Origin of the sequence: Halomonas sp. hl-4, from assembly GCF_900215475.1 — a bacterium.
Taxonomy (GTDB): domain Bacteria; phylum Pseudomonadota; class Gammaproteobacteria; order Pseudomonadales; family Halomonadaceae; genus Vreelandella.
The window spans coordinates 2,581,125-2,638,075 of the sequence record NZ_LT907845.1; the positions used below are offsets into that span (position 1 = coordinate 2,581,125).

Here is a 56,951-nt window from a genome sequence, read left to right on the forward strand (position 1 = left end):
GCCATCCACAAGGCCCATAGCGTGGGCCACATCAGCAGCCAGGTGCCGATCGGCCGATCCAGCCGCATCAGCCGTATAAAATCCATCAGGCGACCCATTCCCGTTGGCCGCAGTAGAGAACGATCCATGCTTACCTCACCCATCCAAGAGACGCAGCGTTAGCCTAGCGCGAAGGCAGCGCAAGATCATCCGCCATGGTCGATAAAAAGTATTCTTGAACCAGCAGCGATAGCCCCGCGTGTTGGAAAACCGAGCGTCGCCCCCACTGGCTGCTAACGCGTTTGTCACAGGGATAAACAAACCCAGGTGCATGACGCGTGGCATATAGCGGGCCGCGTACCAGGTCAGGCTGGCTAAATAGCCAACTACCCAGCGACCGCTCCCCCAGGTTTTCCAGGCACTGGCCTCTGAGCGTCTCAAGAGGGGCAACCGAGCGCGCAACCACCCAGGGGGTATCATCTATGCATAGGGCCACCTCGCGCAGCCAGGCATAGCGCCGTGCCGCTAGGCCCAGCGCCTGGGCCTCATGCGGCTGAGGTAGCCCAACGCCCTGGCGCAACAGCTGCACGCGAAAAGGCCGCTCGCCGCCTGCTGCCATAATACGCGCTGTCAATGAGTCTGTGGAGGCAACCCACTGCCACCACGCCGCGCTCATCGACGGTCGCAATGCCTTGACGGGTCGCCAACATGGCAAATCAGGGACGGACCCAATAAAGTGACGCGGCACCATAGCCTCCCAGGCAATTAAACGGTGCATTAGTGTAACATGAGGCCATATATAGGCTTTTGTCCCACTGACCTTTGGATAATTGGATGCCCTCATCACACGCTGAGCTGATTATTGTCGGCACGGGTATGGCGGGCGTTGGTCTTGCCCGTGCGCTACGCCGACAGAGCGATACGCGTTCGATCTGCCTGATCAGTGCCGATAGCGGCGATGACTACAGCAAACCCCTGCTATCGACCGCCTTTGCCAAGCGCCTGCCACCGGAACGCCTCGCCCAACGCAACGCCAACGAGCTCGCCGACTCGCTGGATGCCCGTGTGCTCACCCAGACCACCGTAAGCCAGTTGGACGCCGCGCATCACTCGCTCCGGCTGGCAGACGGCCAGGCGCTTGGCTACGACCGCCTGGTACTGGCCACCGGTGCCGAGCCACGCGTGCCCATGGCCATTCCTGACCCGCTCAAACCGCGCTGTTTTACCGTTAACAATCTTGACGACTATCGGTGTTTTCACCGCGCGCTGGGGGCTACGCCTGCCCGCGTGGCGGTCATCGGCGCAGGGCTGGTCGGCTGCGAATTTGCCAATGACCTGCATGCGGGGGGCCACGAGGTTAGCGTTATCGCCCCCGACGCTACGCCATTGTCCCGCTTGCTGCCTGCTCCGCTAGGTCGCGCGCTAGGCGAGGCGTTTCTGGAGGCGGGCATCCGCCTTGCGCTGGGCAGAACGCTCAAGACGATGGCGCTTAATGATGACGATGGCGTGACGCTAACGCTGGATAACGAGGACTCGCTCACTGTCGATGTGTTGTTGATGGCCACCGGTTTGGCCCCGCGTATTGCACTGGCCGAGGCGGCGGGGCTCACGGTTTCCGCCAGTGGTATCCAGGTAGACCGGCAGCTACGCACCTCGCACCCGGATATCCACGCCCTGGGCGACGTTGCCTGCGTTGACGGCATCAACGCGATGTACGTTCAGCCTCTTCAAGCCAGTGCCCAGGCACTCGCCGCCACCCTAGCTGGTACACCCACGGCAGTGCGCTTTGGGGCTTGGCCGGTAATCGTTAAAACGCCATTACTGCCGGTGGTCGCCTACCCGCCAACCCAGCCCCCTGAACGCTGGCGGATCGAAGGCGAAGGCGGTGATATGACGGCAATCGCGGAAGATAGAGACGGACGTTTGATTGGTTTTGCATTGACAGGCGGCTGCGTGAGAAGGAAAGTGGAGCTTTCCAGAGCAGCCCCTACGCTGCTAGGCTGAGTTTCGCGGCGCTGACGGTTTGGCTGAAATGATGGCTCAACCTCAGTGACCTTACCAACAACACGACAGTGTATCTTGCACGATCATTAAACAAAGGGAGTTTCCTTATGCGTAAACCTGAACTTGCAGCCGCCATTGCCGAAAATGCCGACCTGTCCAAAGACAAAGCGGGCCAAGTACTTAACGTGATTCTCGATGAAATCACTAACAGCGTGTCCAAAGGCGAAGACGTTGCCCTGATTGGCTTTGGTACCTTTACCGTTCGCGAGCGTGCCGCCCGTACCGGTAAAAACCCGCAAACCGGCGCGCCGCTGCAGATTCCTGCCAGTAAAAATGTCGCCTTCAAGCCGGGCAAAGCGCTTAAGGACGCTGTTTCTTAATGAAGCTCAAACTGACGCTGTGGCTATTGGGCTTACTGCTCAAACGTGCCCTGCGCCGCAAGCCGCGCTTTCGTGAACAACTTGAGCGAATGCGCGGCTTGGACTGGGGCATTGCCACAGAGGATTTGGGTACTGCCCGCCATTACCGGATGACGCCAACCAGCATCACCACGGGTAAAGGCCTGCCGATCGACTTGGACCTTGAACTGCGCTTTCGCAACGATGATGCGGCGTTACGCATCCTCAAAAAGCCAACGCAGCAAGCCTTCCTCGATGGCATGATTAACGGCGAGGTACGCTTGGTAGGCGACTCCGCCGATATGAACAAGCTGCAGAAACTGCTTAAGTATTTGTAGTTACCCGACAGACTGAGCGGAGGTGGCGCTTTAGCGATGGATATACCTCATCAGCGCTTAGTGTACTTTCGCGTTACCCTGGAGTCTGGTTCAGTGCGCCGTGCAGCGGCGCGCTTGGACATTGCTCCCTCGGCGGTTAGCAGGCAAATTGCGCTGCTGGAAGAAGCCTTGGGAGCCACCCTCATGGAGCGTCAGCGCGACGGCATTTCGCCTACCCCGGTAGGCGAAATGCTGCTTGAGTACTGCGAACGTCGCGGTGCCCTTGATGAAGGCTTTATTGCGTCTCTTGAATCCTACCAGCGTCTGGAGACCGGAAGAATATCGCTCACCGTCGGTGAAGGGTTCGTCAGTGATTTAGTGGCGTCCCCGCTACATGAGTTCACCCAGCTTTACGCGGGTATCCAGCTCGATATTCATATCGCTGGCACCTCGGGCATTATTGAAGCCGTGGTCGATGATCACAGCCATATCGGCTTAATGTTCCACGAAAGAACCCATCCTCAACTGCGTTTCTGGGCTTCCAGCCCACAGCCATTAATGGCCATCCTGTCACCGCAGCATGCCTTGGCCAACCAGCCTGCGCCGCTCTCTCTCGATCAACTGAGCGCCGAGCCCATGGCGATGTGGGATACCAGCCACGGGGTGCGCCAAATGGTCGATCAGGCCTTTCAGCAAGCGCGCATTGCCCCTCATCTGGCAATGAACACTAACTCCATGGTGGTACTGGCACAGTAAGTGCGCAGTGGCATGGGCATTACCCTGCTACCCGCCTTTGCCGTCGCCCACGATTTAGAGCTTGGCACGTTAGTGGCGCGCCCAGTAGATAATCCGCTTTTTCAGCGCTCCCAAGCCCACATGGTCACCCGTGTAGGTCGCCAACAGCCCAAGGCGTGCATCCTATTGCTGCGCCATTTGCAGCGCTGGATGCAGGCTTTTCGAGAACCCGGCCCGGTAAGCGATCAACCAACGCCACTGCCGTAACCAAACGCCACGCTGGCCTCTGTTGCGGTTTCCACCCAAACGCTTTGCGGCACCGTATATTCGCGCAGGCCATCCAAGCCGCTGGAGCGGCCAAAGCCGCTTTCGCCAAAGCCACCAAACGGCGACATCACGCTGATCGCCTTGTAGCTATTGATCCACACCGTGCCAGCCCGCAACTGACCGGTGACGCGATGCGCCCGCGCGACGTCCTGGCTCCAAACGGCGCCAGCCAAACCAAACCGCGTCTCATTGGCGAGTTGAATAGCCTCGGCTTCATCGTCAAAGGCCATGGCCACCAGCACCGGGCCGAACACCTCTTGCTGGGCAATCTCCATATCCGGCGTTACATCGACCAGTACGGTAGGGGCGATAAAATAGCCCTGAGCCTCGTCAGGTAACCCCTCTGGTCGTTTACCGCCCGTTAACAACGTTGCGCCAGCGGCTACCGCCGCATCAATCATGCGGGTGACCTGCTCAAATTGGCGGCGATTCTGCAGCGGCCCCATCCGGGTCGCCTCATCGCTGGGCAGGCCCACCGCAATCTGCTCAGCCGCCCGTGCTAAACGAGTGGTGACCTGCTCAAACACTCCGCGCTCAATCAATAAGCGCGACCCTGCCACACAGCTCTGGCCAGCGGCGGCAAAAATCGCTGCTTGGGCCCCTGTCACCGCTTCGTCCAGCTTGGCGTCGGCAAACACAATATTGGCCGATTTCCCACCCAGCTCTAACACGCTGGGCACCAACCGCCGCGCGCCCGCCTCGGCAATCATGCGGCCACTCTGGGGAGAACCCACGAATACCAATTTGCTGATAGCGGGATGGTCGGTTAGCGCTGCACCGGTCGTTTTGCCCAGCCCGTTGACGATATTGATCAGCCCCTTCGGCAACCCGCCGCCTTCCAGCAGCTTGGCGATCACCACCGAGGAGAACGGGGTTAACTCAGAAGGCTTCAATACGGCGGCGTTGCCTGCGGCAATGGCCGGGGCCAGCTGCCAGGCGCAGGTGAACATCGGCGCGTTCCAGGGGGTAATTTGCCCCACCACGCCGTAAGGAACGTGGCGCACATAGTTAAGGTGCGAGGTAGGCACCGGAATCACTTCGCCATGCTGTTTATCGCACCAGCCTGCGTAGTACTCGAACATCTCGCGCACTTTGCCGACTTCAGCGCGGCAGTCGCGAATCGGCTTACCGGCAACGACACTTTCCAACTGCGCCAGCGCCTCTTCATGGCCCTCCAGGCCGCGTATAGCGGTATTCATGCGTCGGCCGCGCTCGCTGGCGGTTAGCGCCATCCATTCGCGCTGCCCACGCTCAGCGGCTTGGGCGGCACGCTCAATCAACCCAGCACCCCCATCGCGATAGCTCACCAGCGTTTCGCCGGTGGCAGGGTTAATTAGGGTGATCGCTTCCCCCTCTCCCGCGACAAACTCACCGTTTATCCAGTTACTCAGCGGCGTGGCAGCGGCTAATCCGAAACCTTCGAGCAGTTCGGTAAGATGATCACTGGCGTGTTGGCTGAGTGCGTTCATTGGTTGCCCTCCGCTTGAGTAGCACGCGCTAAAATCGGCGTGGTGATGTGGTTGAAGTCGTCGCTATCGGCGGGGTGATCAGCGTTCCCGTGCCAGGCATCGACCACGGCTTGTAACAGCGGCAGTGGAATACCCAGTTGCTCAGCGGCATCCCGCGCCAGACGCAGGTCTTTACGCATCAAGCCGGTGGTAAAGCCTGAGTCGAAACGTTCACTTAGCACCCACTCGGGGAAATTCACTTCGCTAACCGCGCTGCGTCCGGAGCCACTATTGAGCCCCGCCAAACAGGCGGCGGGTTCAACGCCCGCCTTGGCTGCCATGGCGACTGCCTCTGCGGTGGTCAGCAAGTGCGCCGCACACAGGTAATTATTAGCGAGCTTAACCACATGGCCACTGCCTGGGCCGCCCACATGGTTGCGCTTGGCGGACATGGCTTCCAGCATCGGCATCACCCGCTTGATGGTGGCTTCATCGCCGCCCAACAGCATCCCTAGCTTGCCGCTGGCCGCGCCTTTTGGCCCACCGCTGACCGGGGCATCCAGCCACCCAAGGCCCGCTGCGATGACGTTTTCAGCCAGTTCGCGACTAACCTGAGGATCACTTGTCGATGTATCCACTATCACACTGTCTTTCGGCGCTAAGGTGAGTAAGCCCGGTGATTGCTCGATCACCTCGCGCACATGGGCGGAAGTCGGCAGCGACAGCAGGTACACATCGCTTGCAGGCAGTTCTTCGGGCGCCACGACGGGTAACCCTTGGGTAGCGAGGCGTGACCGCGCCTGCTCAAATACATCGCTACCTGTTACTGCAAACCCTGCTGCTTTAAGGGTGAGCGCCATATTGCCGCCCATCTGCCCCAGCCCGATGACTGTAATGGTTAAAGACATTCTAAAACTCCCTACAGCGCTTTTTGGGTAACGAAACGCCGTGTTCGGTGTTGATATTTGGCGTAGACGCTCCCCTACCCATTGGGCATCAGAGAGCGAATAACGCTTGTAGCTAAGAAAAGGGTAACGATTTAGACGAGCAGTGCGCTTACCAGCTCCACCCAGTAGCGTGTGCCTAGCGGCAATAGTGCGTCGTTAAAGTCATAGCGCGGGTTGTGCAGCGACGCGGACGCCTCGCCGTTGCCCATCCAAATATAGGCACCTGGGCGCTCGGCAAGTAGAAACGAGAAATCTTCCGAAGCCATACTCGGCGGCGGGTTGCGGATCACGTTGCCACTGCCCAGTAAATTTTCCAGCACCGAGGCGCACTGCTGGGCGTGTTCAGGGGTATTGATAGTGGCGGGATAGCAGCGCTGGTAGTCAAGCTCAACGGTTAAGCCGTGAAACTCCGCCAAGCTGGCAATCGCCTGCTTAAAGCGTGCCTCCAGGTGCTCTTTAAGCGCCATATCAAAACAGCGCAGCGTGCCGCGCAGCGCCACCTGTTCGGGAATCACGTTAAACGTATCCCCCGCGTTAATGCTGGTGAAACTGAGTACTGCCGATTTATCCGGGGGCGTCTCGCGGCTCACCAGCCCCTGCAACTGGCTGATCAGTTGGCAGCTCGCCAATACCGTATCAGTCCCTAAGTGTGGCATCGCTGCGTGGCAGCCTTTGCCGGTCAGCGTCAGGTTAAAGATGTCGAAAGCAGCCATCACGTCGGTATCGTGCACTGCGGCAACGCCCACGGACAGGCCCGGCCAGTTGTGCAGGCCGTACACGGCGTCCATGGGAAAGCGCTCAAACAGGCCTTCTTCGACCATCACCCGCCCACCGCCGGCGTTCTCTTCGGCGGGCTGAAAGATAAACACCACACGCCCTTTGAAATCCGGCTGCTGCTTTAACGCCCAGGCGGCGCCCAATAGCATGGTGGTGTGGCCATCATGGCCGCAGGCGTGCATCTTGCCAGGCGTCTTGGAGGCGTAGGCAAGCGCCGTCTCTTCGCGAATATCCAGGGCGTCGATATCGGCCCGCAGGCCGATGGTTTTACCTTCCCCCAAACGGCCATCCAAGGCCGCCACTACGCCGGTACCGGCAATATTGGAGGTCACCTCAAAGCCCCACTCGCTCAACAGTGCGGCGATGCGCGCGCTGGTGCGGTGCTCCTCAAAGGCGGTTTCCGGGTGTTGGTGAAAATCGTGGCGCCAGGCGATTAGCGCTTCATTCTCCGGTAAGTTTACTGAAGCAGTCATCGTCTTGTCCTTAAAGCATCACGTGAGCAACAACGGCAGAGCCGATAAAGGTGCCGGTGAAGACCAGCAGGGCCACAATGACCAGCTTCCAGCCGGTTTGCTTGAACATGGCGAACTCACGGCCGGTCAGCGCCAGCCCGGCGTAGGCCAGTACTGGTGTGACCACCGCAAGAAAGTCCACTTCGGCCAATCGGGCGATTATCCAGCCGTTACCCGGAAAAAAGGGCAGCGTCGCGATAATGCTCACCAGCGACACCCAGGCCACGCTGGGTAGGTAAAATGGGCAAAACCGGCCAATCACCAAACCGATAATGACCATCACATACAGAATCAGCATGCCGGGCAGCGCGTCTAACAGCGGCGAACCGTTGACGATATTGCTAAACCAAGCAGCGATACACACGGCGGCCAGTACCAAAGCCGTTTTACCGAGCTGGTTTTCCGGGCGCAGCTCTTTCAGCGCTTCGGCATCAAACTGATCGACCGTGCTCTCATGAGTTTTCATGGCTAACCTCCTGACGCGAACCTTTTAAGCGCTTGTACATCCACTCGGTCACCGGTAGCGCAATAAACAGCGACACATACAGACCGGTGGCGTAAGTGAGCAGGTTGCTCGCGCCTGCAAAGGCGAGCAGCTCATCCTTGGATGCCGGTGCCGCTTCGGCCAACGCAGCCGAACACGCCGCCACCATACTGCCACTGCCCACCCCACAGGCCATGGCCAAAGCACGAATATCGAGAATATCCAGTGAGGCGATATAGCCCGCCATTAAAGCAAAGTAGAGCGTACCGAACATGGTGCCCACGACGTAAACGCCCATAATGCCGATACCCTCAGGACTTCTTAGCCCATAACGATCTGAAATAATGGCAATATTGGGTTCACGGGCGATAGAGTAGGTAGCCCCAATCGCTTCCCGGCCCATCTTAAGGACTAAGACAGCAAAGGGCAGCGCGATCAGCATAGTACCGAGGTTACCCAACTCCTGGAGTATCAGCGCGGGGCCTGCCTCGATGATCTGCTCAATGGCGGGGCCAATGGTAGAACCGAATTTGGCTATAAAGGGCAGTATGGCGATTAGAATGATCGGGCCTGCGGCATTGCTGACCGGCTTGGGAATGACCTTGCCCATGGCCGAAAAAAGGTGGGGGTTGAACAGTACGCCAATCACAAAGGCGTAAAGCAGCGGTAGTAACAGCAGCGTTCCAGGCCCAAGGGGAATACGCACGATGCCGATCCACTCGGCAAACATTGACGTCACGATCACCGTAAGGTGCAGACGCCAATCCAGCAGCAGTTTGAGGTCCATAGGAGTGTCCTTGTTTTTTTAGAGTCACTCCGAGTATCGAAAGGTTACTGTTTCAATCATAGGGCTTTAGTGCGCTATTTTTTAGAACACTCAAACGTTGAGCGCCAAGGTAGCGACATCCAACGGCTACACACTTATACTAAAGTCTAACAATCATCCATAAGAGCCTCTATGCCCATAGCATTACCGCTGCGCCGTCTTTGGACACTGGATAAATTCGCCTATAGCCTACGCGTTTTTATCGCGTTCAGTGGTGCGCTGCTGCTTAGCGCTCTACTGGGCGATGTCGCGCTGGTCATTCCGCTTTTCTTGGGCATTATCGCCAGCGCGTTGTCGGAAACCGATGACAGCTGGGAGGGGCGCTTTCAGGCTCTGTTGGTGACGCTTGCCTGCTTTGCTTCGGCGTCGTTCATCGTGCAGTGGCTGTTTCCCTGGCCGTGGCTGTTTGCCTTGGGGCTGGCGGTTTCTACCTTTACCCTGATCATGCTCGGGGCCATTGGCCAACGCTACGCCACCATCGCCTCTGGCACGCTGATCCTGTCGATCTACTCGATGATCAATATCGAGCAGCACGGCGGGATGGATGAAGATGTCGCCTACCGCCAACTTCTACTGCTGGCGGGAGCTGCCTGGTACGGCGTCATTTCGATCATCTGGTGTGCGCTTTTTTCGCGCCAGCCGCTCAAGCAAAGCATGGCGCGGGTGTATAAGGCGCTGGGCGAGTTTTTGATTTTGAAGTCGGCACTGTTTGAGCCAGTACGCGACGTGGATGTCGAAGCACGTCGTGTGGCCCTGGCACACCAGAACGGTAAGGTGGTGGGCGCGCTTAACCAAGCCAAAGAGATGATTTTTCGCCGACTGGAGGGCCAACGGGGTAATCGCAAGCTCAACCGGTATCTACGCATCTATTTTATTGCCCAGGATATCCACGAGCGGGCAAGTTCAACTCACTACCCGTATAGCGCCTTAACCGATGCGTTTTTCCACCATGACGTGCTTTTTCGCTGCCAGCGACTCCTGGATCAGCAGGGCCGCGCCTGCCGTCAGTTAGCCAAGTCACTACTGCTCAATCGCCCGTTTGGTCACGAACAAAGCGAGCAGGCCCTGGCCGATTTGCGCGCCTCAATTGATAACCTTAGCGACCGGGGAAAACCCGAGTGGCAGCCGCTCATGCGACCCCTCAACGCCTTGGCCGACAACCTGACCACCCTTGAAGCCCAGATTGCCAGCGCGCATAACCCGGATGCCAAGGACGAACGCCGCGATAGCGCCTTGTATGACCGCTCGCCGTCCAGTCTGTGGGAAGCGTGGAAACGCGTGCGGCTTAATTTACATCTGGGCTCGCCCACCTTTCGCCATGCCGTACGGCTCAGTGCTGCGCTGGTTACCGGGTACGGCTTACTGCACTGGCTCAATCCGGATCAGGGCTTCTGGATATTGTTGACCACGCTTTTTGTTTGCCGGCCCAACTTTGCCACTACTCGGCGGTTTCTCTCCCAGCGGATTGTCGGCACGGTGCTGGGGTTGGTGGTCGGCTGGGCGTCGATTAGCCTGTTTCCTCACCCATTGGTACAAAGCATAATCGCCGTGGCGGCGGGGGTATCGTTCTTTGCCAACCGCGAAAAACACTACGTCCTGGCGACTGCCTCAATCACCCTGCTGGTGCTGTGCAGTTTTAATCAGGTGGGTGATGGCTTCGATCTTATCTGGCCACGCTTATTCGATACGCTGATTGGCGCGATGATTGCGGGCCTGGCAGTGTTTTTTATTCTTCCCGATTGGCAAGGGCGGCGGCTTAACCGCGAGGCCGCGCACGTGCTGACCAACCATCGCCGCTACCTGGAAGAAATCATTCATCAGTACGAAACGGGCAAGCAGGACGATTTAGCGTATCGCCTGGCCCGCCGCAACGCCCACAATGCCGATGCGGCGTTGTCCACGCTGCTGACTAATATGCTGCACGAGCCGGGGCATTACCGTAAACAGGATGCCGATAACGGCCTGCGCTTTTTAGTACTGTCCAACACCTTATTGAGCCACCTTTCCGCGCTGGGCGCGCACCGCCACCAGCTAGCCGACGATGAGGACGACTCAGCACTGGTGCCAGCCGCCAAGCGCATGTGCGAATTGCTCGACCAGCTTGCCGAGCAGTTGCGTAATCGTCAGCCGATCACCCCGCTGTCAGCCCAGGCCGAGGCGTTAATCGCGCAGCTCGATGAGCAAGGCTCGGCTACAGCGGAGCAAAACGCCGTCACGCGTTACCGGCCAATCCAAAGCCAGCTACGCCTTATCGCCCACCAGTTGGCGCCGCTAGGGGAGTCGGCTAGCCGACTGATCAGCACACCTGACCCGAGTGCATAACTCACACCGACGCTAAACCTGCCCATATCGCCCGGCAGCTTCGCCTAGCCAACGGCGCACCAGCACGGTGGTGATGTCCTTGTTGCCCTGCAGTGCCTTTGCCAGCGCGGTAACTTGATCCAGCAGGTCGCCGTCACGCTCCAGATCGGCAACTTTCATCTGCGCAAGGCCGGTTTGGCGGGTGCCGAGCACCTCGCCGGGGCCGCGGATCTCCAGGTCTTTCTCGGCGATGCGAAAGCCGTCGGTGGTCTCGCGCATCACCGCCAAACGCTGCCGGGAGGTTTTGGACAGCGGCGGGTGGTAGAGCAGCACACAGAAACTCTCGGTGCTGCCGCGCCCTACACGGCCGCGCAACTGATGAAGCTGAGAAAGCCCTAGCCGCTCGGGATTTTCGATAATCATCAGGCTAGCGTTGGGTACGTCTACACCCACTTCAATGACCGTGGTGGCGACCAGTAAATCCAGCTCGCCTTGTTGAAAAGCCGCCATCACCTCGGCTTTTTCACCGGACTTCATGCGCCCGTGCACCAAGCCTATCGCCAGCTCCGGCAGCGCGTCGGTGAGTTCGTCGCGGGTCACTTCCGCCGCCTGGCACTGCAGCGCTTCGGACTCTTCGATCAGCGTGCACACCCAGTAGGCCTGGCGGCCCTCACTGCAGGCACGGCGAATACGTTCCACCACTTCGGGGCGACGCTCGTCGGAGACCACGACGGTTTTCACCGGCGTGCGCCCTGGGGGCAGCTCGTCGATCACCGAGACATCCAAATCCGCGTAGGCGCTCATGGCCAGCGTGCGGGGTATCGGCGTGGCGGTCATGATCAACTGGTGAGGGGTAAGCCCGCCTGCTTCGCCTTTTTCACGCAGCGCCAGGCGCTGATGCACGCCGAAACGGTGCTGCTCGTCGATAATCGCCAGCCCTAGGCACTGGAAATGGACATCGTCCTGGAACAGCGCGTGGGTGCCGACCACCATGCGCGCGCGTCCATCGGCAATCGCCGCCTTGGTATCCAGCCGTGCCTTGCCTTTGAGCTTGCCGGACAGCCACGCTACTTCGATGCCCAGCGGTTCGAACCAGGCTTTAAACGAGCGGTAATGCTGCTCGGCGAGGATTTCCGTGGGCGCCATGATTGCCGCCTGGCAGTTGCCCGCCAGCGCCGACAGCGCCGCCATGGCAGCAACCACGGTCTTCCCTGACCCCACATCGCCCTGAACCAGCCGCAACATCGGGGCAGGACGGGCCAGGTCCAACGCAATCTCTTCAAGCACCCGCCCTTGGGCGCTGGTCAAGGCAAAGGGCAACTGGGCTAAAAAGCGCGCCTGAAGGTTTCTCCCGCTGGGCAGTTCGGGGGCGCCATCCGCCTGAATGCGTAACCGCACCTCGCGCAGGCTTAGCTGGTGGGCCAACAGTTCTTCCAGCGCCAAACGCCGCGTCGCCGGATGGTGGCCGTGGGTGAGCTGTTCCAGGTCGGCCTCTGGCGGCGGCTGGTGGAGAAGTTTCAGGCTGGCGTGAAGCCCAGGTAGCTTGAAGCGCTGGCGCAGGGCGTCAGGAATAACGTCAGGCAGCGCCTCGGGTTGTGCGTCCAATAGACCCAGCGCCTGTTGGGTCAACGCGCGCAACCGCGTTTGATGCAACCCCTCGGTGGTCGGGTAAATCGGCGTAAAGTACTCATCAACCGGGGTTTCGCTGCCGCCGCTTAGCCGGTACTCAGGGTGATAAATCTCCAGCCCCGTGGCCCCGGCGCGCGCTTCGCCAAATGCACGCACGGTGGCTCCCGGGCGCAGCTGTTGCTGCTGGGCGGGCGAGAAGTGGAAAAAACGCAGGCTTAAAATGCCGCTGTTATCGCGCAGCCGCACCAGCAAGCTGCGCCGACGCCCCTTCACCACGTCGCAGGCGGTGACGTCGCCTTCAATCACCGCCTCGCTGCCAGCGCGCAGCTCACCGATAGGTGTTAGTCGGGTGCGGTCTTGATAACGCAGCGGTAAATGAAACAGCAGGTCGCTAACCTGCTCAATGCCTAATCTGGCCAGCTTCAAGGCTAGCGCTTCGCCAACGCCTTTAAGCGCCGTGACTGGTTCCGAAAGCGCCGTCATGACCCTGCCGTCGCCGCCTTGGCCGGCTGACGGCACTGGCTGATCGCATTCACCAGCGCATCAATGGCTTTGGGACGGGGAAAGCTGGCCCGCCAGGCAATCGCCACCGTCCGCGAGGGCGCGGGGCCGACAAAGGGGCGGCTGATCAGCATGGCGTTTTCATATTGATCCATGCCCAGCGCTGACTGTGGCAGCACGGTGATGCCCAGCTTGGAGGCCACCATATGTCGGATGGTTTCTAGCGACCCTCCTTCGGCGATTAACGTGTTGTTGGGGTTGTTGAGTTTTTGGGTAATCGCCGGGCAGGCTTCCAATAGCTGATCGCGGAAGCAATGGCCCTCGCCCAACAGTAATAGACGTTCTTCTAATAGCTCTTCTTTATGGATCGCTTCCCGCGCTTCCCAACGATGCTTGGCGGGCATCAGCACTTCAAAGGTTTCATCGTAAATCGGCTTGGTCACCACGTCGGTTTCGGTAAACGGCAACGCCACGATAATCACATCCAGTTCGCCGTTGCGCAGCTTGGTACGCAGCGCGCCGGTCAGCCCTTCTTCAATGTACAAGGGCATCTGCGGTGCGGCCTTGGCCAGTTGGGGAACCAAGTGCGGAAACAGATAGGGCCCGATGGTGTAAATGGCCCCGATGCGTAGCGGATTAGCGAGCTGATCCTTACCGGCACTGGCCATGTCAAAGATCAGGCTACTCTGCTCAAGTACGCGCTGCGCCTGAGCGATGATCTTTTCACCCAGCGGGGTCACTTGGACCGTCGCCTTGGAACGCTCAAACAATGGCGTTTCTAGCTCATCTTCTAGCTTTTTGACGGCCACCGACAGCGTTGGCTGGGAAACATGGCAGCGTTCAGCAGCGCGGCCAAAGTGGCGTTCTTGGGCAAGGGTTACGATGTAGCGAAGTTCTGTTAAAGTCATAGTGGTGCCGGTGGCATCCTCTCGTAGCAGCTTGTGACTAACGATCGTGACAATTAGCGGGAAGGAAAAGGACAGGCAAGCCCTGCTGACGATGTCGTCTCTACTATTGCTTTCTCTTAAGGAATTGTAGATCAGGGACTTTGTATCTAATAGGGATTATTTATCAATAGGAGTGAGCAAGGTGACGCTAACGGTACTGATTATTGGCTGTGGCGATATTGGCATCACGCTAGGCCGCGAACTGCTCAGCGAAGGACATCGCGTGATTGGCGTTCGCCGCCAAGTCAACGCATTGCAAGATACCGGCATCGAGCCCTTAGCCCTGGACTTGAATACGCTTGAGGATGCCGACGCCAGCGCGCTTCCCGAGGTGGATTACGTCGTTTACACGGTGAGCGCGGACCACTTTGAAGAAAGCGCCTACCAAAGTGCCTACCCCGAAGGCTTGAAGCGGGTGCTGAGCGTTTTGGAGCAACACGCCACCCCGCCGCGCCGCGTGTTTTTTGTCTCTTCCACCAGCGTCTACGGCCAGCAGGAAGGCGAGGTCGTCAACGAAGAAAGCCCTACCGAGCCAACCAGCTTCTCCGGCACGCTGATGTGCCAAGCCGAGCAAGCGCTGATCAATCACCCGCTGCCCGGCACCGTGGTGCGTTTTTCGGGCATTTACGGCCCCGGCCGTGACCGACTCATTCATCAGGTTGCCGAAGGCCGATTATCCTCGGTGACGCCGGTGATCTATTCCAACCGCATTCATCGCGACGACTGTACCGGCATTTTGGCCCATCTGATCCACTGCCAGGAAAAAGGCCAGCCTTTGGCTGATCTTTACCTGGGCAGCGATTGCGAGCCGGTCACAATGCATAACGTGATGGCCTGGATCGCCAAGCAGCTTAAGGTAGAGTCCACCGATACCATGCAGTCACCATTGCGTCGGCGTACCAGCAAGCGCTGCGACAATCGGCGGATCCTCGACACCGGCTATCAATTCCGCTACCCAACCTTCCGTGAAGGCTACGCTCAGGTGTTGAAAGAAGGCGGTTTTTGGCGCGTGCAAAAAGTATAACCCCCCACCCACGCATTCAGCGCACTTCCATCAGCGAGCACTCGGCTCGCTGATGGTAAGTATTATCAAGTCTTAATCGCCAATCACCATGACGGCTTCGGCTTCTACCTGACTACCTTTCGGCAAGGCTTTAACGCCCACCGCGGCGCGAGCTGGAAACGGCATTGAAAAGAACTCTTCCATTACCTTGTTCACAATCGCGAAATTATCTAAATCGACCAGGTAGAGGTTCAGCTTGACGACATCGCCCAGCGTGCCGGCGGCTTCTTCACATACCGCCTGTAAATTGGTAAACACTTGACGTGCCTGCATTTCGAAATCGTCGGAGACGATCTCCATGGTGGCCGGGTCGAGGGGAATCTGGCCCGACAGATACACGGTATTGCCTGCCTTAATCGCCTGAGAGTAAGGGCCGATAGCGGCGGGAGCTTTTTCAGTGTTGATAACAGCTTTGTTGCTCATTGGATGTCATGCTCCTTGATGCGTTAAATGTTCATGTTGATGGCCCCTGCCATAGCTTACGCTAGCCAGCCTTGGGCCAGCGAGCAGCCACAGCGGGCGCTTAATTTGCCATGCGGGTTATTTTGCCGACGTTGGGCAGATTACGAATACGTTTCATGATGCGGGCGAGGTGAACACGGCCCTTCACCGAAAGCGTGAGATTCACCGTGGCTAGGCGGGCGTCGCGCTCTTCGATGCTAATGCGCTCAATGTTGGCATCGGCATCAGTGACCAGCCCGGCAAGCTCGGCGACCAACCCCCGGCGGCTTTCAATTTCAATACGTAGGGCCACTGGAAAGTCTTCGTCGATATGCTCTGACCATTCCAGCGCAAAGACTTTATCCGGGTCGTCTCTATCGGCCAGATTTTTACATTCTGCCCGGTGGACCACCAAGCCTTTGCCCATAGACAAGTGTCCAACAACAGTATCCCCAGGCAGCGGATGACAACAGCGGGCATAGTTAATCACCATGCCTTCGCCGCCGCTTATCATCACCGCTTTATGGCTGGTGCCCTCGTTGACCAGTTCGCTTGGATGACCGTCTGACACGTCCACCAAACGTCGCGCGACCACATGGGCAACACGGTTGCCTAATCCTAATGATTCCAAAAGCGCCTCTTCGGAGGCTACATCGAGTTGGTCAAATGCGCGGGTTAAAACCGTTGGATCCAGCTCTTCCAGGCTGGTATTGAACGGTGCCAACGCTTTGTTTAGCAGTCGCCGGCCGAGCATCACCGCTTCGGTTTGCTGCTGGTGCTTGAGCGCATGGCGAATTGCCGAGCGTGCCTTGGCGGTGGTCACGAAGTTCAGCCAAGACAAGTTGGGGCGTGCCCCTGGCGCGGTGATGATCTCCAGCGTCTGGCCGCTTTCCAGACGCGTGGAAAGCGGCGCCAGATGCCGATCTATCCGGCAGGCAATGCAGTTATTGCCGATATCGGTATGCACCGTGTAGGCAAAATCGATAACCGTCGCCCCCTGGGGCAACTCCATGATGTCGCCTTTGGGAGTGAATACGTAGATATCGTCGGGAAACAGGTCGTTTTTGACGTGCTCGATAAACTCGAGGGAATCGCCCGCGTGACGCTGCATCTCGAGTAGCCCTTTCACCCAGGCGCGCGCCCGTGCATGGCTACCCTCGGCTATCGGGTGCGAGGTTTGCCCGGCTTTATACAGCCAGTGCGCGGCAATGCCGTTGTTGGCCATGGCTTCCATTTCCCGGGTGCGAATCTGCACCTCAATGGGCATGCCCCGGGCACCAAACAATGTGGTGTGCAGGCTCTGGTAGCCGTTGGCCTTGGGAATGGCGATGTAATCTTTAAAGCGCCCTGGCACCGGCTTATACAGGTTATGCACAACGCCCAAAATACGATAGCAGCTGGCGACATCTTCGGTGATGATCCGAAAACCGAACACATCCATGATTTCGACAAACGGCTTACGCTGGTCACGCATCTTGCGGTAAATCGACAACAGATGCTTTTGACGGCCGACCACCGTGCCGCTCAGCGCTTCGTCATCAACGCTTTTTTGTAGCGTGGCCTGGACTTCACGCATCGCGCTACGCCGGTGCCCCCGGGCATTAGAAACGGCACGCTTGATGCGTTCCGAGCGCATCGGGTGAATCGCCTGAAAGGAAAGGTCTTCAAGCTCAACGCGAATGGTGTTAATACCTAGCCGACCGGCGATGCGGGCGTAGATTTCAAGTGTCTCGCGGGCGATGCGGCGCTTTTTATCGGGGCGCAGCGCTCCCAAGGTGCGCATGTTATGCAGACGGTCGGCCAGCTTGACGATTATCACGCGGATATCCCGCGACATCGCCAACACCATCTTTTGGAAGTTTTCTGCCTGGGCGACGGCTTTATCTTCAAAGGTGATCTGGGTCAGTTTGGAGACCCCGTCTACCAATTCGGCGACCGGCTCACCGAACTGTGCACCCAGCGCTTTTTTGGACACGCCAGTGTCTTCAATCACATCGTGCAGCATGGCGGCCATCAGGCTTTGATGGTCCATGTGCATGTTCGCCAGAATATTGGCCACCGCCAGCGGATGGGTAACGTAAGGCTCGCCGGAGCGACGCCGCTGGCCGTCGTGGGCCTGTTCGGCGTAATAAAAGGCGCGTTTGACCTGTTGGATCTCGTCGGGAGGTAAGTAGCCGCCGAGTCGGTCGGCCAGGTCGTCAATGGTAAACATTCACCGCGCCTCTAATCGGTCGTGAACCTAGTCGTCGATTTGTGCGCTGGGAGCCATCGCTGGACGAGCGCGAACAGGCGCTTCAACTGGTTCGTCCAGTACCGTGTGATCAACTAAACCCGCAGCAATTTCGCGCAGCGCCAAAACAGTGGGTTTGTCATTTTCCCAAGCAAGCTGGGAATCGCGGGTGCCCCGCGCCAGCTGACGGGCACGCTGGGTGGAGATCATTACGAGTTTGAAACGATTTTCGACATGATCAAGACAGTCTTCAACGGTGACGCGAGCCATGGGTGCCTTCCTGTAATAACGACGCTGGATCGTCTCCGTAAGGGGTCAAACGGGCCGATCCAGCTAAAGAGGGTAGTAGAACCGTGTAGATTACTCGACGCCGGGCGCCTGTGACAAGAGCGTTGCCAGTAAGGGCGCGTGGCGTTCGCTCATTAACGGACGCGCTAAGCGACGGCTAATGACTAGCGACTGCAATTCCTGAAGGGCGGTGGTGAAGTCATCGTTGACCACCAGGTAGTCGTATTCGTCATAGTGTGACATTTCGCTGATCGCATCACGCATGCGCCGCGCAATGATGGCATGCTCGTCGGTGCCACGGCTAGCAAGGCGACGTTCAAGCTCACTGCGCGACGGCGGCAGGATGAAAATCGATACCGCCTCGGGCATTTGTTCACGCACTTGGCGCGCGCCCTGCCAATCAATCTCAAGGATCACATCCTGGCCGGCATCGAGTATCGTTTGTGCCGCCTGGCGCGACGTGCCGTAGTAATTATCGAAAACCTTGGCATACTCAAAAAACTCGCCGCACTCAATCATCGCCTCAAAGGTAGCCGCATCGGTGAAGTGGTAATTGACGCCATCGACCTCGCCTTCGCGCCTGGCACGCGTGGTGTGCGATACCGACACCTGAATACCATCGAGGCTATCGATCAGCTCGCGTACCAGGCTGGTTTTACCCGCCCCCGATGGGGCAGAAACGATAAACAGTGTACCTTGGGACATACGCGCTTCCCTTGTTGGCGAAGTAAACTCGTGCGATCAGAGCGTGTAGGAAAGGGCCGCAGTATCGCACACACGTCGCGACGACTGTAGCGTTTCGCGGAACAGGGAGGTCACGATGCGAAGCACATTGCTGATACTGGCGCTGATAGCGTTAGGCGTGGCCCTACACAAAGACCTGATCGAGATCCCACGCCACTGGGCACCGTGGGCGCCGCTGTATGTCGACGACCCGATCACCCCGGTCACCTCACTAAAACTTCGTCGCCTGGAAAATGACCGTGACGGCTGCCTGGCAGCGCTGGATAGCGTGCCAGATGAGGCGGTGCGCTATTCCCCTCTGGCAGACTACATCCCCGTCGAGAATTGCCCACTTGAAAATGTGGTGCGCCTGCAAAGCAGCGGCGTGGCGTTTAATCAGTCGTTTGTGGCCAGTTGCCCCCTGGCGTTGGCCTGGGTGATGTTCGAGCGCCATGCGCTGCAGCCCAGCGCCGAAAACATTCTCGGCACCCAAGTGCGCCAGGTGGATCACGTTGGCAGTTTTGCCTGCCGCAATGTGTATGGCCGCGAGAGCGGGCGACGCAGCGAGCATGCCACCGCCGAAGCGCTGGACGTGATTGGCTTTCGGTTGGCAAACGGCGAGCGTATCACCCTGCTTGAAGACTGGGGAGACGAGGGGCCAACGGGGGACTTCCTACGTGACATCCGCGACGATGCCTGTGATTTTTTTGGCAATACGCTAAGCCCCGACTACAACGCCGCGCATGCCGACCATTTTCACTTCGGTATGCGCGGCTTCCGCCTCTGCCGTTAATGTGCGGCAGCCACTCGGGTCGGCGGGTAACGCGTCTCTAACCAGCGCCCGAAAGCAAACAGTACGAGTCCACACAGCGCCAAGCCGGTGCCCACCAAACCAGTACTCGACCAGCTAAAGCCCGCGCTAATGACGAGCCCTGCAAGCCACGCGCCTAACGCATTGGCGCCGTTGAACGCCGCGTGATTGAGCGAGGCGGCCATAGTTTGGGCATCTTCTGCAACATCCATCAAGCGGGTTTGCAGCGCGGGGGCAAGTGCCATGCTGGTACCCACCAAGCCAACAAACAACAGGCCGGTCCAGACGTTATTGGCAGCAAAATAAAATAGCCCCTGAATCACCGCGCACCACACCAGGGTGGCGGGAATCGCCCGCATCAAATTCTTGTCCGCCGCGCGGCCGCCTATCAGGTTACCGGCGATCGAGCCCAGGCCGAAGATCACCAGCACCAGCGGCCCCAGTGCCTCACTCATCCCCGCCTGCTGGGTCAGCGTCGGCATTACGTAGCTAAAGATCGCGAACATGCCACCGCAGCCGATACAGGCGATGGCCACCGTCACCAGCACGCGCTGTTTGACCAACGCCGAGAGTTCGCGAAGCGGGCTTGCCTTTGCATCGAACGGCTGCACCGGCACCCACAGGCGAATCAACAATGCGGTGAGCAGTGCAATCCCGCCCACTGCGGAAAAAGCCACCTGCCAGCCAAACAGGTTTCCCGCCCAGGTGCCCAGCGGCGCGCCGAGCAAAATCGCCACCGTCAGGCCCATCATCACCCGGGCAATCGCCCGCGCCCGCTGGTCAATCGGCACCGCCCCAGCAGCCACAAGCGCCGCCACGCCAAAATAAGCCCCGTGGGGCAGCCCGGCAATAAAACGCAAACCCACAAACGACCAGAAGCCCGGCGCCATCGCACTGGCAATATTGCCCAGCGCAAATACCAGCATCAGCGCAATCAACAGCGCGCGCTTGGGCACCCGCGCCGCCAGCGCTGAAATCAGCGGCGCACCGACCACGACGCCCAGGGCGTAGCTGCTAATTGCATAGCCCACCTGAGGCACGGTGACGGCCAAATCCCCCGCCACGCGGTTCATCAGGCCCATAATCACAAACTCGCTGGTACCGATACCGAAGCCACCCAGCGCCAACACAAATTCGGCCAGCCGTGGGTTACGCGCCAGCCCTTGAGACGACGGTGCTGTCGAATCCTGCATGCTTAACTCCTTGGGATACCGCCCGGTTGGTATCACGATGGCGCAAATGATCGCAGGATTAGACGAAAGTAGAAACCCGCCTGTGCTTAAAAAGTTAGCGGGCGAACTCAATCGTTACGATGGGCTGAATAGGAAACGGTGGGGTGAGGTATTTGGCGGTCAGGCGCTAGGGGGTTCCACTGAAAGCAAACGCTCACGCAGCTCACGGCTACGCGGTACCAAGCCGGTTTGCAGGCCCAACGGGCGGAATACTTGGTTGAGTAGAGCCACGGTAGGGCTTGCTTTATCGGCTTCCAGATCAGACAAGGAGCGGCGACTGATACCCACCAGCGCGGCATATTGGGTCTGCGACATGCCCAGCACCTCACGCCGCAGTTGACGCAACACCTGCCCTGCGCTGATTTCTTCCCGCAGTAGCTGGGTCAATAGCGACGTCAGCAGCGCCTCGCGCTCAATGCTAGAGAGTTCTTTGCGCTTCATATCAGCCCCCAGCGCTGCAGTTTATCGTCCAGGTAGTCGAACCCTAACGCATTCGACACTAGTAGCACTTCCGGCACGCCCCGCACAGCAAGCCGCTCTTTTAGTCCGACTAATTGACTCCCAAGCGCTTTTAGCTCTGCCATCAGTTGTTCCGGGGGCACATAGCCATTTAAGCGCTCCGCAATGGCTGCCCAGTTGAATTCACGCCCCTCCTCAAACGGCGCCCCCCAGGTGGTGGTACGCACAACCCCCTCCGGGTCAGCCTTCATAGGCGCAAAATCGTAGACTGGGGCCAACCAGATACCCTGAGGCGTTTTCAGCAGCGCGCTATTGCGGCCGTGGTTATCGCTGTTGGCAAAAGCGACATTGAGCAGATCGCGTTTCACCCACTCGCTTACAAAGCTCGCCGTATCAAACTGGCCTCCCGACTCGCGAACGCGGAATTGCTGGCTCAACCGGCCAACCAGTGCCTCAATCACGGCAAAATGGTTTAACAAACTTCCCGGCTCGCTCTCCATAATTGAATAAACAGACTCCAACCCATAAAGCGTGCGCTCTCCCCCCTGAAAATCAACATCAAAGCGGGGCAACCACAGCGATGGATAGCGTTCACCTTCTATTAACCGCATCCCTTGCGTCTCGATGGTCGCTATGCCCAGCGACGCTAGCTCGTGATAGAAGTGGTACTCCGCACGCAGGATGTTGTTATCAAGCTCGGTACGCTGGCCGCGAGGAAATTTCACCAGATAGTGCTGATCGGTATTCGCCGCATCATCCTGGTAGGTATCGATCCAGACCTGATCGTCTGGCGAACAGCGCAGCAGTAGCTTAGGCGCTTCGCCGCCGGCCCCGGTCGCGCCGCCACCGGCGGCGCCCATCTGCTGCGCATAGGCAAGAAAATCACTATCCCGATCCACTACATCAGCTAGGGCAAAGCGTTGCTGCTCTAGCGTGTTGCCTACAGGACGCTCGGGAAGCGCTTGTTTAATACGCAAATTACCTACCGGTGCAATCGTCCCTTTAGCCAATAGGATGTAATCTTGTTCAGCCTCGCTAAGCGCCGATATCCCCAACTGCGTGACCCAGTAACGGCGGCTGGCCCCAGAAGGCATGATATCGTCTAAAAAAGCGAACCAGCGTGGCGATTGGTGAGTATTCATTAGCTCAATGGGCAAACGCAGGCTGCAAGCATGCTCGTCATCGCGATCTAGCCATTCAAGGGCATAATCGGTGATATAGCCCAAACGCGCAGGCCCACGGCGACCCTGCTCTGGAGATTCAATCACCAGCTCGGCAGCATCGTGCCACTGGCCATGATGAAATGCCTGGATGGTTAGCAACGTGGGCCACCTTAATTGAGCAGTTAATAACTGAGCAGCTTAATGCTCAATAGTGTAGTCCAAGGCACAATAATGTGCATTTTAATACTCAAAAATACCTAAAAACCCAATTAATGAGCAGTAAACTACTCATTTTAGCCAGGAGCCGCCATGACACCTGATAACGAGTCCTTTGACATGATTGAGCATGCCATGGCAGCCCTCGCCAAGGCCGACCCGGATATTGCCCGCGCTTATCCGCTAGTGGGCGCCCCTGCCCCACGCCAGCGCGACCAGGGTTTTGCGACATTTTTCTCCACCATCGTTAGCCAACAACTCTCCACCGAAGCGGCCCGTGCGATTATGGGCCGCGTTAATACGCTGCTGCCGGAATTACATGCCAAAGCGGTAATGGAGGTTGAGAGCCAAGCACTACGCGATGCCGGGCTTTCCTGGCGCAAGATTGAGTACGCCAAGGGGCTCGCAGAAGCGGAGCTGGCAGGCACCTTTAGCGCCGATGGGCTTGAACAGCTAAGCGACGACGACGCCATTGCCGCGATTACCCAGCTGCGCGGCTTTGGCCGCTGGAGCGCCGAAATTTATCTGATGTTCTCGTTGAAGCGCCCGGACATTTTCCCCGCCGATGACCTCGCCCTACGGGTGGCCTTAGGCCGCCTAAAGGGCATGGACGACAAACCCACGCCCAAGCAGGCGCGCCAGCTAGTGGAACCCTGGGCGCCCTGGCGCAGCGTGGGCTCGCTGTTTCTATGGCACTACTATCGCGGTGAACCACTGTAGCGCGCCTTCAGGCTACGCTATGCATTCACCCCCGTTATTGTTGAGGAATAACTCCATGGCCAATCTCGCCCCTGCCTACCGCGCCAAACCGGGCTCGCCGCTTTTTGTTGACGGTACTTTCTACAATCAAATTGCCAACGCGACAGGCCAGCGCAGACTGGTAGAAACCATAGAAGTACCGATTCGCGACGCACGTGCCTGGAAAGTGCCCGCCGGTCACGTAATGCGCATCTGCACCCGCCAAGGTCCCCAGGTAGGCGATTTCAACCTGTGGTCGCTGCATAACCCACGGGAACGCTTCTGGGCCTCGCGTACGCGCCAGCTACAGCGCGCCCACGTCAGCGTCCACGACCGCCTTTGGTCCTCGCTACCCTATCTTCGGCCCATGGCGACCATCACCGCCGACACGCTCGAGCACTACGGCGTCGACGAAGATGGCGGGCGTGTTCACGATCTGCTGGGGACACGCTGCGACCCCTACGTGAACCACCTGCTGACCGGTGAGGATTTCGACTTCCACTGCCACTCCAACTTGACCCGTGCTGTGGCGCCTTTCGGGCTCACCGAATTGGATATCCACGATGTGCTCAACGTCTTCCAGTGCACCGGCCTGAACGAACAGGACCAGTACTTCATGAAAGCCTGCCCGGCAAGAGAAGGGGATTATCTGGAGCTGTTTGCCGAAATCGACCTGCTCTGTGCGCTTTCCTGCTGCCCGGGCGGCGATCTCTCGGTGGATCTATGGGGCAGCGACGCCACCGACGACGATCTGCTGGCGACCTGCCACCCTATCGGCATCGAGATCTACGCGCTCGATGACTCGCTGTTAAAAGGCTGGTCGCCGCCACAATCACCTGACTATCTCGGCAACCACGGCGTGCGCCCGCCCGAAGAAGATTGGAGCGCCAAACGCCGCCGATGCTGCTGACGCGCCTGTCATGGATCGAGGCCACCGAATTTGCCGTTTTGATAATCCTCCACCGCCTGGACAATCTCTTCGCGGTTCGTCATCACGAACGGGCCGTGGGAGTAGACAGGTTCGTCTATTACGTCTCCGTGACCAAACAGCAGCCGCGCGTCGCTGCTGGCTTCGATCATTAAGCTATCGCCTGCGCGGTCTACTTCGATCAAGTGGTGCGGCTGAACAGGTTCTCCGCTCACCTCAACGTTGCCTTCCACCACATAAAGAAATACCTGCCGCCCTGGCGCTACCGGTAGCTGTTCCCGCGACCCGGCAGGCAGCCGCAGCGTCGACATGAAAACGCCGGTCAGCGTGTCGATGGGGCCTGTTTGCGTTTGCCACTGCCCGGCGATCAGGTTCAGTTCGCCGCCGCCCGGCAACGCGATGGCGGATATGTCCTGCTGCTGCAGGCCCACGTAGCGCGGCGCGCTCATCTTTAACCGCGCCGGCAGGTTGACCCACAGCTGGAGGATCTCCAGCGGGCCACCTTCGCGCATAAACTCGGGCGGCGACACTTCCGCATGCACGATACCGCTGCCCGCCGTCATCCACTGGACGCCGCCCGCGTGGATCACGCTTTGATGGCTGGCGCTGTCCGCGTGGGCCAGCGAGCCTTCCAGAATGAAGGTGACCGTCTCGAAGCCGCGGTGCGGGTGCGGGCCGAACGGCAACCCACCGTTATTGGCCGGATACGTCTGGGGGCCGTGATGGTTAAGAAACAGAAACGGATCGAGCTGCTCAAGCTGCGGCCCCGGCAATGGCCGCCGGGTGACCAGATCGCCGATATCGTCGCGCCTGGCCGGGTGCTGGGCAATGACACGACGCGCTTGCTGAGTGCTATCTGAGGACATAACCATCTCCTTATCAATATGTCCCAGCGTAAAACCTACAGCAGCGGATGAGGAGCGAATAATTTGCCCCGCTTCGTTGAAGGAAATTGGTAGAAGCCGGTTATGGCGCGCGAACGTCCAGTCGCCCCACCACCTCCAGCCCATCCGCGGCCGGGCGCACGACCAGCATCTCGCCCGAGCCCACGCCGCGCCCGGCCAGCGCCGTGATATTCACCTGGTGCGTTACCAGCAGCATGTTGCCCGATGCTTGCCAGGCGGCTATCCGATCGCGGGCGGTTTGGGTGATGGCTTCCCGATCACCGCGCCCGCGAAAGAACGAATCCAGCCACGGCGCAGGCTCGACGTCGCCCAGCTGCATAAGCTCGGCGGTATCCAGCGCCCGACACCAGCTCGACGAATACACCGCGCCGATAGGAATATCCCGCTCGCGAAATGCCTCACCAATCGCCCGCGCCTGGGCACGCCCCTCCTCAGATAGGTTGCGCTGGGTCTCGCAGCGATCCCGTTCGAACTCTGGCGGGTCACCAAGGCCCGGCGCTAGCGCATGGCGCATCAGAATCACCAGGCCGCCTTCCCCAAGCGACTGCCAGGTGGTGTCGTTGGCCTGGGCGCTGAGGGGAAGCATGCCCAGCGCACCGAGCAGCAGGGTTAACGTGAGGTAACGTAGGGTTGGCATGGGGAGATATCCAAGCAGATTGGAAGCTACGTTCAGCTTATCGCAGCCGGCTGATCGCGGGTAGCGGCTCAGTCAACGCCTTCGCCGCCGTCAGCTCGATGTGGCCATCAAACTCTCCAATTCGCGCTTATTTTTCTGCCGCCAGCCGCTGGAGGCGTGCGGCTTGCTCCGAGAGTGCGGCGCGCAGCCCGGGCGGGTCGATGATCTCGAAGTCGAAGGGCTGGTGGGCCAACTGGCGGGCAAACCAGGTCAGGCAATCGGTGCGGGCATGCAGCATCACGCCGTTACCCTCGGGTGTGAATACGCCGATACTGCTCCCCAATTCCGCAATGGCGCTGGCCAGGTCGCTATACAACCGCACGCTGACGGCCGTCGCCCTGGGCAGGCTGGCGATGCTTTGGGTCAGATGCTCGGCGGGGTCGAAGTCAGTTGGACGCTCGAAGCTGGCCTCGAGTAGTGTGGCCTCGGTGATGCGGTCCAGGCGAAAGCTACGCAGGTCGCGGCGCAAATGGCACCAACCGCTGACATACCAGCGCCCCTCACGATAAACCAGGCCGTAGGGGTTGAGCACACGATCACTATGCTGTGCTCGGTCGTCCCGGTAGGCGAGCCGGGCCCGTTGCCGTGCCTGGGTGGCAGTCGCGAACAGGATCAGCAAGCGTTCGTCGCACGGGGCTTGTGGCGGGGGTAACTCCAGTCGAGCGCTTTCGCTCAGGGCATGCGCCTGCTCTTTTAGCCTGGCGGGCATAACCCGCTCCAGCTTGGTCTGCGCGGTTTCAAGCGCCGGGGTTGTATCGGCGATTCCCAGCCCCTGAGCGGCGAGCAGCCCCAGTGAGACGGCCAGCGCCTCTTCGCTGCTGAACATCAGCGGAGGTAGCTTGAAGCCTGGCATCAAACGATAGCCTCCTTGCCGCCCGCGTTCGCTGGTCACGGGAATGCCGAGCTCTTCCAGCGCCTGGATGTAGCGCCGCAGCGTGCGTCGATCGACACCCAACCGTTCGGCCAGCTCCCGGCCGTTCATATGGCGGTGGGTCTGCAGTAGTTCCAGGAGCGTCAGAACGCGGACGGTGGGGTTAACCACAAGTGGCATTTTCCTTGTTTTAATAGGACGCAATTTACCCTATTTAGCCACTATCTTGCTGGCAAGGCCAGGCGCAAAGGGCGCTGGCTTATACCGTCAGACTCAGTGAGGAGAATCGGCATGTACCTATCGGCACAGGATATAGCAGGGCTTGAAGGCGTGAGGAAGGTGCATTTACTCAATGCCAATGCCGTGCGCATCAACAAGTCGCTGGGGGATGCCGTCGGTATGACCCAGCTCGGGATACATCAGATCAGTGTGCCACCCGGCCACTTTTCCACCGAGTACCACTGCCATCGCTACGAGGAGGAGGCCGTCTACGTGCTCTCTGGGACCGGCATGGCCACGCTAGGTGACCGCAAGCAGCCGATCCGCCCAGGCGACTTCATCGGCTACCCCATCAACGGCGTGGCTCATGAGATGTACAACGACGGCGATGAACCGCTGGTATGCCTGGTGGTGGGGCAGCGGTTGGCCCAGGACGTATGCGACTACCCGCGCTCGGACAAGCGGCTATATATCAACAGTGGTGAACAAACCCTGGTCGACCATGCCGATATCGAGCATATACCTCATTAGCGTTGGCATCGAGTGGCTGTGGGCAGGGCGCCAAGCCGTAATACGGCCCTGGTATAAAGCTAGCGAGCCCCTTACATTTTGAATTTTCTTAAACTGCAGGATAAAACCTATCAGGAAAGCCAGCTAGACTAGGCCATTGTCAGCCCTGGAACTAGGCACCGGCTTTGCCTTTGTGGAGCGCCAGCAGCGCATCCGTTTTGATGACGAAGATTTCTACCTTATAAACTGTTTATTCTATATTCTGAATCTGAATATTGATCAAAAATAAATATTATTTAAATATCAATATTTTATAATAAATTTAATGTCATAATTACAAATCCACTACCCAATTTACTACCCACTTGGCGAAAGCAGCACCCTCCAGAGGGACTCTGCTAAACGCTGTCAAACTGCAAGAAAGAGCCTTCGGCATGGCTTCATCTCTCGCCAGCACTTTCGTCTACATAGTCCTCACGTTCGTGAACTCTAATCTTTTCTTCCATCCGCTTGCGCATTGTTTGACCTATATCAGCGCGTCGCATCTTCAATTTTTCGAGGATCGGCTCTATTTTTTCCACACGTTTTTTGACTAGCTTGTCGTACTCATCTATTGATCCACTATCCAGCGATAAGCTATCCAACTCGCCGAATCTCTCTTCATAGCGGCAGCGATGGTCAATTTCTTCAGCCAGGACGCTCAGCAACCCATCCACCGCATCACAATATACTTGCTCGGCTTGCTGAGCAGTTACTTGATACTTTTTTAAGCTATCATTGAAAGATTCTCGTTCTCTTTTTAACTTTGCTGCGTCTTTTCTTTGGTCTTCGACTGCATTGCTGATGAGTTGGCTAAGGGTTTGAACCTTGGAATACCCGGTTCTTTTGGACAAGGCATCTAGCTGTTTCAGGGTGACAATCGGCAGTTGAAAAGAGACCTGCTTACCATTTTGTCTTCGGTACTGGTGCGTTTGCCAAGCGCCCTTCATCAGTCGGCTGGTCTCTCGATTCTCTATCTCGTTTGGAAGCTCCATCAACCTTTCAGCCACAGCTTGGTTATTTCTTGTGCTGAGGATATGAGACCACGAAACGGGCAACGTACCCTTGGTAGATCTGCGTGCTATGTAACCGCAAATCCATTCCAACTGACCATGATCATTCGTATCTATCCATCGAAATGGTGGAGCCATGAACTGTACCTAAAGGGGGAAGAATTCATAAAAATGAGAAGGGTAACTTGCCCTACCTCTAAAGAGACAAACAGCCGTTTTTTTCTCAATTACATTGTGTTTATACACTGTGTTATCACAATGTGTATACACTTCGTACAGATACGGTGTGTTAACACAATGTGTAAATAATCCTATTTCCTATAGGTCTGAATTGCCTTTCATTGCTTGAGAAAGCGTGTATATTGCTTCTATGAATACCACGCTGCTTACCTACGAAAACGTCATTTTGACGCCCGAAGCTCGCTGGCTACTAATGCAATGGGCCACGCAAATTGGCCTTGATCAGCCTGTCGAATGCTCTCCACAAACCCTCTTTGCTCGGCTGGGTTTAACCTATCGGCAAGGTCGGCGCGCGTGGCAAGTACTCACCTGCAAGCGGGGTAAGCAACAAGAGCAATTTGTTGAGATAGAGCGCTTGCCGAGAAAGGGGCCTGGGCGACCTAATTCGCGCTACCGTTTATCAGCCAAGCTTGTGAAGGCACTGGCGAAGTCCACATTGCCCATCAGCAAGTGCCATGCAGAAGAAATAACCACACTGGCAAAAACGTCACGGTTGTGTGGCACTGAGGAAAAAATTGATTTGCGTGAGGGGAGCCGTCGTCGCAGCACTGGCTTGACGCTTCCTAATCGCTGGTTGCTAATGGTGTTATTGGCTCATGCTGATGCGCCTGGGGTCGTGACTCGCCTTAGTGTACCGGCTCTACGTCGTTTGACGGGTATGACAAGTTTTCGCATCACTAACCAGTTAAAGAAACTGAGCGATTTGGGGCTCATTGCTCACCATCAGCCAGGGCGATACTCTCCCAAGGCAGGTGTTCGTAGGACATCTTTCTATTTGCTTGGCCTAACGCACCCAGTGCTCGGAAAACGTGAAAGAACACCGACAACCATTGTATCGTCGCCCTCAAGCACTAATCCCAAACAGACGGAGTTAGTAAGCGGGATTGTAGATGCGGTGATGACTTTCGGAGTATGTAGGCAGCAAATCGACTTATTATTAAAGGAGTACGATGCCATCAAGGCATCCCAAAGTATCGCGTCAGACGGCACTACACAGGAATCAAAACTAGGGCATGACGCTAATCGCGAGGCCAAAAGCTTCCAAGAAAAATACGACAACCTCAATGGTGTTCTTAAGCACGCGTTAGCCTTGCTGCCAATCACACGTTACCTAAATGGAGGTATTCCGACGCTGCTTAAATTCTACGAAGCAGAGGATGCTGACTGGCTGCTGACAAGCATACATATCGATGCTTGCCTTCTACTTTCCTCCGCCTGGGGAGATGTGAAAAAAGGGCAACTAGGCCCAAACCAGCCCTGTCATGACATTATTGTAAATACAGCTCAACGTTTAGGTTTGAAGCCTGAGTACATAATTGAAAAGAGTGTTGAACCCAGCACCCATGAAAACCATGAATGCGTTCAGGATACAGACAACTTCTCTATAGCCGATTCGACTGCAGAACGAGCCTCTTATCATCCTTTGGCAGTTCTGTCATATGCCTTGTCTCATCACTTAGCCAAAAATCTGCAAAAACCATTTTCAGTCACGAAACAATTCGAAGTAGAAGCCATCACCTATATGCTTATTCCTGATTTCTCAAAAGTTTCAGAATGCCAACACCAACCTGAATATCAGCTACGTGGTTATGGTTTTGGCGTCAGCAGGGCTGATACAAAACTGTTAAGAGTTTTTTTCAAAGACCCAGTCGACGAGGATCTAAAAACCTATTGGCGAACGCATCACCTGGATTGTCTTTCAGCCATCAGCAGTGAGCCGGATAATTCAACGCCTGACACTCCGGTGCCTGCCGACCAATAGGCCTCGCGTCGCTAGCGCTACTCTCTAATTAAAAAATACTCAGCTTCCTCATGTCATGAACGAATAACAGGAGTTCGTCATGAGCATGAAGCTGATCCGCATCAAAGACGTCATGGAACGCACAGGGCTGGCTAGATCGACAATCTACAAGTACATCAGCCTTGGGCAGTTTCCTCAGCCAATCAAGCTGGGCACACGGGCCGTTGCCTGGGTCGAAAGTGAAATCGATGTTTGGATAAACGACAGCATTAAGCGTAGAGATGGCGATGCTGCTTAAAATCAACTTATTTAGCTTTTGCTAATTTAATTGAAGAGCTGTTTGTCTAGACTCTATCCCTCACTAACCCCAGCGCCCACCTGCATCCGTCGATCTATCATCAACCTTTCTGACCCTTGTTTAATTACTATTAGCTAATCAAAGGGTAATGGGAGGGGCAACAAGCCCCGTACCTAAGCAGTCGTCCAAGAGCTAAGCATCAATACACCACCAAGGCATTGAATCCAGCACCTGCTGGAGGATTCGTCGTGCCTGTAACAAACGCCCATGCCTCAGAAACCATGGGCCAGCACACCTACCCAGGAGCTCAAAATGTTAAACACTAATCTGCACTCAACCCATATCCCAGTGTTCAACGGGCTAAACATTCAAGAGGAGTTCCTGCCAATGTGCAGTGAATACCTGCAGGCCCTTTACGACACAATGCATAAGGCCCTGAGTGATTACCCACGCGTGTTAGCTGTCCGGATTGATCCTGTCATCCCTAAGAAAATAAGCGACATGATGGCGCTTGAAGACCATAAAGGATTGATTGCGAGGTTTATTGCTTCACTCAAAGCCATCATCAAGCACGACCTGGAACAGAAGCGTCGAAATGGCTGGGTGCCTGATACCAAAGCTCGCTATGTATGGTGCCGCGAGATCGGCATAAACGGTAAGCCGCACTATCACTTTCTTCTCCTGCTGAACCATGGCGCTTATCACATGCCAGGCAAGGCCTGCTCCGGCAATGAAAACCTGATCAGCCGCATCTCACGCGCTTGGCATAGTGCGCTAGGGGTCACTTGGAATCCTCAAGTGCCATCTATTCACGTGCCTAAAAATTCGTTCTATTGGATCAAACGGGATGATGTGAATAGCTTTCAGGAGGCGTTCTATCGCGCCTCTTACCTTTGCAAAGCTGATACGAAGCAGTATGGATTAGGTTTACGGGCGTTTGGTACCAGTCGTAACTAAAAGCCTCATCATGTTCATTGAGCAAGATTGCTAGGCATCGCTTTGCCCACATGCCCCCACACCGCTAAACTCGGCTCACTATTTTGTGGGGGCTAGGTATCCGCCATGCCCACGATTACTGCCATACATGGAATCATCAATGAGCCACACCGTTACGCTGCAACAGCTGGAATCCTTCCTATGGGAAGCCGCCGATATCCTGCGCGGCAATATGGATGCATCCGAGTACAAGGATTACATCTTCGGCATGATGTTCTTGAAGCGCCTGTCGGATGCCTTCGAGGAAGCCTAGGAATCGGTGGTTGCGTATTACCTCGGCAAAGGCAAAAGCGAGGCCCAGGCGCGTGAGCTGGCCGATGATGAAGACGAGTACGATAAAACTTTCTACATCCCGCCTGTCGCTCGCTGGGGTGCCATCAAAGACCTGAAACACGATATTGGCGCGGAGCTGAACAAAGCCACCGAAGCCATTGAAGAGCACAACGCCACGCTGGAAGGCGTGCTGGTGTCCATCGACTTCAACATCAAGAACAAGCTCTCTGATAAGAAGCTGCGGGATCTGCTCAGCCATTTCAGCCGCTACCGGTTACGCAACCAAGATTTCGAGCGGCCTGACCTGCTGGGCACGGCCTACGAATACCTGATTAAGATGTTCGCCGACAGCGCCGGTAAAAAAGGCGGCGAGTTCTATACGCCTTCTGAAGTGGTGCAGCTGCTGGTATCGCTGCTCAAGCCTCACGCGGGCATGCGCATATACGACCCCACGGCGGGGTCGGGCGGTATGCTGGTGCAAACCCGCAATCATCTAGCCGTCAATGGCGAGAACCCGGCCAACCTTTCACTGTTTGGCCAGGAGATGAACCTGAACACCTGGGCCATCTGCAAGATGAACATGTTCTTGCATGGTGTTTACAGTGCCGATATTCGCAAGGGCGACACGCTAGGCGACCCGCAGCACACCCAAGGCGGTGAGCTGATGACCTTCGACCGGGTACTGGCCAATCCGCCGTTCAGCTTGAAGAAGTGGGGCAAGGAAGAAGCCGATAACGACCCTTATGGCCGCTACCCCTACGGCACGCCGCCCAAAGATTCCGGCGACCTGGCCTTTGTGCAGCATATGATCGCCAGCCTGAATGCCGAGGGCATAATGGGCGTGGTCATGCCTCACGGTGTCTTATTCCGAGGTGCCGACAAAGCCATTCGCAAGGGCATTTTGAAAGACGACCTGGTTGAAGCCGTAATTGGCCTGCCACCAGGGCTGTTCTATGGTGCTGGCATAGCCGCGAGCCTGCTGATCATCAACAAGCAAAAACCAGCCGGACGCAAAGGCAAAGTGCTGTTTATCAACAGCGAACTGGAGTTTGAAGAAGGTAAAAACCAGAACAAGCTGCGCCCGCAGGATATCGAGAAGATCGTCAGCACGTTCGATAACTTCATGGAGATCAAGCGATACTCCAAGATCATCACCCTGGCGGAGATTGCAGAGTACGACTACAACCTGAACATCCGCCGCTACGCGGATACCAGCCCGCCTCCCGAAATCTTCGATGTGCGTGCCATCCTCCACGGCGGCATCCCCGTGCGGGAAGTGGAAAGCGAATATATCCGCGAAGAAATCCTGATGGCGTTTGACGTTAGCTGCGTATTTGATCGCCGCGATGAGGCTTACTACGACTTCAAGTCCGCTATTGATAGCAAGGAGCAGCTGCGCGACATCATCCATCAAGAAGCCCCTGACGCTGAAAACAGCGCCGCTATTATCAGCCAGCTAGAACGCTGGTGGGATAAGTACAAGCTCTCGCTGCATGAATTGGATGCCGAAGTAACCGAAGCCGAAAGCGTGATGAAGGGTTACCTGAAGGAGCTGGGGTATGAGTAATACGGTTCCTGAGGGTTGGGCAATCCACCCACTTGACGATAAGGTGGATATTCTGTCGGGTTTTCCATTTAAATCATCACTATTCTGCGATGACCCCTCAAAAATGGGCATTATCCGCATTCGTGATCTTGTGAAACAAAGCGTGGAAACTTTTTACTCCGGAGATTTTGACGACGCATACGTGATTCGCAAAGGCGACATCCTTATTGGGATGGACGGCGATTTCAACATAGTGAAATGGAAAACAAAGAACGCGCTTCTTAATCAGCGGATCTGCAAAGTAAAAGCATCTAAAAGTGGCGGGTTCGATAGTGACTTTCTTTTCTACTCCCTAGTGGATGATCTTGATTCCATTCACGCGGCAACTGGCGCTACCACGGTGAAGCACCTGTCGGTAAAGGATATTAAAGGCATAGAGAAGTCTTATCCCCCTCTCCCCGAACAAGAAAAAATCGCCGCCATCCTGTCATCCGTCGATGAGGTGATTGAAAAAACACTCGCCCAGATCGACAAACTGAAAGACCTGAAAACCGGCATGATGCAGGAGCTGCTGACCAAAGGAATTGGGCAGGGCGGCGTTCCACACACTGAGTTTAAAGACTCGCCGGTGGGGCAGATACCACTGAGTTGGGGCGTTGTGCCGCTCATCAATGTTGTATCCAAGATAGTCGATTGCGAGCATAAAACAGCACCGTATGTTGACAGTTCAGAATACCTCGTAGTACGAACCTCTAACGTGAGAAGTGGCCAGTTAATTCAAGAGGACATGAAGTTCACAACTAAAGACGGATTCGAACAGTGGACTCAGAGAGCCTTACCAACTGAAGGTGATGTGCTTTTTACACGGGAAGCTCCGGCCGGTGAGTCCTGCATGGTGCCAACAGGTTTAAAAGTCTGCATGGGTCAAAGAATGGTTCTCCTTCGGCCTAATAAAGAAAAAATTTATCCATGCTTTTTTTCTTTATTTTTAATATCTGAAGCTGCGCAACAGGCCATTTATGAACTCTCTATAGGTACAACGGTAAGTCGGATCAATATTGAAGACATCAAACGAATACCGTGCCTTGTGCCTCCATTAGGAGAACAAGTCGAAATTTACAGCTCGGTTCAAGCAATTCAGACGCTTATTACCGTCAAAGAGCAAATGCTAGAGTCAACGAAATCTAATAAAAAAGCCCTGATGCAAGACCTGCTAACAGGCAAAGTCCGCGTTAATGTAGAGGCCCGCGAGCTAGCCGAAGCCTGATGCACAAATAAGGGCACGGCATCGTACATTGCGTATCGATGCCGCCTTCCTAGGTCTCCACCTGCACACTGGTTTCAATCAGGTTCTCAACCTCGGAGTAGATATCCACCTCGCTATCCGGCACGTCGATACTGACGATCAGGCTAAAACGAACGCGGTTTTGCCAGCGCTCTTCCCCAGCACGGTATTTCCACCAGCCACCCACGGGATACACCGCCAGCGTGTGCATATTGGCGAGATCCGCCGCTGTGCCTGTCCAGGTATCGGAGTGCAGCGAGCCTCGGGTTCTAATTTGGGAGCCTAGTAGCCAACCACTGCTATCACCTTCGACACCTTGGTAGTCCTCGACAGCATCTTTGGCCACGCGGTTAATCGCAGCACGAAAGTTTTCCAAAGATTGACTAGGACGAATGACATTGAAACGCAGCCCGTGGGATTGATAGCTGTAACGCTGGCGGTAGCCTCTGCGGCCAGGGTTTGGCTCAATAAAGTACGAAAGTGTCACTCGTAATTTAATATCCAATTCTGGCGGCAGTTTGACTAACTCTTCCACGGGCCAGGGCAGCTGATAAAGCTGCATTTCGTTCAGTTTCGGATCGTCAGAAGCCTTGCCGCTCGGCTTGTTGAAGGGCTGCAGGGTATCCTGAACAATCAACGTCAAGGCGTTGTTCGCGCTATACCTTGCGCGCTCTAAGCTCGGAACTCCGTGGCCTACGCATCGCAGCATCGTCCTGGCAGCATTGGAGGGCGTTTGGTCTTTTTGCAGCAAGCCAAAGCGCTCCCACATCCTGGGTGTCCATTCCGCCGAATGAACAATCAGCCCGCGTATTGTCTCTGGCCAGTAATCAGTATATTCCGCCATTAACAGTGCAGCCTGCCTGGAAACCAGCGCACAGGCAGCACTGGTATCTTTGGTAGTCTCGAATAGCTGCCCGCTGGTTCTGCCGGAGGTGGTTAATAGCGATACCACGTCAGCATCGGACACTTCCTTGCCGTCAGATGACAACAAACGATTACCGCCTTCAGCGACTACATCAGGTTTATAGGGCGCTTGCTTTTTCCAGCCCCAATTAACGGATGACCGACTAGCGGGCGCAACATCACCTGATTTGGCAAAGGGTGCCCAGCCTGCAAAGCTTGGGTCGTCGTTGGTTGTTTTTTCTGTGTAAGCACCAACGGTTAAGGCGTTCCATGCTTGGGCCGGGTCTTCAATGTCTGCGAGATGTACCTGATCCCATACATCTACGGTCGCGTATAACGATTGGTTGTTACCAGCCGAGATCACAAACAGCCTTTGTAAGTCGTCTTCCAGCCCGAAGGCGAACTGATCAATTTCGGCAGACCAGGACGAAGGCTGCCCGCTTATCGAGTCAGCAGGCGAGGTCACAGCTAGCGAATAAACACGGGAAGTCTCGGGGTTATTAATTTCAAGCTTCGAAGCGGTGCCTACGGTAATAGCGCCATAAAGTTCAGGATCGTTATTGCCAACTGGTGGGAGTATGCGGCCAGACTCAACTCTATAAGCGAGCAAAATCTCGTGGGTAGCGAGTAACGACTTATCTAGCTCACCTAATGATGCCAGCCCCGCTTGCCTGGAACCATGGTCGTTATACGGTGCAAGGGGGTAGGTAGGCTGGTAGTCATCATAGAGAGGCCAACTGGGCTCCCACGCTTGTGCCAGCTGCTGAGTAGTCACCTGGCTTAATAGTGGATGATGGAAATTGACCCCTGTATCCAGCACCGTAATAGCGGTTGTGGTATTTTCATTTAGCCGTATCCGGTCTGCTAACTCACTGGCCCACTCGTGCTGCTCCTTGGCAGGCATGGAAATGAACGCATTCGGAGTCTGCTTGGCGCGACGCAACTCTTCAAGGTTGGCGATCAGCTCGGGGGCTGATTCAAGCTGTTCAACGGACGCTTTAATGAGGATAACGAAACTATCAAAGAAGCTAAGCGAGGTGTTGCTTAGCTCAGCGGCAAGCCGCTCCGCAAGCTGTGCGGCCACTTCGCTAGCAGATAGATCTGTCGCCCGCTTTTTCAGCCACAGTTCCCACCACACAGGCTGGTCTGCTGATTCGGGGAATAGCTCTTGGGCATCTGTCCAGAAAGAGCGTAAATCTGCCAGCTTAACCTCAGCAATACTGTCGATAAGGGCTTGATTAGCAGGTTTACCCTTCGCTCTATCTTTATTGAGATACTCATGAACCTTTTTTTGAAAAGCGTCTCGCTGAGGGTCAGGGATAAACACCGTTGCTACTTCCCTTCCATCCACTTTACGGCATGACCGAAGCTTAAAAGCACGATTATCGAGCTTATCAAGTGGAAGCTCGACATCCGCAAACCCTACGATTTCAACGTAAATACCCGTTTCGTCAGTAATGGGAGCCAGTGTCTTAGACTGGCGAGCCTGGTGCCTAGCAAGTGCATCGGAGTATTGCTGCCTTAAAGCGATACCGTGTGCATTCCGATCTCTACGAGGGACACCGGCACCTCTAACTTGATTACGGGACTGAAAATCTTCGTTGCGGCCGATACCGCTTAGCAGTAGATGCGGTTTCCGATCCGCCATGAAGCACCCTTATCCTTTATTGTTTTCCGTTTTGCCGACGTTGCACGGCCTTGGTAATCATTTCGGTGGTGATGTTGGCATCGTGGTGCAAGACCGCTTCTTTGGCAGCGTCTTCACAGGCTCGGGTGACGTCTGCTGAGCTTAGCCCGCAGGCACCACGGGTGATTTCGTCCCAGCTTAGATGCCCAGTCTCAAACGCTGAGAGGCGATTTTCGACCAGCTGCTTGATTTGCGCCTGACCCGGTTTTTCGAACTGAATAATGTCGTCAAAACGCCGGTAAAGTGCTTTATCCAACAGCTCTGGGTGATTGGTCGCCGCCAAAATGATGCTTTCAGAGGTGTCCTGCTCAACGAACATAAGGAACGAGTTCAACACGCGACGTATTTCGCCAACGTCGTTTGTCGCGCCCCGCTGTGTGCCAATCGCGTCAAATTCGTCAAAGAGGTATACCGCTCGCGTTTGCTTGATGTGATCAAAAATCAGCCGAAGCTTAGCGGCAGTCTCGCCCATAAAGCGGGTGATCAAGTTATCCAGAACGATGGTGTACAGCGGTAGCTTAAGCTCCGAAGCTAGTACCGCTGCCGATAGGGTTTTACCCGTGCCCGGCGAGCCGGTAAATAATAGCTTGCGCCTTGGGGAAAGGCCAAACTGAGCCAAGCGACTTTTTTGCCGCTGCTCCAATAATACCTTATCCAGCCGCTCACTTACCTCACCCGAGAGCACTAGCTCGTTTTTGCGAGCGGTTGAGTGCGTCAGCTCCAAAAGCCCTTTCAAATCGCCTTTGGGGTGCTGGGCAAGCGGAGTCGGTTTAGCAGGCGCAACGGTCAGGCTTTTCGAGGCTTTCTGCGAGCGCTCGATGGTTTCCTTGATTTCGCTGGCCAGCTTGTGGTGCCCCTTACGGGCTTCTTTGGCAGCGACTTGCAAGGCAATAGAGTAGAACCGCTGATCATCGTGATCAGCGTGGCTCTTCAATAATGCTTTTATCTGCTCTGCCGTCGCCATAAATTACCGGATGCGTCTGTGGAAAATGCCCAAGATGGACTGACCTTTTGATGAAATAAAGTATAACGCGTTCACTGAGGCGCTTCACAACTACTTGCGACGAGATGCCGATGCTTAGGTCGTAAACGGCTGAACCGTTAGCGATAAGCATGCTAGGCTGAGCAAAAAGCATTACAAAGGATACTTACCTTGTTTCAGGATGAAGTCGAAAAGGTCGAGCTGCCCGCCATTGCCCAACTCCAGCAACTGGGGTGGCGCTATCTTCCTGGGGCAAGCCTGTCCCCTATGCTGCCTATTGATGGTGCTCCTTCTATCGGTGAGCGCGGCTTCTATCGTGATGTCGTGCTGGTCAAACAGTTAGAAGCCGCCCTGCGGCGCTTGAACCCCTGGATCAGTGAAGAAAACCTGCGCAAGGTACTGCGAGAGATTACTCATCCCCACCATGCGGGCCTGATGGAGTACAACCACGCCATCTACCAACAGCTGGTCAACTGTCTCTCGGTAGAGCAGGACGTGGGTAAAGGGCGAAAGGGCCAGACGGTCAAAATCATCGACTTCGACCAGCCTGATAACAACGACTTTCTCTGCACCAACCAACTCAAGATTGAAGGCATCAACCAGAACATCATCCCGGATATCATTTGCTTCGTAAACGGCCTGCCGTTGGTGGTGATTGAGTGCAAATCGCCCTATATTTCCGACGCCCTGGCGCAAGGTATTGACCAGTTACGGCGTTACGCCAACTTGCGCTACACCGAAGATGATGAAGGTGCTCAAAAGCTGTTCTGGTACAACCAACTGATGGTCTCCACCTGCCGCGACCAAGCCAGGGTCGGCACAATTAGCTCCAGCGCTCAACATTACGGCGATTGGAAAGATGCTTACCCGTTTAGCGATGCGGATATTCATCAGTTACTCAGTTCCACTCAGGTCATCAAAACGCCTAAGCCTTCATCCACTGCGTATGAAGTTAACGATGTGCCTTCCCCCGCTTACCTGCTAGAAGCACAACGTATTGCAGCTGGCGATCCGCTTCACAGCACTATTACCGCCCAAGAGCGGCTACTCGCAGGGCTTTTCTCACCGGCTAACTTTCTCGATGTACTGCAGAACTTCACGCTGTTTGAAACCGTGGATGGTCGGCTGATCAAAAAAATCGCCCGCTATCAGCAGTACCGGGCGGTTAATAAAGTCATTGAGCGCCTAAAAACTGGTCGGGACCGGAAGGAAAAGTCAGGGGTAGTGTGGCACACCCAAGGGTCGGGCAAATCGCTGACTATGGTGATGCTCGCGGTAAAGATGCGCCGCGACCCAGATTTACAGCAATACAAACTGGTGTTCGTCACCGATCGCACACAGCTGGATAGCCAGCTTTCGGCCACGTTCCGCGATGCGCAGAATGAAACCGTGCACAACGCTAGTTCCGTTGCCAAATTAAAAACCCTGTTACAGCGCGATTCATCCGATATTGTCACCGCCATGGTGCAGAAATTTCAGGATGCCGAAGCCGAGGGCGACTTCAGCAACCTGAACCCCAGCGATAAAGTGATCGTATGGCAGATGAGGCCCACCGCACCCAGTTCGGTAACCTTGCGTCCACTATCAACACGGCGCTACCTAATGCGCCCAAGATCGGCTTTACCGGCACGCCGTTGCTGAAAACGCAGAAAATGAGCCAGGCGTTTGGTGGCTATATCGATCAATACAAAATCAACGAGGCTGTAGCCGATGGGGCCACGGTGCGTATTCTCTACGAAGGCCGTCAGGTAGTCACCGATGTGGTGGGTGATTCGTTGGATGCGCTGTTTGAGGAGTATTTCGGCGACTACAGCAGCGATGAAAAAATAGAGATTAAGAGGAAGTACGGGGTGGAGCGTGCGATACGCGAAGCACCGGCCCGTATCCGCTGGGTATGCATCGACCTGCTTAACCACTACCGCGAACATATTCAGCCCAACGGCTTCAAAGCGATGATTGTGGTGGGGAGCCGCTATGCCGCCACCCTGTTCAAGAAAACCCTGGATGAGCTGGATGGACCACCGTCTGAAGTGATCGTATCCGGTAGCCACAACGACCCGGCTTACCTGGCGCAGTACACCGATAAAGCCCGCCAGAAACAGGTCATCGGCAACTTCACCAAGCCGTTAAGTGAAGACCCAACGGCTTTTTTGATCGTGAAGGATATGCTGCTCACCGGCTTTGATGCGCCCATTGCCCAAGCGATGTACATCGACCGCAGCCTGAAAGATCACACGCTGATGCAGGCCATTGCACGGGTAAACCGCACCTACAAAGGTAAACAAGCTGGCTTCATCGTCGATTACTACGGGTTATCCGACCAGCTCACCGAAGCGCTGGAGATGTTCAGTAATGACGACGCCGAAGGCACCTACCACAGCCTGAAAGACGAGATCCCCAAGCTGAAGGCAGCCCATACGCGGATAGCCAATCTATTTGCAGGGCTGAAAGAGAAGGATATCGACACCTACGTCCTGTTTCTTAAAGACGAAGACAAACGTCAGCAGTTTGAGATGGCCTATAAAGCCTTTGCCAAGCAGATGGATATCATTCTGCCAGATACAGCGGCCAAGCCGTTCGTGCCTGACCTGAAATTCTGGGGCAAAGTGCAAAACGCTGCGCGGAATCGCTACCGCGACCCAGGCCTTAACCTGGCGGATGTAGGTGAAAAAGTGCGCAAGCTGGTGGAAGACCACATCATCAGCACGGGGGTAGACCCCAAGATCCCGCCAGTGGATTTGATGGATGCCAACTTCAAGCAAACCGTGGAGCAGATCAAATCCCCAGAATCCAAGGCTTCCGAGATCGAAAGCGCGATTAAGCACCACATCACCGTCAACCTGGAAGAAGACCCCGAGTATTACAAATCGCTTAGCCTACGCCTGCGGGATATTATCGAGAAAACGGCAGGCAAGTGGGATCAGCAGCTCGAACTACTGCTGCAGATGGTCAGCACCATCGACACCGAGCATAAGCAGGAAGCCGATGCCTTGGGGCTGAGTGAAACCGAATTCGCGTTCTACAACATCCTGATGGCGGAGGTGACCCACCATGCTGGGGAAGACGCCATCAGCGAAGCGGTGCATGATGAGATCAAGGCCATCAGCCAGCACCTCGTCGATATGTTTGATGAAGCCACCCAGATCGTTGACTTCTTTGATAAGCAGGATCAGGTCAAACGCATGAAAAAAGAGATCAAGCGTGCCGTCCTGAATGGCTCCTTTGCGGATAAAGCCCTAGTAACCGTAGTGCAAGACCGTTTTATGGAACTGGCTCAAACCCGTTTCGGAAAAGCGAACCCATGACCGCCATGGCAAAAACAACCAAATACCGAGATGCCTCGGGTTTTATTGTCGAAATCATCCGTACTAATCGCCGCAAATCGGCGGATATTCGAGTGGAAGAAGGCGCCGTATCCATTGTGGTGCCCAGCGACACCACGCTAGAAAAGATCGACCAGCTGTTGGCTAGCAAGCGGCGCTGGATCAAAGAAAAAATGGCCTTACACCAGCAGGCTGCGCCTGCCAGTAGCCGAGAGTTTGTCTCCGGTGAAGCATTTCCATACCTGGGGCGCAACTACCGGCTCAAGATAGAAACCGGCGCCTTTGCTCCCGTAAAGCTGGTACACGGCAGGCTGCTAATCACACTACCCCAAAGTACCCAGCGCCAATCCATAGTGCGCAACGCCTTGGTACGCTGGTACAAACGCCAAGCCGAACAAAAAATAAAAGAAAAAGTGAAGCGCTTCGCCCCCATTGTGGGGGTATCGCCCATGGGCGTAGACATTCGCACGTTCAAATCACGCTGGGGCAGCTGCACCGCCAAGGGCAAGCTAGAGTTCAACTGGCAGATCATGATGGCCCCCAACCGCATGGTGGATTACATTGTGATGCACGAGCTCTGCCACCTGATACGACACGACCACTCACCTGAGTTTTGGAGTGAGCTAGAGCGTGTGATGGCGGACTACCCACAATGCCGAAAGTGGTTGAGGGAAAATGCAGAAAGGGTGAAGTTTTAATAACACTTACGACAAAAGGGAATCACATTGAGCTTTTGGAAAAAGGTAAAAACAGTTGCGACTTCGGCCAAGTGCTTTTCTGGCTGGCACTCTGGCAATTATTCGCAAATGAAAAACAAGCCTAAGTGCCACCTGGAGAAAACCTGCCCCGATTGCGGGGAATATTTAGCCAAGAAAAATCATATTTTTACTCGATGGGAACATATTGACTCCTTTACATGTAAAGCTGAAAGAGAATGCTTACACTGTCAACATACCGAATCAAAGATGATGCATGCTTATGAGCGCGTTGAAAAAGATCCAGTTAATTGTAAAATAATAAGGCGCTGCGTGCGATGTAATGATAAACAAATAGGCCATGCAGAGCATAACTGGCTTCATCAATCCGAAGAAGATATAAAGAACGGCAAGAGAAAAGAATGTAAAGATTGCGGGAGATCATTTTAAAACTTCAGCATTCCTTAGAAAGATAAATCTAAAAAAACTTCAATTCAATCGTTTCTATTTAGACAAAATAATAATCAGTTACTCCAAAATTTCTCATGTATGTCCAATTTTCACTAAAGCCGCTGAGGCGGCTTACTATGCATATTTATTGAACAATACGCGAATTTAAAATAGCTATGGAAAAGGATTCATCGCCATGTTAATACAAAAATATTTGTATAAGGAACCATAGGTGAATGCTCATTGCTAAGAATAGCATATAATAAAAATCACCACTTCCTCGGTTTTAAGTTTGCAATGAGTCATGGTTAACTCCAAAAATAAAAAGATGCCTGGTTGGTAGCTCCGGCATCTATGTTGTTAATTTTAGATGTGCATCATGGTTCAGTGGAGTTCACGCGGCCATAACTTGGCTGATGCGTCGCCCCATTTCCTCATGGAAGGCTTCAACGCGCTCGGCAATGGTGCGAATCATTATGTCGTCGCGGTAGGCGCGTTTGATGAACAACGGCATACCCGGCCAATAGCTCACAAAGTCGATCCATTCCCGCTCGCTTACCCATAAGCCGCCCTGGCACTGGGCAAAGTGCTCTGCCGGAATCTCCCCGCTCAACAGCACCTCGATCTGGAATTTGGGCAGTTTGGTCTTGATTTCCAGCAGGCCGTTAGCACCGACTAGGCTGTCGGGGGAGTAGCCCACGTCATGGTTGAGGATGATGCCCACTTCCTGAGGGCTTGGCTCACCCGAAGCGTTGACATAGAGCGAACGGGCCACACCTTCCAGTTCATGACCACGCCGGGTATGGGCATTTCCCTGAAACGGCTCGGCCAATTCGCCGGTCATCCGCTCGCCCATCAGTTGGTGCATGTAGGTAATGGCCCCGGCACCGAATCCACCAGGGCCTTTGCCGTTGACCAGCAAGGTCTTGAGCTCCGACATGGTGACGCGCCCCAAGCGCGCCGCCAGCCATTCGGGGGAGCCTTGCGCCATGTTGAAGATCTGCATGGTCGCCTCCTTTTCTTTGTGGATTAGAACGTCGGTTACTTCTTGGCACGCTTGGAGAGGGACGCCCGCAGCTTGTCGAAGTCGCTATAGGGAACCTGCACGGCAGAACCGTACTTGCCGCTGAACCATTCCTGGGTCGTGGCCGGGCACTGACTGATCAGCCGCTGGATCTGGCCTGCCTGGAAAGCGGTGACGGTCTTGATGCCTGCCTTGGTACTGGCATTGCCGTTATCGTCCTGGCCGCGGGTGGTGATATTGAGCAGCGCACACAGCACGTAGCGCTTGCCATAGCTGGTGGAAGAGCCAAACGCCTGAACCGCGTTCTTGTTACCGCTGATATCGGCGGGTAGCAGCATGCTGGTTTCTTCACGGTGGCCATCCTTGTGCATCAGGACACCGGTGATCTGGATGCCGCGCTCCTGCGTCTGGATACGGAAGCTCACCGCAAAGCCATGCTTTTGCATGATCGGCCGCACGGTATCGACGATATCTTCCAGGGTGGCGTAGAAGCCGTTATTGGTCTGTCCACGCTCCTCGATGCTGGGCAGCTCGGTCTGCATCGCCGCCATGGCCGCGCTATAGGCCATCATAGCCTGGCGGTCCATGACGCGTTCCTGCATCTGCAGCAAACGCTCCATCTTGTCGATATCGACGTCCGGATTCAGCGCGGCACGCTCGATCACCTGAATGATCGCGGTGCTGTCGGCAGTGGGATGAGCCTCCAATGCGGCCGGTGGGTTTGTCGAGGCGGTGTCTGGCTGAATGGCTGATGACGATGTGTCGGGGTGATGGGAATTGATGACATGGGTACGTTGTGCCATGGGGCACCTCCGGTTTTCTCGAATCGGTAAAGGGAAAAACCAACGCTCAAGCATTGATGGCGTTGTGATTGGAAGGAGTGAGGCGGGTAGGGTTAGTCGTCCAGGTGATCGGCCAGCGTCTCGGCATCCAGGGGCTCCAGGCGAACTTCCGCCCGGTAAAACTTTCCCTGGGCGCAGACCACGGTCTCGGCTTGGTGGGCTTGATTGGCCAACAGGGCTTCGGTCAATTGGGTCAGCTTGGTTTCAACGGTGTGGGATACAAATGTCATGGGTGTTCCTCGCAATATAAGCCCCACAGCAAAACGCCCGGCCTTGATGGGGCCGGGCGCTTATGCCGTGGAGGTGGTAAATATCATTGGATAGGTAAGTGCTTGAAGTCGGGGGATGCGGAAAAACGGTGAAGCTCGGTGGCTTAACGGATTACCCCACCAGCGCAAGCGCGGCATCGAGCGCTTCCTGCTTGAGCTGCGCCCCCTGGCCGAACCACGCCGAGTCCATGCGGGTATCGTTGCTGCGCGCACGTTTTTCATGGTCGACGTACTCAGTGACCGCATTGAGCAGGCCCCATGCCGTGTCCTTGGCAGTTACCAGGTGGGAACCCCGACCTTCGCCGCTATACAGCTTCTGTACCTTATTCAGTGCCCGGTAGTTGGGCAGTTTGGAAGGATCGTCCATGGGCGTTTCGGCCCCGCAGATTACCGACTGCAGGTACTGCTGGGCTTCGCGGCGGTCGATCTTGCGTTCCGACAGGGCCTTCATGCGGTACATAAAGTCGTTCCACTGGGACACGGAAATGCCCAGCTGTCGCTTGACGGCCCGCGGGTCGAACTCCGACCGATGGGGCACCTTCACCGCCTGCGAAGTGCCATCAATGGCGATCTGCAGCGTGTTGTTACACACCACCCGTACCGTGGTGGGCGTGGCCATCGTCGCTAGGGTGCCATCGCATGATGTCGCCAGCAGCAGGTAGTCGTTCACCTCATCCTGGCCTTGAAGCGACGTGCTCAGCCCGCTGCGTGCCAGGGCCCAGAACTTGCGACCACCCTTGAGAACCCCCGCAGTTTCCAGCTCATACCCGGCGTACTCCGTCAGGTCGCGGTAGAACTCCAGAATCTCTTCCGGCTGGACCACCTTGTAGCGCTGCGATACCACCGACAGCGGTGCCTTGTTGTCCGAGCGGTAGAGCACCTTCTGCTCGGGGAAGGAATGAATGCTGCCCAGGTGGCTAGCCCCTTCGGCAATAAAGCGCACCGGCGCTTCTTCGATGTGCCAGTTCATACCGGCCTGTTGTTGCCAGACCTCTAGCGGTTGATGACGGGTCAGTTGTTGCCCCAGACCATGCCAGGGGGTAGCGCCGACGTAAGCCATTTGTTCAACGAGATCTGCCATAGTCATTCTCCAGACGTAAAAAAAGCGCTGACAAAGCTGTCAGCGCATGGGGGTGGTTAATAAGGTGAATCGCTGTGAATCGAGGAATCAGCGTGCGGATGCCAGGGGAGGAAGGGGTTGGCGAAAGATATGCCCACACGATAAGCAGAGCCACGGTGTGCCTTCACCGGGTGGCAGCCATTGCGAGAAGAACAACGCGGCTACACGCGCCCCTGTCTGGCCTCCGGCAAGAGCGCCCATCATTGCGACAGGCAGCTTTGCGAGCGGAAAGCGCGCAGTGGCTATCAACAAAGGCCCCGTGACCGTGACTGATCGCCAGGCACCGATCGCCCCGCCAATCAGGCAACTCCCCGTGGTGCCGATCCGTTGCACGGTGTCAAGGTTGAGAATGCGCGTTTCAGCACATTTAAAGCAGGGTGTTGGCATAAGCGGCACTCCTATGGTCAGGGAAGCGATCCCTGTGGTGGGTTCATAGGGGTGATATAGATCTCAAAATAAGTGGCGTTGACCGTATGATGTTGCGTCAACCGGCGTCTTCCTTGATACTGAATATATATACAGTAATTGAGGAGCGTTTTTACCATTTCATTGCCCGTTTCACTGCTTGGCCGAGCAGACACTGCGGCTACGTCATGCCCATTACCGCTCTATTTGAGTGCGGTACGGGCAGGCTTTCCGTCTCCAGCCGATGATCACCTGGATACCGACCTAGACCTTCACCAGTATGTGGTCAAACGTCCGGCATCGGCCTACTTCGTGAGCTCTGAGGGGGACTCCATGATAGGGGATGGTATTCATCACGGTGACTTACTGGTGGTCGACCGCAGCCTGGATGCGGTGCCAGGCCGGATTGTGGTGATCTGCGTTGATGGCGAGCTGACCGTGAAACGACTGGAACGGGTTGGCCAACGCACCTACCTCAAGGCAAGCAATCCCGCTTACCCACCCATTCCCATTGACGGGCGGGAGTCCCACGTCTGGGGTGTCGTCACCCATGTGCTGCACAGCCTGCCCGGGGCACCCCTGCAATGATGGCCTTGGTCGATTGCAACAATTTCTATGTGTCCTGCGAGCGGGTCTTCAACCCGGCACTGGAAGGTCGGCCGGTGGGCGTGCTCTCAAATAACGACGGATGCGTGGTGGCCCGTTCCCACGAACTGAAAGCCCTCGGCGTCGAGATGGGAGCGGCGATGCACCTGCTCTCGCTTCAGATCCGTCGTCAAGCCGTGCTGCTGTCGAGTAATTACGCCCTGTACGGCGATATGTCTCGGCGTGTCACGGAGGTGCTTGGCGAGTTTTCACCCAATGTCGAGGTGTACTCGATTGACGAGAGCTTCGTGGGGTTCCAGGGCTTTGACCCAGTCACGCTAGAGCAGCAAGGCCAGGTGTTGCGAGAGACGGTTAAACAGTGGACCGGCATTCCGGTCTCGGTGGGCTTTGCACCCTCCCGCGTCCTGGCCAAGGTCGCCAAGAAGCATCCCGCCTACCGGGAGCAGGGCGTATGCAAGTTGATAGCTGACAGCATCGATACCCAGGCGCTGTTGGAGCAGTTGCCGGTCATGGAGCTATGGGGCGTGGCACACCGAACCGGTGAGCGCCTACGGGTCATGGGCATTGAAACGGCGTGGGATCTGCGAATGGCCGACCCGAAGCATATACGGCGGCATTTCAGCGTGGTGCAGGAACGCATCGTGTGGGAGCTGAGGGGCCAACAGGTTATACAGCTGGATGACATGAGCGAACCCAAACAACAGATCATGGTATCGCGTTCGTTCGGTCGACTGCCCGGTAACCCGCACGATCTACGCGAAGCGCTAAGGCAACATGCCGCCAGGGCCGGTGAGAAGCTTCGCAAGCAAGGCAGCGTGACCAGCGCCGTCATGGTCTTCATCCGCACCAACCCCTTCCGCAATGATTTACCGCAATACACCAACCGCGTCGTCATCTCACTGGAACGGCCCACCGACGATAGTCGGGAGATCACGGCCGCTGCGGTACAAGGCTTACGGCGTCTTTGGCGTAAGGGCTACGCCTACCAAAAAGCAGGCCTGATGCTGCTTGACCTTTCGCCCAAAGCCAACCGCCAGCTCACCCTCGGTGAAACCCCGCAAACCGAAGCGGACGCCCAGCGCAGCGAACGCCTGATGGCCACGGTCGATAAGCTCAATCGGGAGCTTGGTCGAGGCACCATCCAGATGGGTCTGCCCCGCAAAGGGAATGCCTGGGCGCTGCGCAGCGAACGGCGCACGCCGCGATACACGACACAATGGAGTGAGCTGCTGATAGTGAATTAAGAAAGGACCTCTGCAGCAATTTGATTCCAAAGCAGCTATAGAAACGTTGCCTGCATCAGAACCGGACTATTCACTATATTGAACACGCGCAAGAATCTCGCGGGCAGTGTCTAGAATATCGTTTTGCCATGTAACAGGTTCTATTACCTCAACATTCGCTCCAAGACCTTTGAGCCACCACAATGTCTGTTGATCATTTGGTACCACGGCTTCAAGTCGCTGCCACTCGCTGTTTTCCAGCGGGATAAGTGTCTGGCGATTAGAAAGTGGCGTTTCTGTTAGTAGCCAAGCTAATTGTGGAGCCACATTGGCGATCAACGTAGTATCTTCATTTTCCTCAAGATAGCCAAATCCGCCATTGAGTATATAGTCGTCCAAGTCAAAAGTAGTGGATTCCCGCCAAGGCTTGCTGCTGAAAGTAGCCTCTACGATGCGGTGTAGCGCAAATTGACGGATGTCTTCGTAGTCATTCACGGTGGCCAGCAGGTAGGTGACGCTGTGACGACTCACTAATCCTTGAGGGTGAAGAGTAAACTGTTTTTCTTGTTCAGCACTCCGTGATAAATAGGTTACATCCAAGGCTCGGTTTTCCACTAAGGCTTGGGCTACAGCCTGCCAAATCAACTCCTTGAATGGAGCTGGTATCAATGCCTTGCCATTAGGAATCGCTCGAACCCGATTGGCCCACTGGCTGAGCCCATTACCTTCTAAATTATCAAGTAACTGCCTTGCATCTCGGAACTGAGGTGATAATTGGCCAATCACTACCGGAGGTAGCAGCCCCTTCAGATACTCCTCTGACAGGACCAAAGTCAGAGCTCCAGGGACGTCCAGCGCTGGCAAATTGCAATGGAAATCTCGATCGAAGTACCAGCGATATGGCTTGCGCCTTACATCACAAATCAGCGGAAAATGAAGAGCTAGCTTGTCACGGAGATCGCGCTGCAGTGAACGAGTATCAATCCGGAAACCCCGCTCATGCAGTTTCTCCAATAGCACGGGGGTGCTGATGCGACCAGGACTACGTGGAATTAGCTGTAGCATGGTCAAGTAGCGGAACAGAGTCTCGCGTATTTCGGACATGAACGAACCTTCTAACTTAGAAGCTAAGGGGACTTCCAGCAGGTTGCGAAGCAAACCTTTTTTACCAACGTTTAGATAGCCAGGAAGTTACCAAAGGGCGCAAGTATGACGTATCAAAGTAACGATGCACCACTTCGCGAGCTTGTTGCTGCCAAAACTGGGCAAGAGAAGACTCACTGAGTGGCTTGATCTCATCTTCCTCATGCCCACTGCCATCAGCCTGCCATAAAAGTTTATCCAGACTCACCTCTTCACCGAGCAGAGGATGATCGGCTAACCAGGTATATACATCGATTAGTGATTTACCGATACAGGCAGGGAATAACACTGCTTGAGATGGCATTTCAAACCCTTGCATCATCAAGACCACGTTAACCTCATGATCGCATGCCAAATGCCAACGGCGATTCTCTCGACCTGGAGCTGGACGGAAATGTCCAGCGGCGCAGTGCCAGACTAAATGGGCTTGCATGAACCGACGAGTGGTTTCATCAAGGCTCTCACCCCAAAGCGGATTCACATGAATAAATCTGCCATCAGTAGAGGCAGTCGGAACATTCGATGTAGTCGCAACCTTAATTTGGAGCTGCTTGGCCAGAAAAGCAGTAGCGGGCTGCTCAGTGTTCCAGACATGGCGGTCAGACTGCCATAGATTTTTCTGCTTGGTGATTACGCCTTCCCCGTACAGGTCGCAAACGAGTTGATCATTCTGTGCGTTTTTCGATTTCATGACGATGCCTTCATTTATCTGTGATGGGCATCAGTCTTGTGCGAGGTTGCGACATTTCATGTCGCAAGCCATGCTAATCACAAACAATCACCAGTAGCGACATGTAATGTCGCATGAGGTGGTTATCCTGCTTGGGAAAGTTACATAGTAATAAATTTTGGTTTACTACAAGGCATGGATCACATTGCTGTGTCAGCAAATCTGGATGCTGTGAAAAGTCCTAAAGTTATAGTAGAGCTGACCGATACTAAGTATGAGTAGAAATTTGGTTATCTGGGAGAGCCTGGTGACCTGACTCCGATTCCAAGACGTGCTGAGCTGATATTCGACTGTAAAGGGACACCATGGCTTCTAAAAAGACCGACCCCAGGCAAGAGAAAAATGAGTCGCTTAAAGAGACATCCCGCGATGCAATTCGCACGGCAGAGGCGCTATCAACACACGAGGTTGTCCAACGCTTTGGGAGTGCAACCGCCGAATATATCAAAGGCTATCGCGGCTTGGATAATGAGTCAGGTGTGCGTTTTGCCAAAGGCCTAGCCGGTGTTGCAAAACATAAAGTCAATGACAACTATGCTACCCAAAACATAAAGCAGCAGGCTGGGTTCAGCGCCGAGATAGCCACAACCAGTCGCGACAACGCCGAGGCAATAATCCGCAAATCGAATGTACGAGCTTCCCGTTCTGATGACCTGTACCAGTATGGGAAGAATCATAACGTAGTCGACCGTGTGCAATTGGTAGATGGAAAGGTCATTGAAGGGTCGCAGGCACAAATGAAATTCGTCGGCAATCGCGATGATCTTTTTGACAAAATTGCTCGAGAAAATGGCAAGTTTGCACGCTACCGAGGCGTCAAGCTGGAGCTACCAACTGAGCAATTTGAAGGTGACAAAGCATCTCTACTAGAAGCTCAAGAACTAAGAGAGCGTGCTGAAAAGCTAAAAAATAAAGCTTCTGATAACTCTACTAGGGCTGAAGAAGCAAAAAAAATGTTCAGCGATGCGCGCAAATTGGAAAGAGACGCCAAATCTGCTGACTCTCAGGCCCAATCGGCACCCGACCGCTGTCGAAGTAAAGCTCAAGAAGCACGCTATAACGCTAATAAAGCTGAAAAAGATGGTAACTCAAGCGCAGCAGCGAAACTTCGCAGTGAAGCCGATAATTACGATAAGTTAGCAGATGACATTCACGATAGCGGTCTTACTACAGAAGATGCCATCTATTACCGCGAGAATCCAGGAACTGCAACACTGAGAGACATTGGTCGTACTGCTCACGGGGCAGGTCTGCAAGGGGCCAAGTACGGTGCGATTATTGGTGGAAGCATCTCAGTTCTAATGAATTGTTGGGCTGTTGCTCAGGGAGAAAAGGAAGTATCTGAAGCTTTACCAGACGTTGCCCTCGATACCGTAAAGACAGGTGCACTGGGCTACGCCACCGCTTTTGCTGGTTCGGCCATAAAAGGTGGAATGCAGCAGTCGAGCAACCAGTTCACGCGACAGCTAGCAAGTACAAGTGGCCCCGCCCTTGCTATCAACATCTGCCTCTCTTTGGGAAGCACCGTCAACCGCTTTGTAACAGGTGAAATTGACGAAGCACAGTTACTCACTGAAGTAGGTGAAAAAGGGGCAGGAATGCTCGCAAGCGGCATGATGGCAGCAGCTGGTCAAGTGGCCATTCCCATACCGTTTTTGGGCGCTGCTGTCGGAGGAATGATTGGCTACACAATTTCCTCGATGTTTTACCAAAGCGCACTGGATGCTGCGCGTGGTGCTAAAATTTCGAGTGAGCAATTGCTTAAAATACGCTCTATAGAAGCTGCTGCGAGAGAGCGAATAGCCCTTGAGCAAGAACAATTAGAAAAATTTATAAGCAGAGAGATTCCACAACTTCAGTTAGAAACAAAAGATTTTCTATCAGCATTATCAGAGGTCGACTGTAAAGACACGAATGCATTATCCGAAAGCATAAACCATTATGCAGAGTTACTGGGAAAGTCGCTTCAATTTAATTCCATAGATGAATTTGAAACGTTCATGTCATCTGATAACTCACTTAAAATTTAAATGCGTAAAAATAAAAGGAAACAATATACATGTTAATAAAGATGCTGCCAGTTGACGAAAGAGATCATATTCTTGACTTGGCAAGCCTGATGGCAATCGCTGACAAGCCCATACTTTGGGATGGAAAAACTTATGATGAGATCACTACGGAAACTAGCCTTGACCTAATTACTTTAGAAGTCAGCGAGGATGATCGAGAGCTGATAGCTGATTTAGAGAGATCTGCTAGAATGAATAGTCATTTCATATTTGAAACTCGAGATTTAGCAGGAATCACCAACCGACTTATTGAAGTCTTTAAGAAATATCCTTTCACTAAAATGGAGCATCCAAACACACGAGTTAGAGCGGCTACAACTCTAATGACGGAGCTGATTGAGAAAAAAAATTACGATGACCCGTCCATACCAAAAATTTTCCTGTATGAGCTTTTTCTAGTCTCATTGCGGGATGGCAAAATCTCCGGGGTAGAGTGGGCGCTGCTCAAGGAATTCCAACGACATCACAAGCTAGAAGACTTCATTTTTGACGATTTGCTAGAACGAGCCGAAACGCTTAACAAAGAAATCACCAGTACTATCTCAATCATTTTAGAATAAGGAAATTATAATGCCGATACCATTGATAATTGGCGCTGGCGCAGTCGCCGCTGGTCTGTATGGTGCAGCAAAAGGCACTAGTGGAGCAATCGACCAAAATAAAGCCAAAAATATTAACAATGATGCTCGTTCTTCGGTAGAACTCGCCAATCAAAAACTTGATGAAATTCGCGAGGCCACAAACAAAACGCTTGAAGGCTATGGGCAACGAAAACTACGATCCTTCAATGGTGTAATTTCGGATTTCATCGATACTTTTCAAAAAATCAAGAACGTAGACCTTAAACAAAGCGCTGAGCTTGATAAGCTTAATGCAGGAGATTTTTCAAACAAAACTCTCCCCAACCTTAAGAAAGACTATAAAGCTCTCCAAGACGCAGGCCTTGGGTTAGGTGCTGGCATCAGTGGCGGTGCTGCGCTGGCATTCGGGGCTTACAACGGCACTATGCTCCTAGCTACTGCAACTACCGGAACTGCTATTTCTTCACTGAGTGGGGTTGCTGCTACCAATGCCACACTAGCTTGGCTTGGGGGAGGCGCTATCTCTGCTGGCGGTTACGGTATGGCCGGTGGCATGATGGTTCTAGGCGGAGTAGTTGCTGGTCCTGCCCTTGCAATTTTTGGTCATATACTTGGCAATAAAGGTGAGGAAGCGCTGAACATCGCCAACTCCAACATGGAACAAGCTCGCACAATCTGCGATCAAGCAAACCTCATGGGTGATAAACTCAAAGCCATTACAGAAGTTACTTCGTTAGCAAATACTACTTTTTCGAACGTAAGCTCGCGTTTAAGACATGCTGTCTCTGAACTGAAGAAAGTGATCGACAGCGAGGGTGTGGATTTTGGCAACTACTCTGATCAAAGCAAAGCAACAGTATTTAAAGCTGTCAAATTTGCGCAATTATTAAAGGCCATGATTGATACACCGATCCTTGATAAAGACGGAAACCTGATTCTTTCTACTCAAAAACGCATAGTTGACGTCAGCGAAGTGGCAAGTGGAGAAAAATCTTCACTCGACAGTATAGATAAATAAGATAAGGCCCGTATCCCTCATCGGGTACGGGCCCACCTAGTGAGGCTTAGTTTAATGTGTCAGTCCAAAAAATTACCTCAGGTATTTCCTTGTAGCCAATGCGGCCTATGCTGTCAGCAGGTTCATCTCGCGACAGAAACTAGCTATCTTGATCGGGGCGACGGAGTTTGCCGTCATTATGATGAACCTAGCAAGCTTTGCGGCATTTATAATGAGCGGCCTGATATCTGCCGTGTGGATTTACAATTCGACCGAACTTACTCCAAGCAATACAGTTGGGATGAATATGTTGTTATGAACTTGATAGCTTGCGAGTTCTTACAATCACAAGATACTCAGTAATAATTTTCTTAGCAACGAATCGGCAATCTTGAGCAGAGCTCTCATGTTTTAATTATAACTTAATAATTCTCACCTCGGACTGATAGAGACTGTCATTCTGCTGCACCTTATTTATGTTACACAGATCTCTCACTTTTGAGGCCACTAATGGCAGGCTCAACCAACTGTGCCACCTTAATCAGAGCCCTCTTACGCTCATCGTAATAATCGTACCGATCATAAATACCCTCAACACCCTTGAGCTTGTGGTTCAGGCAACGCTCAGCAACGTGACCAGGCACTCCCAGCTCTGCCATTAAGCTGCGACAAGTACGCCGTAGGTCATGGACTGTGAACTCGTCAATCTCACCCATTCGATTCTCAGGTTGTAGTTTTTTGCCTGGTTCTTTACCGAATAACTTGGCAATGGCGCGATTAAGTGTGTCCTTGCCCATATGAGGATGCTTGCTGCTGCGACGACTAGGAAAAACATAAGGCGAGCCGTAAGCACGAACCTGTAGCTCTTTCAACCAAGCAATGGCTTGTGGCGGTAATGGAACAGCAATACCAACACCCGATTTGCTGCGCTCTCCAGGTAGATCCCATTTTTCATTATCTAGGTCAAATTCTGACCACCTGGCCTCAGTCAACTCTGTCTTGCGCACGCCCAAAACAATCAAGAGCGCGCAGGCAAGATAGTTATCACGGTTGAAGCTGACACGATTATCTCTGAAGACCTGAAAAACGTGGTGGATCTCATCAAGGCCCAGTGCCCTGTCGCGGCTTTTCTCGATGCCACCAGCATCGTTTACATTGAAAGCCGCGGCAGGATTGTAGGTTAGCAGTCCCAGCTTGATGGCGTGATTGAACAGTTGCTTCAAGTACATCAGGGCATCGTTTGAGATCGAGGGGCGACCGCTGGAAGCAATCTTCCTGACGATGTCGCGTACATCCATCGGGGTGACGTTATTCGGTGTCATGTGTCCGATGGCGGGAGCAACCTCCTTCTCGAAGATCCGCTTCGCGATATGTGGATGCTTGAGGCGCTTTTCCAGATCCTGGTACCAACGACATCACCCCCTGATTGAGTAGCGCTACACTTTAGAGTCCGATCCTATGGGTAAGGAGATTGGACATGAAGAAGCGTTTCAGCGAAGAACAGATCATTGGTTTCCTGGGCGAAGCCGAAGCGGGGCTGCCCATCAAAGAGCTATGCCGTCGGCACGGTTTCTCAGAAGCCAGTTACTATCTATGGCGGAGCAAGTTTGGCGGCATGAGCGTCCCCGATGCCAAGCGACTCAAAGAACTCGAAGCCGAAAATGGACGCTTGAAAAAGCTGCTCGCAGAGTCGCTACTGGAAATGGAGGTCACTCGCGAGGCGCTGAGAAAAAAGTGGTGAGCGCCCCGGCACGCCGAGACGTGGTGCGCTTTATGGTGTCACGTGGCCTGAGTGAGCGCAGAGCGCTCCGTGTCATTCGTATGAGTGCCAGTGCATTGCGCTACCAGCCGGCCCCTGACCGCAATGAGACATTGCGTGAACGCATTGTTGCCTTGGCACACCGGCATCGCCGCTATGGCGCTGGCATGATCTACCTGAAGCTGCGTCAGGCCGGAGAACCGGTCAATCACAAGCGTGTTGAGCGTCTGTATGCGGAAGCTCGCTTGCAGGTGAAGCGTCGCAAGCGCAAGAAGGTTCCCATGTCTGAGCGAAAGCCACTTGGTCGCCCTGGGGCTGCCAATCAGGTCTGGTCAATGGATTTTGTGTTTGACCGGACGGCAGACGGACGAGTGATAAAGAGCCTCACGGTTGTCGATGACGCCACCCATGAAGCCGTGGCGATCGTGCCTGAACGTGCCATTAGCGGACTGTTTTTAACACGTATTCTGGATCACCTGGCCCTACAACGTGGCCTACCGAGCGCCATTCGTACGGATAATGGAAAGGAGTTCTGTGGGCGCGCCATGCTGTCATGGGCGCATCTACGTGGCGTTGCCCTGTTTTTAATCGAACCTGGAAAACCCAACCAAAACGCCTACATCGAATCGTTCAATGGGCGCTTTCGAGATGAATGCCTAAATGAGCATTGGTTCACCAGCCTTCAACACGCCCAGGCTGTCATCGAGGCATGGCGGCGGGAGTACAACGAAGAAAGACCGAAGAAGAGTCTTGGAGGGCTGACACCGTCAGCCTATGCCGAGCAACTGGTGGTAAAACACGATAAAGTTATTTCTGACTCTAAACCCGGGTGCTACTGAAGATGGGGTGACGTCGCCAATCCCTGAAGAGATCCTGGGTAGTGCGAATGATTGCCTGTTCATCGCGCTTACGCTCTTCGACGGGGTCGACACCGCTCCGGATTACTCGCTGGGTCTCTACCGCATGCTCACGAGCCTCAGCCAAGGAAAGAGCGGCGCATTTATCTAACGTCAACTCACGTCGCTTACCAGAGAAAGTGTATCGATGCATCCAGTAGGGAGAACCCTTCTTGGGGACCATCAGGTAAAGGCCGTTGCCATCGCTATA

Annotated in this window: 53 protein-coding genes and 4 pseudogenes (2 of these 57 cut by a window edge); 26 read left to right on the top strand and 31 right to left on the bottom strand. The window is 54.9% G+C overall.

What is annotated here, in order from left to right:
- Together ubiA and CPH17_RS12215 are read right to left on the bottom strand one after the other, a co-directional pair.
- Positions 1-128, bottom strand: partial view of a 4-hydroxybenzoate octaprenyltransferase gene (gene ubiA, locus CPH17_RS12210; protein WP_074398213.1) — the 5' portion only. 763 nt of this gene lie to the left of the window's left edge; 128 of the gene's 891 nt are visible here — the first part of the coding sequence; its start codon is at positions 126-128; its stop codon lies beyond the left edge, outside the window.
- A gap of 35 nt (positions 129-163) precedes the next feature.
- The gene (locus CPH17_RS12215) at positions 164-655 is read right to left on the bottom strand and encodes a chorismate--pyruvate lyase family protein (protein WP_441316751.1); all 492 of its coding nucleotides are present in this window, start codon (positions 653-655) and stop codon (positions 164-166) included.
- Positions 656-813: 158 nt separating this feature from the next.
- Between CPH17_RS12215 and CPH17_RS12220 the strand changes: the two genes are divergently transcribed.
- From CPH17_RS12220 to CPH17_RS12235, 4 genes and pseudogenes are all read left to right on the top strand, one after another.
- Entirely contained in the window at positions 814-1,983 is a 1,170-nt protein-coding gene (locus CPH17_RS12220; RefSeq protein ID WP_096299687.1) for an NAD(P)/FAD-dependent oxidoreductase, read from the top strand.
- Positions 1,984-2,090: 107 nt separating this feature from the next.
- On the top strand, positions 2,091-2,363 hold the full coding sequence (locus tag CPH17_RS12225) for an HU family DNA-binding protein (protein ID WP_066316486.1): 273 nt from the start codon (positions 2,091-2,093) through the stop codon (positions 2,361-2,363).
- Complete coding sequence (locus tag CPH17_RS12230) at positions 2,363-2,719, top strand: hypothetical protein (protein ID WP_074398210.1); 357 nt, start codon at positions 2,363-2,365, stop codon at positions 2,717-2,719. Before CPH17_RS12225 ends, CPH17_RS12230 begins: the two co-directional genes overlap by 1 nt.
- A 36-nt stretch (positions 2,720-2,755) precedes the next feature.
- A pseudogene (locus CPH17_RS12235) lies at positions 2,756-3,700 on the top strand (LysR family transcriptional regulator).
- On the opposite strand, the gene CPH17_RS12240 reads toward CPH17_RS12235, so the two are convergent.
- The 5 genes from CPH17_RS12240 to CPH17_RS12260 all read right to left on the bottom strand — a co-directional run bounded on the left by CPH17_RS12240 (position 3,679) and on the right by CPH17_RS12260 (position 8,715).
- Complete coding sequence (locus CPH17_RS12240) at positions 3,679-5,229, bottom strand: aldehyde dehydrogenase family protein (RefSeq protein ID WP_096299689.1); 1,551 nt, start codon at positions 5,227-5,229, stop codon at positions 3,679-3,681. The pseudogene CPH17_RS12235 and the gene CPH17_RS12240 sit on opposite strands and share 22 nt — an antisense overlap.
- On the bottom strand, positions 5,226-6,116 hold the full coding sequence (locus tag CPH17_RS12245) for an NAD(P)-dependent oxidoreductase (RefSeq protein ID WP_074398204.1): 891 nt from the start codon (positions 6,114-6,116) through the stop codon (positions 5,226-5,228). The genes CPH17_RS12240 and CPH17_RS12245 overlap by 4 nt, the downstream gene beginning before the upstream one ends.
- Positions 6,117-6,247: 131 nt before the next feature.
- Positions 6,248-7,405, bottom strand: coding sequence for a M20 aminoacylase family protein (locus CPH17_RS12250; protein WP_074398199.1), 1,158 nt, complete (start codon positions 7,403-7,405; stop codon positions 6,248-6,250).
- Between the two features lie 10 nt (positions 7,406-7,415).
- Positions 7,416-7,910 (bottom strand): hypothetical protein, encoded by a 495-nt coding sequence (locus tag CPH17_RS12255; protein WP_082934300.1) that lies wholly within the window; start codon positions 7,908-7,910, stop codon positions 7,416-7,418.
- Entirely contained in the window at positions 7,897-8,715 is an 819-nt protein-coding gene (locus CPH17_RS12260) for a DUF3100 domain-containing protein (protein ID WP_096299691.1), read from the bottom strand. The genes CPH17_RS12255 and CPH17_RS12260 overlap by 14 nt, the downstream gene beginning before the upstream one ends.
- A gap of 171 nt (positions 8,716-8,886) precedes the next feature.
- Between CPH17_RS12260 and yccS the strand changes: the two genes are divergently transcribed.
- A complete protein-coding gene (yccS, locus tag CPH17_RS12265; RefSeq protein ID WP_074398195.1) occupies positions 8,887-11,076 on the top strand; it encodes a YccS family putative transporter in 2,190 nt (729 codons plus the stop codon).
- Positions 11,077-11,088: 12 nt separating this feature from the next.
- Here the strand turns inward: yccS and recG are convergent, their stop codons facing one another.
- A complete protein-coding gene (gene recG, locus CPH17_RS12270; RefSeq protein ID WP_074398194.1) occupies positions 11,089-13,167 on the bottom strand; it encodes an ATP-dependent DNA helicase RecG in 2,079 nt (692 codons plus the stop codon).
- The gene (locus CPH17_RS12275; RefSeq protein WP_074398192.1) at positions 13,164-14,093 is read right to left on the bottom strand and encodes a hydrogen peroxide-inducible genes activator; all 930 of its coding nucleotides are present in this window, start codon (positions 14,091-14,093) and stop codon (positions 13,164-13,166) included. Before CPH17_RS12275 ends, recG begins: the two co-directional genes overlap by 4 nt.
- Positions 14,094-14,274: 181 nt before the next feature.
- Here CPH17_RS12275 and CPH17_RS12280 point away from each other — a divergent pair, with 181 nt between their 5' ends.
- The gene (locus tag CPH17_RS12280; protein WP_074398191.1) at positions 14,275-15,156 is read left to right on the top strand and encodes an SDR family oxidoreductase; all 882 of its coding nucleotides are present in this window, start codon (positions 14,275-14,277) and stop codon (positions 15,154-15,156) included.
- 72 nt (positions 15,157-15,228) lie between these two features.
- Here CPH17_RS12280 and CPH17_RS12285 read toward each other — a convergent pair whose 3' ends face one another.
- The 4 genes from CPH17_RS12285 to gmk form a co-directional block, all read right to left on the bottom strand.
- On the bottom strand, positions 15,229-15,618 hold the full coding sequence (locus CPH17_RS12285) for a RidA family protein (protein WP_096299694.1): 390 nt from the start codon (positions 15,616-15,618) through the stop codon (positions 15,229-15,231).
- Between the two features lie 100 nt (positions 15,619-15,718).
- Positions 15,719-17,848 carry a RelA/SpoT family protein gene (locus CPH17_RS12290; protein ID WP_074398187.1) on the bottom strand — a complete coding sequence of 710 codons (2,130 nt, stop codon included), beginning with the start codon at positions 17,846-17,848 and terminating at the stop codon, positions 15,719-15,721.
- A gap of 27 nt (positions 17,849-17,875) precedes the next feature.
- Positions 17,876-18,136: a DNA-directed RNA polymerase subunit omega gene (gene rpoZ / locus CPH17_RS12295; protein WP_074398186.1), complete on the bottom strand. Its 261-nt coding sequence runs from the start codon at positions 18,134-18,136 to the stop codon at positions 17,876-17,878.
- 90 nt (positions 18,137-18,226) lie between these two features.
- A complete protein-coding gene (gene gmk, locus CPH17_RS12300; RefSeq protein ID WP_074398184.1) occupies positions 18,227-18,859 on the bottom strand; it encodes a guanylate kinase in 633 nt (210 codons plus the stop codon).
- A 115-nt stretch (positions 18,860-18,974) separates the two neighbouring features.
- On the opposite strand from gmk, the gene CPH17_RS12305 reads away from it, so the two are divergent.
- Positions 18,975-19,670: an extensin-like domain-containing protein gene (locus CPH17_RS12305; protein ID WP_074398182.1), complete on the top strand. Its 696-nt coding sequence runs from the start codon at positions 18,975-18,977 to the stop codon at positions 19,668-19,670.
- On the opposite strand, the gene CPH17_RS12310 is transcribed toward CPH17_RS12305, so the two are convergent.
- From CPH17_RS12310 to CPH17_RS12320, 3 genes are all read right to left on the bottom strand, one after another.
- Positions 19,667-20,881, bottom strand: a complete 1,215-nt coding sequence (locus tag CPH17_RS12310) for an MFS transporter (protein WP_074398181.1) — start codon at positions 20,879-20,881, stop codon at positions 19,667-19,669. The two genes, CPH17_RS12305 and CPH17_RS12310, sit on opposite strands and share 4 nt — an antisense overlap.
- 159 nt (positions 20,882-21,040) lie before the next feature.
- Positions 21,041-21,361, bottom strand: coding sequence for a helix-turn-helix transcriptional regulator (locus CPH17_RS12315; protein ID WP_074398179.1), 321 nt, complete (start codon positions 21,359-21,361; stop codon positions 21,041-21,043).
- Complete coding sequence (locus CPH17_RS12320; RefSeq protein ID WP_074398177.1) at positions 21,358-22,701, bottom strand: type II toxin-antitoxin system HipA family toxin; 1,344 nt, start codon at positions 22,699-22,701, stop codon at positions 21,358-21,360. Before CPH17_RS12320 ends, CPH17_RS12315 begins: the two co-directional genes overlap by 4 nt.
- A 150-nt stretch (positions 22,702-22,851) precedes the next feature.
- On the opposite strand from CPH17_RS12320, the gene CPH17_RS12325 reads away from it, so the two are divergent.
- On the top strand, positions 22,852-23,478 hold the full coding sequence (locus tag CPH17_RS12325) for a DNA-3-methyladenine glycosylase family protein (RefSeq protein WP_074398175.1): 627 nt from the start codon (positions 22,852-22,854) through the stop codon (positions 23,476-23,478).
- A gap of 55 nt (positions 23,479-23,533) precedes the next feature.
- Entirely contained in the window at positions 23,534-24,406 is an 873-nt protein-coding gene (locus CPH17_RS12330; protein ID WP_074398174.1) for an urea carboxylase-associated family protein, read from the top strand.
- An 8-nt stretch (positions 24,407-24,414) separates the two neighbouring features.
- Here the strand turns inward: CPH17_RS12330 and CPH17_RS12335 are convergent, their stop codons facing one another.
- From CPH17_RS12335 to CPH17_RS12345, 3 genes are all read right to left on the bottom strand, one after another.
- On the bottom strand, positions 24,415-25,290 hold the full coding sequence (locus CPH17_RS12335) for a pirin family protein (protein WP_074398172.1): 876 nt from the start codon (positions 25,288-25,290) through the stop codon (positions 24,415-24,417).
- A 100-nt stretch (positions 25,291-25,390) separates the two neighbouring features.
- On the bottom strand, positions 25,391-25,966 hold the full coding sequence (locus tag CPH17_RS12340) for a histidine phosphatase family protein (protein ID WP_074398170.1): 576 nt from the start codon (positions 25,964-25,966) through the stop codon (positions 25,391-25,393).
- Between the two features lie 127 nt (positions 25,967-26,093).
- Positions 26,094-27,047, bottom strand: a complete 954-nt coding sequence (locus CPH17_RS12345; protein ID WP_082934341.1) for a helix-turn-helix transcriptional regulator — start codon at positions 27,045-27,047, stop codon at positions 26,094-26,096.
- A 120-nt stretch (positions 27,048-27,167) separates the two neighbouring features.
- On the opposite strand from CPH17_RS12345, the gene CPH17_RS12350 reads away from it, so the two are divergent.
- Positions 27,168-27,626 carry a cupin domain-containing protein gene (locus CPH17_RS12350; RefSeq protein WP_074398167.1) on the top strand — a complete coding sequence of 153 codons (459 nt, stop codon included), beginning with the start codon at positions 27,168-27,170 and terminating at the stop codon, positions 27,624-27,626.
- Between the two features lie 419 nt (positions 27,627-28,045).
- Here the strand turns inward: CPH17_RS12350 and CPH17_RS12360 are convergent, their stop codons facing one another.
- Positions 28,046-28,795 (bottom strand): hypothetical protein, encoded by a 750-nt coding sequence (locus CPH17_RS12360; protein ID WP_096299696.1) that lies wholly within the window; start codon positions 28,793-28,795, stop codon positions 28,046-28,048.
- 232 nt (positions 28,796-29,027) lie between these two features.
- Here CPH17_RS12360 and CPH17_RS12365 point away from each other — a divergent pair, with 232 nt between their 5' ends.
- From CPH17_RS12365 to CPH17_RS12385, 6 genes and pseudogenes are all read left to right on the top strand, one after another.
- Entirely contained in the window at positions 29,028-30,659 is a 1,632-nt protein-coding gene (locus CPH17_RS12365) for a hypothetical protein (protein ID WP_096299698.1), read from the top strand.
- A 79-nt stretch (positions 30,660-30,738) separates the two neighbouring features.
- Positions 30,739-30,936, top strand: coding sequence for an AlpA family transcriptional regulator (locus CPH17_RS12370; protein WP_197703489.1), 198 nt, complete (start codon positions 30,739-30,741; stop codon positions 30,934-30,936).
- Positions 30,937-31,248: 312 nt separating this feature from the next.
- The gene (locus CPH17_RS12375; protein WP_157742959.1) at positions 31,249-31,893 is read left to right on the top strand and encodes an inovirus Gp2 family protein; all 645 of its coding nucleotides are present in this window, start codon (positions 31,249-31,251) and stop codon (positions 31,891-31,893) included.
- 139 nt (positions 31,894-32,032) lie between these two features.
- Positions 32,033-32,455 (top strand): annotated as a pseudogene (locus CPH17_RS20275) (type I restriction-modification system subunit M N-terminal domain-containing protein); the annotation flags it as partial.
- A gap of 57 nt (positions 32,456-32,512) precedes the next feature.
- Entirely contained in the window at positions 32,513-33,772 is a 1,260-nt protein-coding gene (locus CPH17_RS12380; protein ID WP_269457739.1) for an N-6 DNA methylase, read from the top strand.
- Positions 33,765-35,018 carry a restriction endonuclease subunit S gene (locus CPH17_RS12385; RefSeq protein WP_096299703.1) on the top strand — a complete coding sequence of 418 codons (1,254 nt, stop codon included), beginning with the start codon at positions 33,765-33,767 and terminating at the stop codon, positions 35,016-35,018. Before CPH17_RS12380 ends, CPH17_RS12385 begins: the two co-directional genes overlap by 8 nt.
- 49 nt (positions 35,019-35,067) lie before the next feature.
- Here the strand turns inward: CPH17_RS12385 and CPH17_RS12390 are convergent, their stop codons facing one another.
- A complete protein-coding gene (locus CPH17_RS12390; RefSeq protein WP_096299705.1) occupies positions 35,068-37,587 on the bottom strand; it encodes a S8 family peptidase in 2,520 nt (839 codons plus the stop codon).
- A gap of 16 nt (positions 37,588-37,603) precedes the next feature.
- Complete coding sequence (locus CPH17_RS12395) at positions 37,604-38,590, bottom strand: AAA family ATPase (protein WP_096299707.1); 987 nt, start codon at positions 38,588-38,590, stop codon at positions 37,604-37,606.
- A gap of 251 nt (positions 38,591-38,841) precedes the next feature.
- On the opposite strand from CPH17_RS12395, the pseudogene CPH17_RS20525 reads away from it, so the two are divergent.
- Positions 38,842-41,910: pseudogene (locus CPH17_RS20525) on the top strand (type I restriction endonuclease); the annotation flags it as partial.
- Entirely contained in the window at positions 41,910-42,629 is a 720-nt protein-coding gene (locus CPH17_RS12405; protein ID WP_096299709.1) for a M48 family metallopeptidase, read from the top strand. The pseudogene CPH17_RS20525 and the gene CPH17_RS12405, both read left to right, overlap by 1 nt.
- Positions 42,630-43,470: 841 nt before the next feature.
- Here the strand turns inward: CPH17_RS12405 and CPH17_RS12410 are convergent.
- The 5 genes from CPH17_RS12410 to CPH17_RS12425 form a co-directional block, all read right to left on the bottom strand.
- Positions 43,471-44,082, bottom strand: a complete 612-nt coding sequence (locus CPH17_RS12410; RefSeq protein WP_096299711.1) for a lambda exonuclease family protein — start codon at positions 44,080-44,082, stop codon at positions 43,471-43,473.
- Positions 44,083-44,117: 35 nt separating this feature from the next.
- Positions 44,118-44,903, bottom strand: coding sequence for an ERF family protein (locus CPH17_RS12415; protein ID WP_096299713.1), 786 nt, complete (start codon positions 44,901-44,903; stop codon positions 44,118-44,120).
- Between the two features lie 92 nt (positions 44,904-44,995).
- Positions 44,996-45,172, bottom strand: a complete 177-nt coding sequence (locus CPH17_RS19970) for a hypothetical protein (protein ID WP_157742960.1) — start codon at positions 45,170-45,172, stop codon at positions 44,996-44,998.
- Between the two features lie 151 nt (positions 45,173-45,323).
- Positions 45,324-46,292 carry a DUF932 domain-containing protein gene (locus CPH17_RS12420; protein WP_096299715.1) on the bottom strand — a complete coding sequence of 323 codons (969 nt, stop codon included), beginning with the start codon at positions 46,290-46,292 and terminating at the stop codon, positions 45,324-45,326.
- Between the two features lie 87 nt (positions 46,293-46,379).
- Entirely contained in the window at positions 46,380-46,718 is a 339-nt protein-coding gene (locus CPH17_RS12425) for a hypothetical protein (protein WP_096299717.1), read from the bottom strand.
- Between the two features lie 225 nt (positions 46,719-46,943).
- On the opposite strand from CPH17_RS12425, the gene CPH17_RS12430 reads away from it, so the two are divergent.
- Positions 46,944-47,324 carry a LexA family protein gene (locus CPH17_RS12430; RefSeq protein WP_231898115.1) on the top strand — a complete coding sequence of 127 codons (381 nt, stop codon included), beginning with the start codon at positions 46,944-46,946 and terminating at the stop codon, positions 47,322-47,324.
- On the top strand, positions 47,321-48,586 hold the full coding sequence (locus CPH17_RS12435; RefSeq protein WP_096299719.1) for a Y-family DNA polymerase: 1,266 nt from the start codon (positions 47,321-47,323) through the stop codon (positions 48,584-48,586). Before CPH17_RS12430 ends, CPH17_RS12435 begins: the two co-directional genes overlap by 4 nt.
- Positions 48,587-48,652: 66 nt before the next feature.
- Here CPH17_RS12435 and CPH17_RS12440 read toward each other — a convergent pair whose 3' ends face one another.
- A complete protein-coding gene (locus tag CPH17_RS12440) occupies positions 48,653-49,669 on the bottom strand; it encodes a helix-turn-helix transcriptional regulator (protein WP_096299721.1) in 1,017 nt (338 codons plus the stop codon).
- A 61-nt stretch (positions 49,670-49,730) separates the two neighbouring features.
- Positions 49,731-50,399, bottom strand: coding sequence for a DUF2201 family putative metallopeptidase (locus CPH17_RS12445; protein ID WP_096299723.1), 669 nt, complete (start codon positions 50,397-50,399; stop codon positions 49,731-49,733).
- Positions 50,400-50,743: 344 nt separating this feature from the next.
- On the opposite strand from CPH17_RS12445, the gene CPH17_RS12450 reads away from it, so the two are divergent.
- The 4 genes from CPH17_RS12450 to CPH17_RS20530 are packed head-to-tail and all read left to right on the top strand — an operon-like array spanning position 50,744 to position 54,448.
- On the top strand, positions 50,744-52,468 hold the full coding sequence (locus CPH17_RS12450; RefSeq protein WP_096299725.1) for a hypothetical protein: 1,725 nt from the start codon (positions 50,744-50,746) through the stop codon (positions 52,466-52,468).
- A 29-nt stretch (positions 52,469-52,497) separates the two neighbouring features.
- The gene (locus tag CPH17_RS12455) at positions 52,498-53,067 is read left to right on the top strand and encodes a hypothetical protein (RefSeq protein ID WP_096299727.1); all 570 of its coding nucleotides are present in this window, start codon (positions 52,498-52,500) and stop codon (positions 53,065-53,067) included.
- Positions 53,068-53,077: 10 nt separating this feature from the next.
- Entirely contained in the window at positions 53,078-54,106 is a 1,029-nt protein-coding gene (locus CPH17_RS12460) for a hypothetical protein (RefSeq protein WP_096299729.1), read from the top strand.
- 54 nt (positions 54,107-54,160) lie between these two features.
- The gene (locus CPH17_RS20530; protein ID WP_096299732.1) at positions 54,161-54,448 is read left to right on the top strand and encodes a YkgJ family cysteine cluster protein; all 288 of its coding nucleotides are present in this window, start codon (positions 54,161-54,163) and stop codon (positions 54,446-54,448) included.
- Between the two features lie 116 nt (positions 54,449-54,564).
- Here CPH17_RS20530 and CPH17_RS12470 read toward each other — a convergent pair whose 3' ends face one another.
- On the bottom strand, positions 54,565-55,407 hold the full coding sequence (locus CPH17_RS12470) for a tyrosine-type recombinase/integrase (protein WP_096299734.1): 843 nt from the start codon (positions 55,405-55,407) through the stop codon (positions 54,565-54,567).
- A gap of 155 nt (positions 55,408-55,562) precedes the next feature.
- On the opposite strand from CPH17_RS12470, the pseudogene CPH17_RS20290 reads away from it, so the two are divergent.
- Together CPH17_RS20290 and CPH17_RS12475 are read left to right on the top strand one after the other, a co-directional pair.
- Positions 55,563-55,712 (top strand): annotated as a pseudogene (locus tag CPH17_RS20290) (transposase); the annotation flags it as partial.
- Positions 55,679-56,683 (top strand): IS3 family transposase, encoded by a 1,005-nt coding sequence (locus CPH17_RS12475; RefSeq protein ID WP_231896491.1) that lies wholly within the window; start codon positions 55,679-55,681, stop codon positions 56,681-56,683. The pseudogene CPH17_RS20290 and the gene CPH17_RS12475, both read left to right, overlap by 34 nt.
- Here the strand turns inward: CPH17_RS12475 and CPH17_RS12480 are convergent.
- Positions 56,664-56,951: the 3' portion of an Arm DNA-binding domain-containing protein gene (locus CPH17_RS12480; RefSeq protein ID WP_096299736.1), read on the bottom strand. 60 nt of this gene lie beyond the right edge of the window; 288 of the gene's 348 nt are visible here — the last part of the coding sequence; its start codon lies off the right edge, out of view; the stop codon is at positions 56,664-56,666. The two genes, CPH17_RS12475 and CPH17_RS12480, sit on opposite strands and share 20 nt — an antisense overlap.

Bases quoted from the DNA above. Each gene is read 5' to 3' on its own strand.
- CPH17_RS12215 (WP_441316751.1), bottom strand. From the start codon at position 655: ATGAGCGCGGCGTGGTGGCAGTGGGTTGCCTCCACAGACTCATTGACA.
- CPH17_RS12220 (WP_096299687.1), top strand. From the start codon at position 814: ATGCCCTCATCACACGCTGAGCTGATTATTGTCGGCACGGGTATGGCG.
- CPH17_RS12225 (WP_066316486.1), top strand. From the start codon at position 2,091: ATGCGTAAACCTGAACTTGCAGCCGCCATTGCCGAAAATGCCGACCTG.
- CPH17_RS12230 (WP_074398210.1), top strand. From the start codon at position 2,363: ATGAAGCTCAAACTGACGCTGTGGCTATTGGGCTTACTGCTCAAACGT.
- CPH17_RS12240 (WP_096299689.1), bottom strand. From the start codon at position 5,229: ATGAACGCACTCAGCCAACACGCCAGTGATCATCTTACCGAACTGCTC.
- CPH17_RS12245 (WP_074398204.1), bottom strand. From the start codon at position 6,116: ATGTCTTTAACCATTACAGTCATCGGGCTGGGGCAGATGGGCGGCAAT.
- CPH17_RS12250 (WP_074398199.1), bottom strand. From the start codon at position 7,405: ATGACTGCTTCAGTAAACTTACCGGAGAATGAAGCGCTAATCGCCTGG.
- CPH17_RS12255 (WP_082934300.1), bottom strand. From the start codon at position 7,910: ATGAAAACTCATGAGAGCACGGTCGATCAGTTTGATGCCGAAGCGCTG.
- CPH17_RS12260 (WP_096299691.1), bottom strand. From the start codon at position 8,715: ATGGACCTCAAACTGCTGCTGGATTGGCGTCTGCACCTTACGGTGATC.
- yccS (WP_074398195.1), top strand. From the start codon at position 8,887: ATGCCCATAGCATTACCGCTGCGCCGTCTTTGGACACTGGATAAATTC.
- recG (WP_074398194.1), bottom strand. From the start codon at position 13,167: ATGACGGCGCTTTCGGAACCAGTCACGGCGCTTAAAGGCGTTGGCGAA.
- CPH17_RS12275 (WP_074398192.1), bottom strand. From the start codon at position 14,093: ATGACTTTAACAGAACTTCGCTACATCGTAACCCTTGCCCAAGAACGC.
- CPH17_RS12285 (WP_096299694.1), bottom strand. From the start codon at position 15,618: ATGAGCAACAAAGCTGTTATCAACACTGAAAAAGCTCCCGCCGCTATC.
- CPH17_RS12290 (WP_074398187.1), bottom strand. From the start codon at position 17,848: ATGTTTACCATTGACGACCTGGCCGACCGACTCGGCGGCTACTTACCT.
- rpoZ (WP_074398186.1), bottom strand. From the start codon at position 18,136: ATGGCTCGCGTCACCGTTGAAGACTGTCTTGATCATGTCGAAAATCGT.
- gmk (WP_074398184.1), bottom strand. From the start codon at position 18,859: ATGTCCCAAGGTACACTGTTTATCGTTTCTGCCCCATCGGGGGCGGGT.
- CPH17_RS12305 (WP_074398182.1), top strand. From the start codon at position 18,975: ATGCGAAGCACATTGCTGATACTGGCGCTGATAGCGTTAGGCGTGGCC.
- CPH17_RS12310 (WP_074398181.1), bottom strand. From the start codon at position 20,881: ATGCAGGATTCGACAGCACCGTCGTCTCAAGGGCTGGCGCGTAACCCA.
- CPH17_RS12315 (WP_074398179.1), bottom strand. From the start codon at position 21,361: ATGAAGCGCAAAGAACTCTCTAGCATTGAGCGCGAGGCGCTGCTGACG.
- CPH17_RS12325 (WP_074398175.1), top strand. From the start codon at position 22,852: ATGACACCTGATAACGAGTCCTTTGACATGATTGAGCATGCCATGGCA.
- CPH17_RS12330 (WP_074398174.1), top strand. From the start codon at position 23,534: ATGGCCAATCTCGCCCCTGCCTACCGCGCCAAACCGGGCTCGCCGCTT.
- CPH17_RS12335 (WP_074398172.1), bottom strand. From the start codon at position 25,290: ATGTCCTCAGATAGCACTCAGCAAGCGCGTCGTGTCATTGCCCAGCAC.
- CPH17_RS12340 (WP_074398170.1), bottom strand. From the start codon at position 25,966: ATGCCAACCCTACGTTACCTCACGTTAACCCTGCTGCTCGGTGCGCTG.
- CPH17_RS12350 (WP_074398167.1), top strand. From the start codon at position 27,168: ATGTACCTATCGGCACAGGATATAGCAGGGCTTGAAGGCGTGAGGAAG.
- CPH17_RS12360 (WP_096299696.1), bottom strand. From the start codon at position 28,795: ATGGCTCCACCATTTCGATGGATAGATACGAATGATCATGGTCAGTTG.
- CPH17_RS12365 (WP_096299698.1), top strand. From the start codon at position 29,028: ATGAATACCACGCTGCTTACCTACGAAAACGTCATTTTGACGCCCGAA.
- CPH17_RS12370 (WP_197703489.1), top strand. From the start codon at position 30,739: ATGAGCATGAAGCTGATCCGCATCAAAGACGTCATGGAACGCACAGGG.
- CPH17_RS12375 (WP_157742959.1), top strand. From the start codon at position 31,249: ATGTTAAACACTAATCTGCACTCAACCCATATCCCAGTGTTCAACGGG.
- CPH17_RS12385 (WP_096299703.1), top strand. From the start codon at position 33,765: ATGAGTAATACGGTTCCTGAGGGTTGGGCAATCCACCCACTTGACGAT.
- CPH17_RS12390 (WP_096299705.1), bottom strand. From the start codon at position 37,587: ATGGCGGATCGGAAACCGCATCTACTGCTAAGCGGTATCGGCCGCAAC.
- CPH17_RS12395 (WP_096299707.1), bottom strand. From the start codon at position 38,590: ATGGCGACGGCAGAGCAGATAAAAGCATTATTGAAGAGCCACGCTGAT.
- CPH17_RS12405 (WP_096299709.1), top strand. From the start codon at position 41,910: ATGACCGCCATGGCAAAAACAACCAAATACCGAGATGCCTCGGGTTTT.
- CPH17_RS12410 (WP_096299711.1), bottom strand. From the start codon at position 44,082: ATGCAGATCTTCAACATGGCGCAAGGCTCCCCCGAATGGCTGGCGGCG.
- CPH17_RS12415 (WP_096299713.1), bottom strand. From the start codon at position 44,903: ATGGCACAACGTACCCATGTCATCAATTCCCATCACCCCGACACATCG.
- CPH17_RS19970 (WP_157742960.1), bottom strand. From the start codon at position 45,172: ATGACATTTGTATCCCACACCGTTGAAACCAAGCTGACCCAATTGACC.
- CPH17_RS12420 (WP_096299715.1), bottom strand. From the start codon at position 46,292: ATGGCAGATCTCGTTGAACAAATGGCTTACGTCGGCGCTACCCCCTGG.
- CPH17_RS12425 (WP_096299717.1), bottom strand. From the start codon at position 46,718: ATGCCAACACCCTGCTTTAAATGTGCTGAAACGCGCATTCTCAACCTT.
- CPH17_RS12435 (WP_096299719.1), top strand. From the start codon at position 47,321: ATGATGGCCTTGGTCGATTGCAACAATTTCTATGTGTCCTGCGAGCGG.
- CPH17_RS12440 (WP_096299721.1), bottom strand. From the start codon at position 49,669: ATGTCCGAAATACGCGAGACTCTGTTCCGCTACTTGACCATGCTACAG.
- CPH17_RS12445 (WP_096299723.1), bottom strand. From the start codon at position 50,399: ATGAAATCGAAAAACGCACAGAATGATCAACTCGTTTGCGACCTGTAC.
- CPH17_RS12450 (WP_096299725.1), top strand. From the start codon at position 50,744: ATGGCTTCTAAAAAGACCGACCCCAGGCAAGAGAAAAATGAGTCGCTT.
- CPH17_RS12455 (WP_096299727.1), top strand. From the start codon at position 52,498: ATGTTAATAAAGATGCTGCCAGTTGACGAAAGAGATCATATTCTTGAC.
- CPH17_RS12460 (WP_096299729.1), top strand. From the start codon at position 53,078: ATGCCGATACCATTGATAATTGGCGCTGGCGCAGTCGCCGCTGGTCTG.
- CPH17_RS20530 (WP_096299732.1), top strand. From the start codon at position 54,161: ATGTGTCAGTCCAAAAAATTACCTCAGGTATTTCCTTGTAGCCAATGC.
- CPH17_RS12470 (WP_096299734.1), bottom strand. From the start codon at position 55,407: ATGACACCGAATAACGTCACCCCGATGGATGTACGCGACATCGTCAGG.
- CPH17_RS12475 (WP_231896491.1), top strand. From the start codon at position 55,679: ATGGCGGAGCAAGTTTGGCGGCATGAGCGTCCCCGATGCCAAGCGACT.